Genomic DNA, 57,671 nt, shown 5'->3' with positions numbered 1-57,671 from the left:
TGCGAGCGGACTTGCTGCCACTGGTCGGGCTGCGATCAGCAGCTCTGCGGGGTGTCACCGTGCTGACAGCTTGCTTGGCATGAGATGAACTAAAGGTATCCGCTGCGACATTAAAACGTTATGGGGTAAATCAAGGCTATCCCGCAAACTTGACCCCGGGACAGGCCGAACTTGTCGCTGCGGTTTTCGGCGGGAGCTTTATTTTGTGAAATAAGGTAAGACCCTTTTAGCCTGATGCTGAGCCACGGAAGACGTATATCTCCCTGTGGCTTCTTACTTTTTTGCGTCTAAGTATCAGGCTATCGAATGCGGAAGCTGATCTCCGGGCACCCGTCACAATCGCATTTCTGTTCGGTTTCCCACTGATATTCCCGCTAGGCCGCGTCATCCTGAGCCTGTAAACGGTGCACTTATCCAACTTGGGGTTCAACTTTCGATATTAAGGAGATGACCTTGGCTAATATTACAGGAACGAAATATAACGATAACAACACGTTTAACAACCCGTGGTGGCATTGGCGCTCTGATCTGGATGGCACCAACGGGAACGACACCATCAATGGGTTGGCGGGTAATGACATTCTCAATGGCAAAAACGGTAACGACAGGCTGAACGGCGGAAGCGGAAACGACAGGCTTAATGGGGATAACGGTAACGACCGGCTATTTGGCGAATCGGGCAACGACACGCTAAACGGGAATGCTGGAAATGATACCCTGCGCGGCGGAAACGGAAACGACCGGCTCAATGGAGGGACCGGCAATGATTCGCTGTCTGGTGAAGCGGGCAACGACATACTCAACGGAGATTCGGGGAACGATTCGCTAAGCGGCGGAACCGGTCACGACACCCTCAATGGTGGAAGCGGAAATGATCGGCTTAACGGAGGACCCGGCAATGACATTTTGACGGGTGGAAGCGGCCGGGACACGCTCACAGGCGGAACCGGAGCGGATACGTTCGATTTCAACTCGGTGGGGGAGAGTCCTCCTAATGGTCGCGACACGATTGTCGGCTTCAACCGGGGACAAGGCGACAGGATAGACCTGAAAGCAATCGATGCCGACAGAGGCTGGCCACTAGGCAATCAGGACTTCAAGCCAAGCCAGCTGATCTATGAGAAGGTCAATGGAAATGGCCTGTTGACAGTGAACGTATATGACGGTGATGACCTTCAAATAATCCTGACAGGGCATCCGCCGCTGAACGTTAATGAGGACATAATTGGATAACGGTTGCTGATTCTCTGCTGGCGCTAGGGCCTATCAGGCTTGGGGAAGCGCTGGCAGAGGGCTTCACCCATTTATATATGAATCTAATGACTTCGGTAGACAGTTTTGATAAATTGAACTGTTTTCCAGGAGTCGCCAACGAATATATAAGCGCAAAGAGATATTTCCCGCAAGCTGAAAGTGTTTCAAGAGATACAAGTCCTAAACGCCCCTTGGAGAAGACGTGTCAAGGCTTCTGACCCCCCACACAACTCAATACGCTGCATCTTCTCCTCGCCACCCAGGCACAGCACTTAAGGTCTCGACCGGTTATCTTAAAATTTCCCGGACTATTCGTTTCAAAGCAACCGCATGAGGTGCCGTAATGTCCTTGTCTTCGGTGGAGGATTTCAGGGCCTTGGCTTGATAAAAGCCCTCCGCAAGGTGGCGGGAATACGTATTCTGGTAGCGGACCCCAATGAGGAAAACGTCGCGCGATATTTTGCAGACGCTTTCTTCCCGGTGCCTTTTTCAAAGGAGAAGCAGGCATTCCTGGATTTTATTCTCCCTCTGTGCGCACGGGAGAGTGTGGAAGCCATCTTCGCCTCCACTGAACATGAAGTGGAGTTGCTGGCCCCTCACTACGATGCTTTTGCCGCAAGCGGCGTTGTGGCTTATGTCTCCGGGTCTTCACTGCTGAAACTCGCATGGGACAAGCTTCTGTTTTATCGCTGGCTGATCGAGGAAGGCTTGCCCTCATTGCCTTGCTACATCTCACCGTTGGATGATGACGCGATTTTTCCCCTGATTGGCAAGCCGCGGCGTGGTTGGGGAGCCCGCGGCCTGCATGTCCTTGCTGACCGCGAAGCTTTTTTGAAACTTACAATCGACCAGAACCAGGAATTCATATGGCAGCCTTGTCTGCATGAATTTGATGAATACTCTGTTGATTTCTCTATCAGCGTTGACAGCAACCTTTCTCCCCTTGCATTCCGGCGCCGAATCCGCTCAAAAAATGGATTCGCGATCCTCTGCGAGCCTGGCGCCCCTGCCCATGTTCGCGAAACCGCCCAGCACGTTCTGGAGCGCACCGTCCCTTTAGGAGCGCGCGGGCCTATGAACCTGCAGATATTACGGACTGGCGATCGCTGCTGGGTATCCGACCTCAATTCACGTGCCGGCACATCCATGCCCTTGAGTCTTACTGTCGGTTTTAACCCTATTGCCTTTTTACTGGGGGGTGGGGCCGCGGCCCCGGCCGAGGCCGATGTGATCAACGGCTTTCCCGCTCCAGGTTCACATGCAAGGACGCTGCGCTATCTGGAGGAACGCAACATCCCGGATTTAAAGCTGGACGAGGTGCGGGGAGTCGTGTTTGAGCTGGACGATACACTGCTTGATCAGAAAGCCTGGATGATCCGCAAGCTGGAGCTGACCTGGCATGAGGAACAAATTGTCCTGCCCGCGCGCACAGCATTTCTTTCCAAGGCTCTGCAGATCATTGAGGAAGGCAATCACGCGTGCCTCTTCGATGCGCTGTGTTTGCAATTGGAATTGTGTGATGCCATCCGCCTCCGCATGATCGAAACCTACAATCAAACGCAGCCGAAAGATTGTCCGCTCTACGGTGACGTACAGGCGACCTTGCGTCAACTTCGCCGATCAGGCTACCGCATTGGAATTTTGACTGACAATCCACCCGCGTCACAACGGCAGAAGCTGGACGTTTGCGGCCTGCTGCCGCTGACGGATGCCGGGGTGTTGACTGCGGAGCTGGGAAGAAAGAAACCCGATCCCAAGGTTTTTGAGGAATGCGCACGCTTGCTCGACTTGGCGCCGGAGCAGCTTGTCATGGTGGGCAATAACGTATTCAGGGACGTGCAAGGTTCCTGCAATGCAGGCTATCGGCATGCCTTTCATATACAAAGAGAGGGTGCGCTCTTTAGCTCCAATCTCGGGCTCGCGCGGAGGGTGGGAAACCTCCCGTCTGCATGCACGTCAATTACCAGCTTGAATGAGCTGTTCTGGTATCTGACCGGCTGTGAAGCCGTGCCACAGCGACAATAACAGACGGCCGAATCGCATGGGTCGCACTGTAGTAGAAGCGAATGGGACATTGGGTACCGACAGGCTAAATTAGCTAGTAGGGGAGCGGAAATGATCAGCTTATTATACGGCTTCAGACCGCTTTAACTTATCTTCCATTTAGGGGTAAATATGCGGTGATTTGGGCAAAAGCCCCGTCCGTGTCTGGGAACAACGTTAGGTCCCGAATGTTCATAGTGCCGAGCTTTGCTCTCAGGATACTATGTAATCTCGAAGGGATACGAAGCTTGATAATCCTAAAAAAGCGCCAGAGATTCAAAAGGTCATCTTTATTTGTCGGTACTACCCGCTCTTCCTGTTCCTCGGCGGAAATATGTAAGAACGAGAATAAATTCTTTTCAAATGATTCCCTCACATTAAAAGGAATCAGGAACGCACCTTGCTGGACGTCCATTCTACGGGATATCCAGAATGGCTCGGAAACTGCCAGCCCTGGTTTTTCAATGTAGCCACGCATAGCTGCTTCAAGAGTGGCATTACGATCTAACCACCGACCTCCGATTCCGGGTATACGTAATGTCTCAATACTCACAGCTTGCGGGAGGGATGCGAGTTTTTTAGGGAATGGCCAATAGTAAGGTTCTCCATAACTAGCCACTGTAAAGGGTGTTGGACGGATGAACGTATCGTCGATGGCTGAGTTCCAGAGGGTAAACGCAAAATCGATGGCGTGCCGCGAGAATATCCAGACAACTGCATCCTTGTCTTGCTCAGCATCGCGCAGCGCAAAATGACATGCAATAAAAAGAGAATGAGTAACGTCGAGAAGCCGCGTGGGAATCCCGTTATGGCGCAATAGTGCAAGCCAAGAAAGGCGATCATCTTCATCAGGAAGCGGCCCAAGGAATTGGTGGAGTCGTCGTTGCGATTCCGCAAGGATTCGGTATTCATATGTTTCTAAACCGACATCGTTAATAACAACTCTCGGAACATTTCGCTCGAGTCGAGTCTCCAGTCTCCATGAGTAGTCGCACTGCCCTCGGTACAGAGGTTTCGGTGATCCCAAGTCAAACTGATCCGCCAGCCTATACAAGTCCTCAACCGAGGCTAGTGTTAAGTGTTCGACGGGTTGACTCTCTAATTGGCCATCGTCAGATATTTTCATATTCAGAGGTGTGCTTAATGCCGCTGAAGTGTGGGAATGCACCTAGCTGCATCGTTGGATAGTTTTGGCTTATGATAATCGGCGGAGACCGAGTGAATTCGGAAAATGCAAATCGGCTCAGTCTGCACCTATTATTCGTCAAACTGAGACTCAGCGCTTTTGAGCTGATATTCCCGTGTAAACTCTAGCATGGTCTTTCGGTCGCCAAGGTAGCGAGAGATGTTGTCAACCGCTAAGAAACCGGGCATTGGTCTTTCATGATGGCCGAGTATTAAACCTCCGTAACAATTGTGTGCATGGTTACCCCGTATATACATTCCATTATTGGAAATTAGGATGCTGTCAGGGCGAACAAGCACTTCAACTCCGTTTCTTAGGAAACGTCCTCGGCTAATTGTTACTTTATTTGGGGGCTTAAACTCCACTTCCAATAAAATTTTGCGATGTGCTTCTCGAATCCTAAGCGTTGTGCCAACGAGCTGAATATCCCAAGGGACGGTAGAGTAATACAGGTGGTTATCCTTTATTTGCAGCACTAATACATTGTACTCATCGAAGACAGCCAAATTAAGTAGAAGGTGACCATCCCCTAAGACAAAGCCGACCAACGGAAGCCCGTCAATGCTGATTGGAACCATGATTGTGCCGTAACCTTGATCTTCACAGGTAAAGCTATTGCTTCCAATAATGATCTCCGCCTGCTTTCCTGAGAAATGAAGCGTATAAGGCTTAGAAACACTCTTTTGTAAGTTAAACGGGTTCGCATTAGCTTCTTTTACGGTTTCTTTGGGTAGGAGACCCGCCGTCTTCTCGCGGTGATGTTGATCGCAAAGAAGCGTGATTTCCTCCGCAACATGCCTTTGGACAAGAGCCCACCCCTCCATGTGTTCATATTCGTAAAGAGGCAGTCCACAAATGACGCATCCAAATCCGCAGCGTTGCCGCACTTCCCGTTGGATTGGCCGAGGAATATTTCGGCTATTACAAGAAGGTTCGACCATTGGAGGACCTATCACAATCCCAACTCCTTCCAAATCTTATCCACCCTCTCCTTCACCTTCTCATCCATCACAATCGGCTTTCCCCATTCCCGGTTGGTTTCCCCTGGCCATTTGTTCGTGGCATCCAACCCCATTTTCCCGCCCAGGCCCGATATGGGACTGGCAAAGTCGAGATAATCGATTGGGGTATTCTCGACAATCAGCGTATCCCTTGCGGGATCGACTCGCGTGGTAATGGCCCAGATGACTTCCTTCCAGTCCCGGATATTTACGTCATCGTCGGTAACAATAATGAATTTGGTGTACATGAACTGACGCAGGAAACTCCATACGCCGAACATGACACGCTTGGCATGACCGGCGTACTGCTTTTTCATGCTCACCACCGCCATGCGGTAGGAACAGCCCTCCGGCGGCAGGTAGAAATCGACGATTTCGGTGAACTGCTTTTGCAGCAGGGGCACGAACACTTCATTGAGCGCGACGCCCAGTATCGCGGGCTCGTCCGGGGGCTTGCCGGTGTAGGTGGAGTGGTAGATGGGGTCGCGGCGCATGGTGATGCGCTCGATGGTGAATACCGGAAAAGTCTCCTGCTCGTTGTAATAGCCGGTGTGGTCGCCGTAGGGGCCTTCCAGCGCTGTCTCGCCGGGATAAATGTATCCTTCCAGCACGATTTCGGCGCTGGCCGGAACCTGCAGACCGTGGCTCAGGCATTTGACGATTTCGGTTTTCGCGCCCCGCAGCAGTCCCGCGAACTGGTATTCGCTCAAGGTATCCGGCACGGGCGTGACCGCGCCAAGTATGGTGGCTGGGTCCGCCCCCAGCGCCACCGCAATAGGATACGGCTGGCCGGGATTGGCCAAACAGAACTCGCGAAAATCGAGCGCCCCGCCACGATGGGCCAGCCAGCGCATGATCAGCTTGTTCGGCCCTATCACCTGCTGGCGGTAAATGCCCAGGTTCTGGCGCGTCTTGTGCGGCCCTTTGGTGACGGTCAACCCCCAAGTGATCAGGGGGCCAACATCCCCTGGCCAGCAGGTCTGGATGGGCAGCCTGCCGAGGTCCACGTCCCTGCCTTCCCATACGATGTCCTGGCAGGGGGCTTTCGATAGCTCCTTTGGCGCCATGTTGAGCACTTGCTTCAACACTGGAAATTTTTCCCACGCATCCATCAAACCCTTGGGCGGCTCGGGTTCCTTGAGGTAGGCGAGAAGCTTTCCCACCTCCCGCAGCGCATCGACTGATTCCTGCCCCATGCCCATCGCTACGCGGCGGGGCGTACCGAACAGATTTCCCAGTACGGGAATGATGTGCCCCTTGGGTTTTTCGAACAAAATTGCGGGACCGCCGGCTTTCAATACCCGGTCGCAGATTTCCGTCATCTCCAGATGGGGATCGATCTCGGCGGTGACGCGCTTGAGTTCCCCCTGGTGTTCCAGTTGGGCGATGAAATCGCGCAGGTCCTTGTATTTCATGAGAGGGGTGCCTGTGTGTTTGCATTTACAAGATAATCAAGCGCAATCCCGGCGAATATGGTCGCGCCCACCCAGTTGTTATGCAGGAATGCCTTGAAACAGCGCGCCCGGTCGCGGTCGTGGATCAGGCGATATTGATAAAGTATCAGCCCCAGCGCTACTGACAACCCGATGTAATAAATCACGCCGAGTTTCTGAATGATTCCTACCACGACCATCGCACCCAAAAAAGTTGCATGGCAAGCCATGACGCCCGCGACGTCAAAGCGGCCGAAAGTAATGGCCGAGGTCTTGATACCGATCTTGAGATCATCCACTTTATCCACCATGGCGTATTCCGTATCGTAAGCGATCACCCAAAGCATATTCGCGCCCATGAGGAACCACGCCATGAACGGCACTTCACCCGTTTGAGCGGCGAAGGCCATGGGAATGCCAAAGCTGAAAGCGATGCCGAGATATGCCTGGGGCATGGCAAAGAAGCGCTTGGTGAAGGGGTAGCTTGCAGCAAGAAACAATGCGACAAACGAGAGCTCAATGGTAAGCCGGTTCAGCGGCAGGATCAGTATGAACGCGCACAGGCTCAAGCCCGCCGCCAGCAGCAGCGCTTCTTTGGTACTCACCACGCGCGTGGCGAGCGGCCGGTTTTTGGTGCGTTCTACATGCCCATCGAAATCGCGATCGGCGTAATCGTTCACTACGCAACCGGCAGAGCGCATCAGCACCGTGCCCATGACGAATATGGCCAGCACCATCATGCTGGGAACCCCGCCTGCGGCAAGCCATAAACCCCACAGCGTTGGCCACAGCAAAAGGAGTATGCCGATGGGCTTATCCAGCCGCATCAGTTTTTCGTAATGGCCGAGGCGTTGCGCGAGCGTCACTATGCCAGCTCCAGTATGGAAGGAAGAAACACTTCTGTCACCAGGATGGATTGCCCGCGTAAACTGAACAGCGAACGGCGCGCCCATAGCCCGCGTGGCTTTACCTTCAACTTCTGGCAGGCGCGTTGGAAGAGGGGGTGAGCGGGATTCAACTTTTTAAATCTGAGCGGCGTGCGCCTGATAATGGGGTTGGTGAACAATACCGTTCCCAGCGAACGGTTGCCGAGGCCGTTCAAGCCGCGCCATGCGCCCCGGAGGTCTTTCCGCGCCACGACGGAATGCGCGAATACGACAGGGGTGTTGCCGCAATATAAATATACTTCCCGCACCAATGCCAGTTCGTTGCGGCGCAGGTTCATCACCGCAAGCTCATCCCCGCACGCCTTGTCGAGAGACTGGAACATCTGCTTCACGCGAAAATCGCCGCATCGCTGCTGGATGAGCTGAGTAAGCGAGCCGCGATTCTGCAACCAGCCGCGCGCCCGTGGAGAGACGGCAGACGGCGCTGGGTACCACGCGGATAACTGGGCAGGACTCATCGCAACCAACTGAAAAGGGTCAATTATGCCGCATAATGCTGCATGGCTGAATCCTTTATCCCTTGCTGGACAATCGTGTCCTACGTCGCGCGCCGTTCCCGCAAGACGGCGTCCGGAGACAGGGTGCCGCAGTTCGGAATTTTTTCGGCCAATCAGGGTTTTCTTGAGAGCAGCAGCAACAACATGGGCACGCCCAGCAGCGCGGTCAATACTCCGACAGGCAGTTGCTGCGGCGCCCACAACGTGCGGGCAAGGGTGTCGGCCAGGGTAAGGAAGCTGCCCCCCAACAGTATCGATAAAGGCAACAGCCACCGAAAATCGTTCACGCCCAGCAGGCGGACGGCGTGGGGCACGATGAGCCCCACAAACCCGATGGCGCCCGCAAGCATCAGCGCTGCCACCGTCGCGACCGACGCACAGAAATAGATTCCCACCTGCAACGGCAGCACGGTCACCCCCAGCGTCTGCGCCTTCATCTGGCCGAGGCTCAGGACGTTCAGACTGCCGGAAAAGAGCATGCTCACGGCCGTTACAATGCACAGCGTAATCCAGGCGGGAAGCACTTCCTCGGCCCGGGAGACGTCTCCCATCAGCCAGAACAGCATGCCCTTCACATCGCTGGCCGGCGCGAGGGTAAGGATCAAAGTCGTCAGCGCGCCGCAGCCGGCGGACAATACCACGCCTGTCAGCAGGAGCCGGTACAGGTTCCAGCCCCCCGCGCGAAAGCTCAAGCCGAACACGATCGCTATCGCTGCCAAAGCGCCCGCGAGCGAGGAGAGATTGATCAGCACCAGGCCCCAACCCAGCAACATTCCAAGGAGGGCGCCTACCGCCGCCCCGCCGGATACGCCAAGAATATAAGGATCGGCAAGCGGATTGCGCAGCAGAACCTGCAACAACACGCCTGCCAGGGCCAATAGGCCGCCGCACGCAAATGCAGCCAATACGCGCGGCAGGCGGAGTTGCCAGATGATCTGATGCGCAACATTATCTTTCCCGTCGCTGGACGAGAGCAAAGCCTGGGCAACAGCGTCGGCAGGTATGTGTACGCTGCCGAATAACAGGCCCGCAAACGCACTGGCCGCCCCGACAAACAGGAAAATGACCAGAAGCTTCTGTCCTCTGCCTGCGCTCCTCTCAATTATCATCGCGAAGCGTTCGACTCCACTCCAAATTTTGCGCCCGTCCTGGAGCCGGGGATGCTGCAGCACCGGACGGGGGCGAAGCGGATATGGAGAATATGCGGCTCGGGTCGCAGGCCGGCATGGGCATGGCGGAAAATACGTGGAAAATTATCGAAGGCTGATGATGGGCCAGCCGTTTCTTTCCGCATGGGCTTTGAGTGTCGCGTCCGGGTCCACGGCCACCGGGTGGGTCACCTTATTGAGCAAGGGAAGGTCATTCAGGGAATCGCTATAAAACCAGCTTTCCAGAAACGATAACCAGGTCAGATTGTGCTCATCCAGCCAGCTTTCCAGGCGCGCGATCTTGCCCTCCCTGAAGCAGGGCAAACCTGAAACCCGTCCTGTGAATTCGCCATCCTTCTGTTCCGGCTCGGTGGCGATGAGATGGGAAACTTTCAGCGCCCGAGCGATAGGTCCCGTGACGAAGCTGTTCGTAGCGGTAATGATGACGCACAGGTCTCCGCCGAGCATATGCTCTTCTATCAGTTTGCGCGCAGCGGGGGTGATGATCGGCAGAATCCTGTTCTGCATGAACTCACTGTGCCAGGCATCAAGCTGGCTTCTGGGGTGGCGCGATAATGGTTTCAGCTGGAAGTCGAGAAACTCGTGTATATCCAGTGTGCCGGCTTTGTATTGTTCGTAGAACTCCACGTTGCGCGCCTCGTAGACTTCGCGGTCGAGCACGCGCTGCTCGATGAGGAATTGCGCCCACTGAAAGTCGCTGTCACCTGCCAATAAGGTATTGTCGAGATCGAACAGAGCCAGATTCATGATGCGGCCTGCAATAGTTCACGCACCAGCGGAACGGTAATTTTGCGGCGGTTGGCTAAAGCGTAATTGTCCAGCGCGTCAACAGTGGCAATCAACGTGGGCAAGTCGCGGCGCTCATGGCGGAGCAGGTAATCGCCCACCTCTTGCGGCAAGTCGAGGCCGCGGCTGGCTGCATGGCTTTTCATGGCTTTAATTTTTTCCTCGTCAGTCAGTTCATGAACCTGGTATACCAGACCCCATCCCAGCCGCGTCACAAGATCGTCCCTCAACTTCAGCTGTGCTGGAGCAACGGGCCCTGTTACCAGCAGGCAGGCGTGACCCTCGTCACGAATGCGATTATAAAGATTAAACAAGTCGATCTGGGCTTCGGCCCCAAGACGATCCGAATCATCCACCAGCACGCAGTCAGCTTCGCCATCGGCGGCAAACCGGGTATTTTCATCGCAAGCGTAATAGGTAGCTTTCATCCGGGTATGCTTATATGCTCCAGCCAGCCCCTGCAGCAAGTGGCTCTTTCCGCAACCGCGGTTGCCCCATAAATAAAAGAAACGCTCCTTCTCCCGGCCCATCAGAATGTTCTCCAGGGTCTGCAATAGTTCGGCGTTGCGGCCGGGCACGAAATTAGCCAGCGTCGGGAGGGGCGGGGGAGCGATATCCAGCAGGAGTTGTTTCACGAAAGATCAAAGAACGGGCCATATATTGATAGCGCATGGCGCACACATCCATTTGCGGTAAAATTGCCGTCACTTTATCTGCAACAAGACGAGAACTCAACTTGACTTCATTTAAACGGGAGAACCCGCCCCCCACGCCTCTTTCCTACCGCGCGGCCGGTGTGGACATCGATGCAGGAGACCGGCTGGTAGAAAACATCAAGCCTTACGCCAAGCGTACCATGCGTCCGGAAGTGCTCGCGGGCATCGGCGGGTTCGGCGCGCTGTTTGAAATTTCGAAAAAATATCGTCAACCCGTGCTGGTATCGGGTACCGATGGCGTGGGCACCAAGTTGAAGCTTGCGTTCCAGGCAGGAAAGCACGACAGCGTGGGCACAGACCTGGTGGCAATGAGTGTGAACGATATCCTGGTCCAAGGAGCGGAACCCTTGTTCTTCCTGGACTACTTTGCCTGCGGACGGCTCGATGTGGATACAGCGACCCTTGTAGTCAAGGGTATTGCGGCGGGTTGCGAACAGGCAGGGTGCGCCTTGATCGGCGGCGAGACCGCGGAAATGCCGGGCATGTACCCCGAGGGGGAATACGATCTGGCCGGCTTCGCCGTCGGGGTGGTAGAGAAAGACAATATCATCACAGGCCTGGATATCCGGGAAGGGGACGCAGTATTGGGGTTGGCATCCAGCGGCGCCCATTCCAACGGCTACTCGCTGATACGCAAGATCATCGAAAAAAATGGCATAGACCTGTCTACCGATTTCAACGGCAAAGCGTTAGTTGATGTAATCATGGCGCCAACCCGGATCTATGTTAAGCCGGTGCTCGAACTGATGAGGCAGCTGCCGGTGAAAGGGTTGGCCCATATCACGGGCGGCGGGCTGGTGGAAAATATCCCGCGTGTCCTGCCTGACGGTGTCACCGCAGTACTGAAAAAGGAAACATGGGATATGCCTCCACTTTTCAAGTGGCTGCGGCAACAGGGAAATGTAGACGAGAAGGAAATGTACCGCGTCTTCAATTGCGGTATCGGCATGGCGCTGATCGTGGGACCGGACCTGGCTGATAGGGCAATGCGGTTATTGCAATCGGCGGGCGAAACCGTCTGGCGGATTGGCACGATTCGAACACGCGCTGCAAACGAAGCGCAGACGATAATTGAGTGAGCAGCAAGGCGTCCGAGGTCGCGCCTCTGCGGAAATGAAATCGCTCGTTATCCTCATCTCGGGCCGGGGAAGCAATATGGAGGCCCTGATTGAGGCGAAACTCCCCGCGCGGATAGCAGCAGTCATCAGCAACAGGCCCAACGCGCCTGGGCTGGAAATTGCAAGAAAGCACGGCCTTGAAACCATCGTGCTGGATCAATTGTCTTATTCCGGTCGTGAGGCATTTGATGCCGCGCTGGCGCAGGCAATCGACAAGTACCAGCCCGATCTGATCGCGCTTGCCGGGTTCATGCGCATCTTGGGGGATGGTTTCGTAAACCGTTATCCTGGGAAACTGCTAAATGTCCATCCTTCGCTGCTTCCTGCCTTTCCGGGGCTCCATACTCACCGGCGGGCGTTGCAGGAAGGGGTAAAGATACATGGCTGTACGGTACATTTCGTTACCGCGCAGATGGATCGCGGCCCAATCATTGTTCAGGCGGCGCTCCAGATACTACCGGATGACACCGAGCAAACGCTCGCCGCCCGCGTCCTGCAACAGGAGCACCTTATTTACCCCGAAGCCGTGCGCTGGCTCATGGAGGGCCGGCTTAGAATTTCCGAGAGCGCCGTCGACGTAAGCAACGCCATATTCGATGGCTCCGTTCTGTATTCACCTGGACTATTAAAATGAAATTACCGCTTGCTTTGCTGTGGGGTTTAAGTGTTACCGCATTTACCTTTTCTGCGTTTTCCGCTGGCGCTTATGCCGCAGGTGTTCCTCCGCGCATCGATATCAGCTATACGGTCACATCCGGCAACCTTGAAGCAGAAATGACTGAAACGGTGGAAATCCGCCAGGAAAACGGTACGCGGAGCTATGCCATTAACAGCGAGGGCCGCGCAAAAGGCTTGCTGGCGCTGACACAACCGGACAATGTGGTGCGCGATAGCGAGGGCACGGTGACGGCACAGGGATTGCTTCGCCCCAACCGCTTCTCTGATCAGCACGGCAAGAAACCGCCCAAGGTAGCCATTTTCGATTGGGATAAGAAGCTTCTGACTCTTCAGCATAAACGCGGGGAAGAACAGAAGCCTTTGCCCACCGATACGCTGGACAGGCTCAGCCTGCACTATAGCTTCATGTTTTCGCCGGTCGCGGGCAAAATGGTAACGCTGCATGAAACCGATGGCCGCCGCCTCGAACCAGCCCGCTATGCAGTGGGCAAGGAAACCCTGGACACGCCGATGGGCAAACTCGAAACCATCGTACTGACAAAGCAGCTGGAGAAAGAGGGCGACCGCGACAAGAAGATCTGGCTTGCGGTTGACCATCACATGCTGCCCGTACGCGTGGTGGCAGCTGAAAAATTGGGGATTGTGACGGATCAGATGGTCAAAAACATCAGCTATGCGGAAAAATCGGTCAACGACCAGAAACAGGGGCGCTTATACTAAACCCTGAGCTAACCCGGGGTAACCCGGGCTACAGTAGTCATCGCTCCTGTTATGATGTATGTTGTGTTCGAGCTACGCTATTTCGCCTCCACTTCCTTCCGCAATACCCACAATAGATGCGCCTCACCCCTGCCCACCTGGAGACGGCTACCGCCGCGCTCCGTGCCGTGCTTCCGCTGGAGCATCCCGCTGATTCGAAACTCAGGCGTTTTTTCCGGGAGAACCCCAAGCTCGGCGTAAATGACCGGGCGTTTATTGCCGAAGCCGTATTCGGCATTCTGCGTCACCGGTTTTTTCTTGAGCGCGTGATCGATATTGCGACTCCGCGTTCGCTGTTGCTCGGCTATCTGGCGAAATTCCACGGGATGAATCTGCGCGAACTGACGCCGCTCGTCAGCGAAGCAGATGCAAAGTGGATTGCACAATTGAAGGCAGTGAGGCCGGAATCGCAGCCGCTGGCTGTCCAGGCGGAATTTCCGGACTGGTTGACCGAAAAACTGCACGGTTTCATGGAAGAGCGTGAGATTCTCGATCTGGGACGCTCGATGCAAGAGCCGGCACCACTCGATCTGCGCGTCAATGCGTTGCTTGCGAACCGCGAAGAAGTGCTTGCGCTACTGAAAAGTGATGGTATCGAGGGCGATGCTACGCCGTACTCTCCCGTCGGCATCCGCCTTTTCGGTAAACCCGGCATCAACCGCAATGAATTGTTCACTACTGGCAAAGTGGAAGTCCAGGACGAAAGCAGCCAGTTGCTGGGCTATCTGCTCGCTCCGCGCCGCCGCGACATGGTCGTCGATTTTTGTGCGGGGGCAGGCGGCAAGTCCCTGATGCTAGGCGCTTTCATGCGGTCACAAGGACGCATTTATGCGTTCGATACCTCGGAAAAACGGCTTAATAACCTCAAGCCGCGCCTCAAGCGCTCCGGTTTGTCCAACCTGTATCCGCAGCTTATCGTCAACGAGAACGATCTGAAGGTAAAACGGCTTGCAGGCAAGATCGACCGCGTGCTGGTGGATGCGCCATGTAGCGGCCTGGGGACGCTTCGCCGCAACCCGGATCTGAAATGGCGGCAGTCTCCGCACAGCATCGAAGAACTCAAGCGCAAACAGGGCGCTATCCTGGCGTCGGCGTCAAATCTGCTCAAACCCGGCGGCAGGCTTGTCTATGCCACTTGCAGTTTTTTGCCGGAAGAAAACCAGGAAATCGTCGAGAATTTTCTCGCGGCCCATCCGCTTTTCACGCTTCTGAATTGCGCCGAGCTGCTGGCGCAACAGAAAATCCCGCTCGACACCGGCGTTTTCATGCAACTGTCGCCGCGCTCGCATCACACCGATGGTTTTTTTGCCGCTGCATTGGAACTGGCGAACAGCAACAAATGATATTACGGGTTGGTAACGTGCCCCTCTCCAGGTGGCTCGCCGGCTGCATGGCAATCCTGGTTACAGCGTCTGCAGCGGCTTTCCAGCCTGTACCAGGTTATGAACGCGATCACAATAAAGGTCACGACAGCGGCCACGACAGGAAGGCCCCCGTTGCGCTTCCTGCGACAGGCACGGTACAGACTGCTTTTACGCCGGGGGATGATGCCGGCAAGCTCATCAGGGACGCCATCGATACGGCCCAACACCAGGTTCTGGTGCAGGCGTTCAGTTTCACCCACCGCAAAATTGCTGAAGCACTGGTTGCAGCCAAACGCCGCGGTGTGGATGTCAAAGTCCTCTCCGACAAGAATCAAATCCACCGGATTCCAACGAGTTTGATATCGAGAATTGCGGCGGAAGGTGTACCCGTTTTTACCGATTCAGATCACGACAGCGCCCATAATAAAGTGATGGTGATCGACGCCGGCAGCCCGGAAGCCACGCTGATAACGGGTAGCTTCAACTTCACCCATGCCGCCCAGTATAAAAATGCGGAGAATGTGCTGTTGATAAAGGGTAATGCAGCGCTTATCGATCTTTACAGGAAAAACTGGCAACGCCACTATGAGCACTCGCTGCCTTACCGGTAGCGCTTGCAGTTGTCCCGGCTTTTGTCGACACCCACGTTTTTCCCCAGGGGACTTTCCAACGTTTCCACATGTCAGCCGAAATGCCAGCCCAGATTTCAGGCCCGATGCCAGCTCAAATGCCAGCCGACAGCGAATTCCAGAGTCTGCTGCGTAATCTGATCACGGACGTGCAGGAAGCGAGCGTGTTGTGGCAAATTGCGGTGCTGGTAGCAAGTCTCGGGCTTGCGTGGCTGTTACTGCGGCAATTCGAGCGCCGCGTTCCAGTTCCATCAGAAAGCAAAAGCCGGCGCCTTAATATCAGCATGCGCAGCATGAGCCGACTCATGTTTCCGGTGTTCGCGCTTGCGCTCGTCATTCCCGGGAGGTGGCTGCTCAGCTACTGGTACTCCCCCCATCTTCTTAACATCGTGGTACCGCTACTGTTTGCGCTCGCCCTGATTCGCGTAACTGTCTATATGTTGCGCAGAGTGTTTTCGACCCAGAAGTGGCTGCATCCTTGGGAGCTGTTTATTGGCTGGATTGTCTGGATCGGCCTTGCGCTTTATATAACAGGCCTGTTGCCTGGAATACTCGATCTTCTCGACAATGTCGGGTTTCACGTCGGCAAACAGCGGCTTTCGATATTGCTCATCGCGCAGGGGATCGCTGCATTCACCGCCAGCATACTGGTCGCGCTTTGGCTCGCCACCGCGTTCGAAACCCGGCTAATGGACGCCAGCGCGCTGGACATCAACCAGCGCGTCATTCTCTCGAAAATCAGCCGCACGATCCTGATTGTGGCAGGGGTCCTGATCGCGCTACCCATGGTGGGGGTAGATATCACCGTTTTGTCGGTGTTCGGGGGCGCGCTTGGGGTAGGGCTCGGATTCGGCCTGCAGAAGATTGCGAGTAACTACATCAGTGGATACATTATTCTGCTGGATCGATCCCTGCACATCGGTGATACCGTGGCGGTGGACAACCGCAAGGGAGAGGTTGTTTCGCTTACTACGCGATATGTGGTGCTCAAGACCGAAGACGGAACTGAAGCGCTTATTCCGAACGACACGTTTATTACTTCGACGGTTGTCCGTCAAACCTATGCCAACCACCGCCTGCGTCTAATTATAACCATAAAGGTCAGCTACTCCAGCCCAGTAGAGACGGCCATGCGCATCATGCTGGAAGCCGCGAAGCGGCAGCAGATATTGGCGGAACCCGAACCTACCGTTATCCTCAAGGAATTTGCCGAGAATGGCGCCATCGTTGACCTGATAATATGGGTGCAAGATCCAGAAGGTGGAGTGTTACGGCTGCGCTCCAACCTCAACCGTGAAATCCTGGCGGAATTTGAAAAGAACGGTATCGGCGTGAAATAAGGCTGATGGGAACAGGTGCCAGCCTTGAAATTCACCCAAGTTTTGAGATACGATCCTGCTATCACACACCTGTCCGCGCCCGTGGAAATTCCGGTCCTGGCCCCGCGGCGGATTGCTGACTGATTACAAGACTTATGAAGAAAATACTGCCGGCGCTGTTTTTCGCGCTTTGCTCGATACAGGTTTCAGCGCAGGTTTCCGCGCAAAAAGAGGCTCAGGAATTCCCCTGGTCCAAGGCGGCAAAAATCATCGCGGCGGACGAGGCAAAAGCCGCTGCGTCAAAGCCGAAAAAACCGGAACCGCAGCTTGAAGCCGAAACCAAAAAGCGTGAGAAGGCAGCTGACGCGGAAAACAAGAAGAGCAAATAACGAGGGACCTTGGCGTTTAACTCACTCGCAGAGACGAGCTCCTAACGCCAGGAACTCTTTATGGGCGCCTTGATTTTCTATACCGGGATCTATTTCCTGGGCTATTACGCCGCGCACCTGCTCAACCAGGCGACTGGCCGGGCTTTGGTAAGCAATCGCCGCATCGCGGGCCTCGTTCTGGTTCTCACCGTCAGCGTAGCCCACGCGTACAAGATAATTTCCACTCCTCCGCCTCATGATCACGGGGATGGGGCGAATTACGCACTCGGCTTATACGTTATTCTGCCTGTTACCATCATCTCGATCGCCGTATTCTTCTTCAACCGGCAGGATGGGCAGGACGACAACGATCAGTCATAGGACGGGCGCTAATACGTCCAAGCGCGTCTAGGCGGTTTTCTTCTGGATGAATTCGATCTTGTAGCCGTCGGGGTCTTCCACAAAAGCGATGACGGTGGCGCCATGTTTCATCGGTCCCGCTTCCCGCGTTACCTTGCCGCCGCGCTTCTTCACTTCCGCGCAGGCCTTGTAGGCATCGTCCACTTCTACCGCAATATGCCCATAGCCATTGCCCAGGTCATATTGCTTCGTATCCCAGTTGTGGGTTAGCTCCAATACTGTGCCAAGCACCTCATCCTGATAACCGACAAAGGCGAGCGTAAACTTTCCCTCGGGGTAATCTTTCCGCCGCAGTACTTTCATCCCCAGCACATCGGTATAGAAGGCGATGGATTTTTCCAGATCGCCAACACGCAGCATGGTATGAAGAATACGCATTTCAGATTTCAATCATTTCAAAATCTTCCTTGCGCGCGGCGCATTCCGGGCAAGTCCAATTCATCGGAACGTCTTCCCATCGAGTGCCGGGAGGAATGCCTTCCTGTGGCGACCCTTCGGCTTCATCATATACATAACCGCAAATGAGACACATGTAGCAACGGTAAACGCGAGTTTCTGTGGTGGTCATGATGAGCGGGAGTAATTAGGTTAAAATATCATTTTACGGTATTAGTCCATGTCTCAGCCACCCCCCACGGTACTTTCTTTCGCTGCCAGCGACTCAACCGGTGGTGCCGGTATTCAGGCCGATGTTCTCACCCTCGCCAGCATGGGATGTCACCCGTTATCGGTGATCACAGCCATAACCATCCAGGATACAGCCGGAGTGGACGACGTAATGGCCCTGGACCCTGAATGGGTGGCCGATCAGGCACGGGCGGTCCTGGAAGACATGCCGGTACATGTGTTCAAGATCGGGCTATTGGGTAGCGTGGAAATTATAGCCTCCATTGCGGAGGTCATTTCCGATTATCCCAACATTCCGCTGGTACTGGACCCGGTACTTGCGTCGGGACGAGGTGATGAACTCGCAAACGACGAGATGGTCATGGCAATGCGGGAACTGTTGCTTCCTCAGGCGACTATTATCACCCCCAACAGCATGGAAGCGAGGCGGCTCGCCCAGGACGATGAGGATGATTATGACATGCCGAATCTGAACGAGTGCGCCGGTCGGCTTTTGCGCCTGGGCTGCGAATACGTCCTGATTACCGGTACACACGAAAATACGTCCCAGGTCATCAACAACCTGTACGGAAGCGGCGGCATCGTACGGTCGGACACGTGGCGCCGACTGACTGGCTCGTACCATGGGTCCGGCTGCACGCTCGCCTCGGCTATCGCCGCTGGCCTTGCGAACGGACTATCGATGGCCGAAGGGGTCTATGAAGCGCAAGAATATACCTGGCAATCCCTGAAAGCCGGATTTCGCCCGGGAATGGGACAGTATCTGCCTGATCGAATGTTCTGGGCTCGTGACGAGAGCGATACCGGGGACGGGAACGACAACGATGCCCCAGGCGATAATTAACGGGTTATACGCTCTCACCCCGGACGTGGCGGACACACCGGAGCTGATTGCGATGGCGCGGCAGGCCCTGGAAGGCGGAGCCCGTCTGGTCCAATACCGCAACAAGGCAGCTGGGAGCGAATTGCGTCGGGAGCAGGCACACGCGCTCGCTCGTCTTTGCCGAGCCTTCCAGGTTCCATTCGTCATCAACGATCATCTTGATCTGGCGATTGAGGTGAGCGCCGACGGCGTGCATTTAGGGCGGGAGGACACCCCCCTTACCGATGCGCGCCGACTCCTGGGGCAAGGTAAGATTATCGGCATTTCCTGCTACGACCGGCTGGAGCTTGCCGCCGAAGCCGAGCATCACCGCGCAGACTATGTCGCATTCGGCGCTTTTTTCGCTTCGGTGACCAAGCCTGGAGCAACCCCCGCTGCAATAGACCTGCTGAACCGTGCAAAGCAGGAACTGAAGATTCCGGTTGTCGCTATCGGAGGCATCACCTACGATAATGCGGCCGACTTGATACGGCGCGGCGCCGATGCGGTGGCGGTAAGCAACGCGTTGTTTCATGCCTCGGACATTCGAGCCGCCGCTGAAGACTTTTCCCGCTTGATTAAGCAAAATAAAGCGAAGCAAGCGTTCCATTCCTCACCATCATGGGCTAGCCAATAATGTCACGTAACCAGCAATTATTTGAACGCTCTCAAAAATATATTCCCGGCGGGGTAAATTCACCGGTCCGCGCCTTCAAGTCAGTGGGTGGCACGCCCGTATTTTTCGAGCGGGGGCTGGGCCCTCGGGCGTGGGACGCGGATGGTAAAGCTTATATCGATTACGTCGGTTCCTGGGGCCCTCTGATTCTTGGTCATGCCCACCCGGAAGTGGTGGCGGCAGTGCAGGCTGCGGCACAAAAGGGGCTGACCTTTGGAGCGCCTACAGCGGCGGAGCTGGAAATCGCCGAACTGCTGTGCAATCTTGTTCCTTCGATCGAGCAAGTGAGACTGGTCAGTTCGGGTACCGAGGCCACGATGAGCGCGATTCGTCTTGCGCGAGGGTATACGGGCCGTAACCGCATCATCAAATTTGAGGGTTGCTACCACGGCCACGACGATGCCTTGCTGGTGAAAGCAGGGTCGGGGGCCCTGACGTTTGGCAATCCGAGTTCTGCCGGGGTTCCGGCAGAAACCGCCGCCAGCACGGTGGTGCTGGATTACAACGATATCACTGGTATCGAGCAAGCGTTCAGTCAATTCGGCGATGAGATTGCCGCGGTCATTGTCGAGCCCGTGGCGGGCAACATGAATCTGGTGGCGCCGAATCCGGGTTTTCTGCCGGGCCTGCGCGAATTGTGCACGCGTCATGGCAGCGTACTGATCTTTGATGAGGTAATGACGGGCTTTCGCGTCGGATTGGAATGCGCTCAAGGGCTTTATGGCATAAAACCCGATCTCACCACGCTCGGTAAAGTAATCGGTGGCGGAATGCCGATGGCGGCGTTCGGCGGCAGGCGGGACATCATGCAGTGCTTGGCGCCGGTAGGAGCGGTATACCAGGCCGGCACGCTTTCGGGCAATCCGGTTGCGGTGGCCGCTGGACTCGCGACGTTGCGACTGGTGCAAAAGCCCGGATTCTACGAACAACTTTCGGCTACAACCCGGCAGTTAGCTGACGGCCTTACCGCTGCCGCGAAGGAGCGCGGCGTCGTTTTTTGCGCACAAGCCGTGGGGGGAATGTTCGGCCTCTATTTCCGGAATAGCCTGCCGACTAGTTACGCGGAAGTAATGAGTTGCGACCGGGAAGCTTTTAACCGCTTTTTTCATGCAATGCTGGAGGAAGGTAACTATTTCGCGCCCTCAGCCTTTGAAGCCGGGTTTGTCTCGGCAACTCACGGCGATTCGGAAATCAACAACACGCTGACGGCCGCAGGAAAAATATTCGATTCATGGAAATAAAAACGGCCCGCGATAGCGGGCCGCTGCGGTTGTCTACCCCGAGGCCGGTTCTGTTCAGCGCAGGCCCGAGATAAACTCGGAAACTGCCTGCATTTCCTTTTCGCTCATGCGCGTGGTGATCATATGCATCACCTGGTTGTCATCGTTTGAACGCAGCTCTTTCCGAAATGCGCGCAGTTGCGTCAGGGTGTAGTCCTGGTGCTGACCGGCAAGGCGAGGATAGTTAGGCGGAAGACCAGAACCATTGGGCGAATGGCATCCTGCGCAAGCAGGAACACTCGTCTCGAGGTTGCCCCCCCGGTATACTTTCTCGCCCTGTTCAGCCAGGGCTTTGTCTTTGGCAGCTCCCGGCTTGGGCTTCTGCTGGGCATAGTAAGCAGCAAGATTCTTCATGTCCTCGGGGGTGAGAGGCGCGACCATCGCGCTCATTACCGCGCTTTCCCGCGCCGCCGGCTTCCCGCCCTCGGACTTGAAATCATTCAATTGCTTGGTGATATACTCGGCATGCTGTCCGGCCAAGCTTGGATTTGCGGGTATAAGGCTATTACCGTCGGCGTTGTGGCATGCCGCGCAAACCTGAGTTGCAATTTGCTGACCTTTAGACGGGTCGCCCTTGATCTTTCCAGCCTCCGGCGAAGTTTCCGCAAAAACCTGATTGGAAAGCGCCAGTGCGGCCAATACCATCATATTCGAAATCAGTTTCGTGCCTTGCATTCCTGACGCTCCGGAAGAAAAGTGATAACCATGTCAATAACATTGTATTTTATCAGGGCGATGGCGGGTTCACAACAAGAAAGCTTCTGAACTATCAACCGTTTTGATCATGTCTATCGTTTTGTGGAAGGCCGTTTAATTGGCTCGCGAAAAGACGGCGTACCGACGTGCTTGCTCTTATGGCACAACCGGGCGGTGGTTCATCTAGTCTGCCGTTAAATGGAAATTAAAGGAGGAAAGAGTGGGTACAAAAATTTTTGTGAATCTGCCGGTGAAAGATCTCGGCAAATCCGTGGAATTCTTCACCAAACTCGGCTTTAAGTTCGATCCTCAATTTACCGATCAAACTGCAACCTGCATGATCGTGGCCCACGACATTTTCGTTATGCTGCTGACCGAGGAAAAGTTCAAGCTGTTTACCCCGAAAAAGATCTGCGACGCAACGCAAAGTACGGAAGTGCTCATCTGCTTGTCCTGTGAAAGCCGGGAGAAAGTGGATGAGATGGTAAACTGCGCGGTAGCCGCGGGCGGAACAACCTACAACGAGCCACAAGACCACGGGTTTATGTATGGGCATGGGTTCCAGGACCCGGACGGCCACATCTGGGAACTCATGTTCATGGAAACTGGCGCGATGAGCCAAGCCGAAATGCAATAACAATAAATGACGGCGCCGGTCCCTCCAGATACAATCGGGCCGTCAATCTGGCGCAAATATCGTTAAGCCTGTAAATGAGAATACTCTTTTTTCTTCTGTTGTTTGCCAACCTGATTTTTGCGGCCTATATCCAATGGGGTCCCGCGGCCAGCGGTCGCGTGCAGCTGGCCGCAGAATTCCATCCGGAAAGAATACAACCATTGTCTGCGCTACCGGCGGGGTCCACCCTTTCCGCTTCCGCTCGTCCCGAGCCCGAGCGACCCGCGGCCACTCCTCCTGCTTTGACTCGCCCAAAGTCCGAGCGGCCTGAATCCTTAGCTCCCGGGCCCGCCGCGCCCGAACCTCCTCGTGCTGCGTCCGCTCCTCCCGAGTCTACCGCTTCCGAGTCCATGGCTTCCGCGTCCGCGGCTCCTGAGCCCGCACGTCCTGCGAGTTGTCTGGAATGGGGGGATTTTCTCAGCGTAGAGCATGCACGGATGGAGGCCGCGATGGCCCGAGTGCAACTGAACCACGAGACACAGCGCGTAGGAGTGGGAAAGAGAAGCGGCTACTGGGTCTACATACCGCCCCTGAGAAACAGGGAACACGCGGTGCGAAAAATGGGAGAGCTTGGCAGACTCAGGATTAACAATTATTACCACGTCCAGGACAATGGCCAATGGAACAACGCCATTTCCATGGGCTTTTTCGTTAACGAGGACGAGGCGGACGATTTACTCGAAGAACTGAAACGCACAGGCGTAAGGTCGGCGGTAATGGGGAAACGGTATCTGGAGCAGATAAAGTTTGTCCTGCGGGATCCTCCGCAGGAGGTTGTCGAAAAGATGAAGACGTTAAAAGCGGAGTTTCCCGGCAGCAAGCTTGAGACGGTGCAGTGTGACCGGACCAGAAAATGAGATGAAAGCTGCGACCACCTGACGCATAAAGAACGCGACGCCCCGGTGCCGTGGCTTGCGTCTGCTTCCATATCCGCCCTGTAAGCATCCATGACTGCATCATCTTAAGCCCGTTCGGGCCCGTGATCTTTGGGGTCAGCAACGGGTATTGCAATGCGATACTCCAGCCCCCATCATATGTTTTTATGTTATCTGCTACGGAAACCACTATGACTGTGTCTCTAAAGACCCCGCAGGAAGTCGAAAAAATGCGGGTGGCGGGGAAGCTTGCCTCGGAGGTGCTGGATTACATCACCCCGTTCGTCAAGCCGGGAGTCACAACTGATGAACTTGATAAACTGTGCCACGACTACATGGTCGACGTTCAGCACGTTATCCCCGCCCCTCTCAATTATGCGCCCCCGGGGTACTCGCCGTATCCAAAATCAATTTGCACCTCGGTCAATCATCAAGTTTGTCATGGGGTGCCGGGCGATAAAAAACTCAAGTCGGGCGACATCGTCAACATCGATGTGACCGTCATCAAGGACCAGTACCATGGCGATACCAGCCGCATGTTTTTCGTGGGTGAACCGGGTATCCAAGCCAGACGCTTGTGTAAAATTACTTACGAGTCGATGTGGCGCGGGATTGAGGAGATCAAACCGGGGAAACATCTGGGCGACGTCGGCCATGCAATTCAACGCTTCGCTGAAAGTCAGGGATATAGCGTGGTGAGAGAGTTCTGCGGCCACGGCATCGGCGCAAAATTTCATGAAGATCCCCAGGTGCTCCATTATGGCCGTCCCGGAACCGGGCTGGAACTTAAAGCCGGCATGATTTTCACGGTTGAGCCGATGATTAACGCGGGCAAAGCTCCTATACGCCAGATGGCCGACGGCTGGACCATTGTTACGAAGGATCATAGCTTGTCGGCACAATGGGAGCATACCGTGCTGGTCACCGAAACCGGATATGAAGTGCTGACCTTATCGGCTGGCGCGCCGCAGAAACCTGTATTCCGCTCCTGACCGTCATGGGGCCGCTTGAGGCAGGGTCGCCTCCCGGCAGTTTCAATACTGAGACAAGTACTGAGACATTCAGGCAGGCGCTGCTGCAAGGCCGCGAGTCATTACGCCAGCGCTATTACAGCAATGGCAACGGCGCAGCCCTGCTGCGCGGCCACAGCCGGCTGCTCGATGATATCCTTCGCCAGGTCTGGCGCGAGATGGCACTCCCGGACTCAATTGCCCTGCTGGCGGTCGGCGGCTATGGCAGGCAGCAGCTTTTTCCATATTCAGACATCGATCTGCTGGTGCTGCTTCCGGAGAAAGGTAGCGGCGCCAACGTTGCGGATAGCGCTGTCGAGGTCCGGCTGGAACAGTGGGTTAGACTATTGTGGGATCTCGGACTGGAAATCGGCCACAGTGTCCGCACCATCGCCCAATGCGTCGAGGAGGCTGCCAAGGATATCACGGTGCAAACCAGCTTGCTCGAAGCCCGGCAGCTGTCGGGGCATCGCCCGTTGTTTGACGAATTTGCGAAAACGATGCAGGCCATGCTTGAGCCGGAAGCTTTCTTTCAAGCGAAGCAACTTGAGCAGGAGCAGCGCCACGGCCGCTATCACGACGCCACGCATAATCTTGAGCCCAACATCAAGGAGAGCCCTGGCGGGCTTCGCGATCTGCAAAACGTCCTGTGGGTCAGCCGGGCTGCAGGGTTCGGAAAATCCTGGCCTGATTTGGCTAGAGGAGGCTTGATCACTCCGCGTGAAGCTCGTCTTGCCCAACGTCATCAGGCTCTTCTGCAAGACCTCCGTATTCGACTCCACTATCTCGCAGGGCGCCGCGAAGACCGGCTGTTGTTCGATTTTCAGACCGCGCTCGCCGATGAGCTTCGCATAGGCGCTAAGCCTCCTCGCCGCGCGAGCGAGATATTGATGCAGCGGTATTATCGCGCCGCCCAGGGCGTTACACAGATCAACACGATTCTGTTGCTTACGCTGGAGGCAAGGATTTCTCCCGGCGCGAATGCGGTTCCGGTCATCATCAACGAGCGTTTCCAGAAGCGAAATGAGTGGCTGGAAGCAAGAGACGAGGATCTTTTCCACAAGGAGCCAGGCGCGATCCTGGAAAGCGTGCTGCTGCTGCAGCAGCACCCCGAACTGAAAGCCCGCAGTGCGACCACGCTGAGAGCAATGTGGCAGGCGGCACCCCTCATCAACGCGGCATTTCGACGCAGCCCGCACAATAGGGCTCATTTCATGGAGATCCTACGTCAACCGCACGGGCTGACGAGTGAGTTGCGCCTGCTCAATCGCTACGGCATTCTAGGACGCTACCTCCCGGCGTTCGGGCGTATCGTGGGCCAGATGCAGCACGACCTGTTTCACGTCTATACGGTAGATGAGCACATTCTCATGGTGGTGAGAAACCTGCGCCGGTTTCTTTCCCCCGAGTTTTCCCATGAATATCCGCTTTGCAGCCGGCTTATTGTTGAATTCCAGCGGCCTGAAGTGCTCTATATCGGGGGCATCTTCCATGACATTGCAAAAGGACGGCAGGGAAACCATTCGATCCTCGGAAAGAGGGACGCAGCGCGTTTCTGCCACGACCACGCCCTTTCGCCGGAAGATACTGACCTGATCATTTGGCTGGTCGAAAACCATCTTTTCATGTCAATGACTGCGCAAAAAAAAGACATAGCCGATCCGGACGTGATTGCTGATTTTGCCGGGCACATGGGTAACGAGCGACGCCTTGTCGCGCTTTATCTGCTTACCGTAGCCGATATTCGGGGTACCAGTCCAAAAGTATGGAACGCCTGGAAGGCGAAACTGCTGGAAGATTTGTTCCGGGCCGCGCGGCGTCAGCTCTGCGGCGAGCCCGCTTATGCCGACAGGACGCTGACCAGCCGGAAGAACAAGGTCATGGAGTTGCTGCAACTCGATAATATTGCTGTCAGTGGGGACGAGAAGCTCTGGAGGATACTGGATCCGGCCTATCTGCTGTCGCACGAGCCCCAGCAAATCGCGTGGCATGCGCGCCACCTGATCCATCAAACAAAACCACTAACTCCGCTCGTGAAGACCCGTATTGCACCGGCTGGAACAGGCATTGAGGTATTGGTCTATGCGTCCGATCAAAAGGATCTGTTTGCGCGTATCTGCAGTTTCTTCGACCGCATCGATTGCAATATCGTTGAAGCAAGGATACATACCGCCCGCCACGGTTACGCACTCGATAGCTTCCTCGTGCTCGACCCTTTCGATATGGCCCAGCGTCACCGCGACGTAGTCGATTTCATCGAGCATGAACTTGCACAGCAATTGGCCGAGCATGCTCCGTTACAGCCTCCGGTCAAAGGGCGCTTGAGCCGACATCTCAGGCATTTTCCCATTGCCCCCGAAGTGGACATCGAACTGGACGAAAAAGGCGAATACAGTATTTTATCGATCGTTGCCGGCGACCAGCCGGGGCTGCTTTCGCGTATCGCGCAAGTGCTGGTCAGCTTTGGCGTAAACGTGCACAGCGCGCGGGTCAACACCCTGGGAGAACGCGCTGAAGATACGTTTCTGGTGACGGGAGATGCATTGCAAAAATCGAGAACACTGCTTCGTTTGGAAACGGAGCTTGTCAAGGCCCTGCAAACTTCATGCGAAGCAGCCACCTAAATCTGATAGTTAAGCCTTGACACGGGCATTCGCCTACGGAATTTCCAGCCAGCCGGGTGACGGCCCATCCCCGACTGGCCCATCTACTTCGCCAGCAATCCAGTACCTAAGCTAACCCCATTGCCCGGACCCAGGCTGTTGCGCCGGCGGATTAATTCACTGAAATTTTCGGAAGATTAAGCGTACGCAACAGTCGCGCCGCTTCAACCATTCGCTACAGGGCAGCCTCTGTTTCCACCCAGCCTCTCGTCTTCAAACCGCAATCGGGGTTAACCCATAACTGCGACGGGTCGATCACTTTGCACGCCTTTTCCAGCAGTTCCAGGATTTCTTCCGTCCGGGGAATCCGCGGCGAATGAATGTCATACACACCGGGTCCGATCTCGTTGGGATACTTGAACTGACCGAATGCGTTAAGCAACTCCATGCGTGAGCGCGAGGTCTCAATTGTAATGACGTCGGCATCCATCTCTGCAATGGCGGGCAGGATATCGTGGAACTCGGAGTAGCACATATGGGTATGTATCTGCGTGTCGTCCCTTACACTCGAGCTGGCGACGCGGAATGCTCGCACTGCCCACTGCAAGTACTCATCCCAGTCCGGTTTTTTTAGCGGCAGGCCCTCGCGAAATGCCGGCTCGTCAATCTGGATCATTCCGATGCCGGCTCGCTCCAGATCCGCAACCTCGTCACGGATGGCAAGCGCCAGCTGGAGCGCAGTATCGGCACGAGGCTGATCATCACGCACGAAGGACCACATCAGCATCGTTACAGGACCGGTCAACATGCCTTTGACCGGTCGGGGTGTCAGGCTTTGCGCGTATTGAATCCAGTCAACCGTCATCGGCTCGGGACGGTAGATATCCCCGTAGAGAATAGGCGGCTTCACGCAGCGCGAACCGTAACTCTGCACCCATCCGTTCTCGGTAAAAACATAACCCCACAACTGCTCGCCGAAATATTCCACCATGTCGTTGCGCTCGGCCTCTCCATGCACGAGAACATCCAGGCCGATTTCTTCCTGCTTTCTTATTGCCAGCGCTATCTCGTCACGCATCGCCTGGAGATACTGCAAATTGCCAAGCTCGCCTTTTTTGAAGGCAGCGCGCGCCTGCCGTATTTCGGCCGTTTGCGGAAACGAGCCTATGGTTGTGGTGGGCAACAGCGGGAGTTTAAAGCGCTGCCGTTGACGCGACTGCCGAACCGGGAATGGGCTGGCGCGTTCGTTTTCTTTCCGCGTCAAGCTTCGCAAACGCTCCTGCACCACCGGATTGTGAATGCGTTCTGATTGTGCACGTACCCGACTTGCCTCGGTAGAAGCACTCAGGATTTCTGATATTGCGCTTTCTCCATGGGTCACGCCGCGTCCGAGGGCCGATACCTCATGCAGCTTCTGCACCGCGAATGCCAGCCAGTTCTTGATCTCCCCATCCAGCCTCGTCTCCAGCTCGAGATCAACCGGGCAATGCTGGAGAGAGCAACTCGGCGCAATCCATAACCTTTCGCCAAGGATAGCTTGAACACGTGACAACATCGAGAATGACCGGGCGAGATCAGAACGCCATATGTTGCGTCCATCTACGATGCCCAGTGAGAGCACCTTCCCGACAGGGTAGTGGTCGAGAAAAGTTTCAAGCTGGTCGGGCGCACGGCACAAATCGATATGCAAGCCGTCCACCGGCAATTCCTTGAGGCGGTTGGCATGCTTGTCCACTGCTTCGAAATAAGTGGTTAACAGCAGCTTGGTCAGCCTGGGCTCGGCCAGGGCGGTATAGGCCTGGTCCAGACCGCGCAGCCATTCCTCTCCCAAATCGAGCGCTAGCAGCGGCTCGTCAATCTGCACCCATTCCACGCCAAGTGATGCAAGCTGGCCAAGAATGTCGCGATAGACCGGCAACAGTTGCGGTAACAAATCCAGGCGACTGAAACCCGGCGTGCTCTCCTTGCCTAGGTACAAATATGTCAACGGGCCGATCAGCACTGCTTTCGGAGAAATGCCGAGCGCCTGTGCCTCAGCCACTTCTTTGAAGAGCTGCGGCGACGCAACACGGAATCGAGCGTCCGCATCGAATTCCGGCACGATGTAGTGATAATTGGTATCGAACCACTTGGTCATCTCCATGGCTGGCTGAGTCGCGGTTCCGCGCGCCATGGCAAAATACAATTCCAGCCCGATTTCGTCCTGCTGCGCGTTAAACCTTGCGGGGACCGCGCCGAGCAGTGCTGTCATGTTCAACATCTGGTCGTACAGTGCGAAATCTCCAGCCGGAATCAGGTCGATGCCGAGGTCTCGCTGCAGAGTCCAATGCCTCTGCCGTAACTCGGCCGCTGTGGCATTAAGCTTTTCGTCGCTAATATCCGCGCGCCAATAGGCTTCAAGCGCTTGTTTCAACTCACGCCGGGCGCCGATTCGCGGAAAACCCAGGTTATGTGTCAGTGCCATCAATGCTCTCCTTGATTGCTCTGGTGCAGACTCGGTTGCAATGAGAACAGATTGTGTGACAGACTAACCTATGAATCAAATGAAACGCTATATAATATTGATGAATACAATTCATACGTAACCCGTAAATAATTTATACCCATGTCAGTCTCCACGCTTGAACTACGGCATCTTCGTACACTCTCGGCACTTCATGAAACCGGGAGCGTGTCGAGCGCGGCAAAACGCGTACACCTGACCCAGTCAGCGTTATCACATCAGATCAAAGCATTGCAGGACCACTATGGGCTACCGATCGTGCGGCGCCAGGGACAATCCGTCGAGCTCACCGATGCCGGAAAACAGCTGGTTGCGTTGGCTGGTAAAGTACTGGAAGAAATCCGGGCGACCGAACGCAGTCTTGCCAAACTGTCCCAGCAGGCATCGGGAAGCCTGCGCATAGCGCTGGAATGCCACACTTGTTTCGATTGGCTGATGCCGCTGATGGATGTGTTCCGCCAGAACTGGCCGGATGTGGAACTCGATCTCGTCTCCGGCTTCCACAGCGACCCCGTCAAACTCCTGGAGGAAGGAGGGGCGGACGTCGTAATAGGATCGGAACACAAGCGGAAACGGGGCGTGGTACACCACCCCTTGTTCCGTTTCGAGATTCTTGCAGTGCTTGCGCCGGACCATCCCCTACGCGGGAAACGAATATTACAGGCTCCTGATTTTGCCGACCTGACACTCATTACCTACCCGGTTCCGGAAGACCGTATCGATCTGATCCTCAACGTACTGAAACCCGCCGGCATCCATCCTCAGCGACGCACTGCAGAACTGACCGTCGCCATCCTCCAGCTTGTAGCCAGCCGCCGCGGGATTGCAGCACTGCCCAGTTGGGGAATACAGAATTACGTCGATCATGACTACGTGATTGCCCGCCGCATCGGCGCGCACGGACTGTGGAGCGACCTCTACGCATCGACCCTTACCGAAACTGCTTCCCGCCCTTATCTCCGAGATTTTCTGGCTACTGCAAGGAACACGTGTTTCGCCACGCTGGAAGGAATCTTCCCGTTGGACTAAATCAGACGACAAGTGAATGAGTAAAAGGAGAAATCTTCTGGTGAGCAACGCGGTCGCGTCTGCTCACCAGAGACAGGAATCAGGAGAGAAGGCTTGTAACCACAACCCCGCAACTATTTCGCCAAGTTATTGCAGGGCGACAGCGGACCTGGTCAGAAGCTTCTCAGCGCAAGACTCAGTGGAGGCTCAGTGTAGTGTAACCGCGGCCTTATCCTCGCAGGCGAGGTCTGCACAGTAATTTTCGTACACGCCATCCAGAAAACCCCATAGCGCGTCACATGCCCGGGCGGTCGCAGCCAGCACCTCAGCCTCTTTCTCCGGAGTATCGACAAAGCGGTCAATCAACTCCCACTCAGCTTGCGAATGATATACGTCCGCTTCCTGGTGTACCGAAAAGAACTCATAGCTAGCCGGATCGCTCATGCCATAAAACCTTGCCAGCCCGTCGATCTTGACCGCGGCAATGGACGGAACCTGGGATTCAAACGCATGCAGGGCGGCCAGACCTGCGTAAAAGGGTTCGTTCAAGCAGATGTCGCGAAATGTATCCACGAGCCTGGCTGTCCCCGGCAGAGCTGCTGCCTTTGCCAAGGCCTTATCCGTGGAACCTAGGGCCAAGGCAAAATTCTTCCATAGCGCGGGGTGGTTTTTCTCGCCGTGCTCTTCGCTGATCAGGTTCTTGAGCACTTCCTGCCTTACGCTGATGTCGCCGCTATTGGTCTCGCTGTGAAAATGCGGTGTATTAAAATGTACTGCGCTCAAGTAAGTCGGCTCGGCGAGCACATTATGGAAATATTGTTCGGCATACCTGCGCAACTGCTCTTTAGTGAGCTTTCCTTCTGTCCAAGCCACGTAAAAAGGATGCTTGAGCAGGTGTTTGGCGGTGATGATGGAATCGATCTTATGCTTAAGAGATACGTTGTTTGTCATGGTTTTTCCTCTTGAACAGAGATGGGGTGGTCGGTCGGCGTATCATCGCCAAATAATGTCGTGAAGTCAAATTTTGAAATCAAGTCGCGAGGCGTGATCGAGCGGCCATTTCAAGATGATTGCTCCATCCACTTAAATGATTTGCTCCATCCACTTAAAACGCATTAGCGGCTACACTGCGGTTTTTTTTCAAAAATTGTTATGGATGAGCAATCGAGTCTGCTGGCGCTATTTACCAGCAGCTTTCTCGCGGCCACGTTGCTGCCCGGCGGTTCGGAGGCGGTACTATTCGGCGTATTGACAGCTTATCCGCAGCTTTACTGGCCGGCTTTGGCCGTCGCCTCCGTCGGCAACACTTTGGGTGGAATGAGTTCGTATGCTATCGGGCGCTTTTTACCCGACGAAAAAGCGCTTATGCAAAAGGCCAAGGGGAATATGCGCGGCCTGTTCTGGGTGCGCAAATACGGCAGCCCGATATTGCTGCTGTCGTGGGTGCCGCTCATCGGCGATCTGCTATGTGTCGCGGCGGGGTGGATCCGCGTTAACTGGATCTCCGCGATGGCGTTCATGGCCGCAGGTAAATTCTTACGTTACTGGGCGATCGCGGCAGCGATGAGTCCGTAGCAACGATCTATCCAGCACAGGTTGCAGAAATCAGCCGGCCGATACAAGGCTCATCGGCCGCTTATCAGTTAACCCTCGCAGTTCAACCTCGACACCGCCTAAAGCCTAACTGGTCTTACCCTGAAGTATCTTCTGCAGTTCACCGCTCTGGTACATCTCGCTAACGATATCCGATCCGCCGACAAACTCGCCATTGATGTACAGCTGCGGGATAGTCGGCCAATTTGAATAGTCTTTGATGCCTTGCCGTATCTCCGGTTCGGCAAGCACATCCACCGCAAAAAGATTGCTCACCCCGCAGGCGTTAAGAACCTTGACCGCATGGGCGGAGAAGCCGCACTGGGGGGCGGTCGGCGTGCCTTTCATGTAGAGCACTACCGGATGCGTAGTTACCTGCTCTTTGATCTTTTCCTGGGTATTCATTTCTGGCTCCTTCTTCTTTAAAGTTGAATAAATGGCAAATCGGCTTATAGGAGGAAATCAAACGGCCTTAAGGAAAACTGCCACCATGCTGAAGATACCTTTTAAATTGTAATTTTAACAGCTTATTTCGTTAAACTTCCAAACAGCCACCGCTGACACGCGGTATGCCGGCGAAATCGGGAAGAGAGAACACTCCACCCAATCCAGCCTTGCTCAACAGCTCCCTGCAAGCTTGCGCCTGATCGTAGCCATGTTCGAGCAACAGCACGCCTTTCCGGGCCAGGTGAGCGGGAGCGCAGGCGACAATGGATTCAATGCACTCAAGGCCACCGCGACCTGCCGCCAGCGCGCTGTCCGGCTCATACCGCAAATCACCCTGGCCGAGATGAGGATCGCCTTGTGCGACGTAGGGCGGATTGGAAACGATGAGATCGAACCGTTCTTCGCCAAGCTCGCGGAACCAGTCTCCCTCAAAAATGCGCACATTCCTGGCGTTGAGCTGAGCGGCGTTGATTTTCGCAATAGCAACGGCATCGGCGGAAATGTCCACCGCGGTGATACATGCAAGGGGCCGATGTTTGGCTATCGCCAAGGCAACAGCGCCGCTGCCGGTTCCCAGATCAAGAACCCGGCAGGAAAAGTCGATGGGAATCCGCTCCAGGGACAGGTCAACCAGTAATTCTGTTTCAGGGCGGGGGATGAGCACTGCCGGGGTTACGGTAAAACTCAGGCTATAAAATTCGCGTTTGCCGATCAGATAGGCTACCGGTTCCCCAAGCACGCGCCGCGCGACCAACAGGCGAAAGCTTTGTGCTTGCCTCGCTGTGAGCTGCCGGGCGGGGTGGGCAATGAGATACGCATGGCCAACGTCCAGCACGTGCTGCAACAGCATCCACGCATCGATGTCGTCGATGTCCCTGCGCGCCTGATCTAGCGCTTCGCGAATAGTGATCTGCAAGAAGGTGTTACTTCACTCCGCCATTGCCGCTAATTGCTCCGCTTGATGCTCGGACATCAACGCAGAGCAAAGCTCATTCAAGTCCCCATCCATGACTTGCTCGATCTTGTAGAGCGTAAGATTGATACGGTGATCTGTTATACGGCCCTGCGGAAAATTGTAGGTGCGAATACGCCCGGACCGATCGCCACTGCCCACTAGAGATTTGCGCGTGGCAGCCTGTTTGCTTTGCTGCTCCTGCGTCTGCTTGTCACGGATGCGAGCCGCGAGGACGCTCATTGCCTGTGCCTTGTTTTTATGCTGCGAGCGTCCATCCTGGCACTCGACCACGATCCCGGTGGGCAAATGCGTGATGCGAACGGCGGAATCAGTCTTGTTGATGTGCTGCCCGCCGGCGCCGGAGGCGCGGTACGTATCAATCCTCAGCTCGGCCGGGTTCAGAACCACATCCATTATCTCGTCCGCCTCAGGCATCACCGCAACGGTACAGGCGGAGGTATGAATGCGTCCCTGCGTCTCAGTGGCAGGTACCCGCTGAACCCTGTGACCACCCGATTCGAACTTGAGCTTTGAATACGCCCCTTGCCCGATGATTTTCGCAATGATTTCCTTGTAGCCGCCTGCCTCGGAAGCGCTTTGGGATATTATTTCGATCTGCCAGCGCTGACGTTCGGCAAAACGCGCATACATGCGGAACAGGTCGCCCGCAAATAGCGCGGACTCGTCACCGCCAGTACCGGCGCGAATTTCGAGGAAAATGTTGCGCTCGTCATTAGGGTCCTTCGGAAGCAATTGCTTCTGCAATTCAGCACTGAATCGCACCAATTTCTCCCTGGAGTCGCGAATCTCGGCATCCGCGAAATCACGCATTTCCGCATCCGAGCTCATTTCCTGCGCGGTATGGATATCACGTTCGCTTTGCAGATACGCGTTGTAAAGCTCAACCACCGGCGCTATCTCCGCGCGTTCACGCGTCAACTTGCGGTAGTTATCAAGATTCGCCGTAATGCTTTCGCTACTAAGCAGACGATTCAATTCTTCCAAGCGCACGCTGAGCTGCGTGAGCTTGGCGGCAATGCTTTTGTTCATTCTGGGCGGTGGAGATGGTACAGTCGGTTGATCAGCTCGACCAGATCGTCACGCTCGTCTGCCACTGCGTGGTTGAGCGCGTAGGAAGGGATATGCAGGAACTTGTTCGTCAAGCCGTTACTCAGCGATTCGAGGATTTTTTGCGGGTCTTCGCCTTTTGCCAAAAGTTTCTTGGCCCGGTCCAACTCATGGCGCCGATACCGCTCAGCCTGGTCGCGTAGCGCTCGTATGGTGGGAACAACTTCGCGCGACTCCAGCCAGTGCATGAAATTGACCACATTGGTGTCAATTATCGCCTCGGCCTGCGCCACCGCTCCCTGACGGGAATCCAGCCCTTCCTTGACGATCTCGCCAAGATCATCCACTGAATAGAGAAACACATCATCCAGTTCGGCGACCTCGGGCTCGACATCCCGCGGAACAGCCAAGTCCACCACGAAGATCGGACGATGCTTTCGTGTCTTGATTGCGCGCTCAAGCATGCCCTTACCGAGTATGGGAAGCGTGCTGGCGGTGCATGTCACGACGATATCATGCAGCGCGAGCTGTTCAGGCAACTCGTTGAGTGTAATTACGTTCGCGTTAAAACGACTGGCCAGGGACTGCGCACGCTCTGCGGTGCGGTTTGCGACGGTGACGCGCTTGGGATGACGCGCGGCGAAATGACTGGCACATAGCTCGATCATCTCGCCTGCACCGATAAATAACACCCGCTGCTCTGCGATATCTCCAAAAATCCGTTCCGCCAACCGGGCGGCAGCCGCGGCCATCGAAACCGAATTAGCGCCAATCTCGGTGGAGCTGCGAACCTCCTTGGCGACGAAGAAAGTGCGCTGAAATAACTTGTGCAGCATCATGCCGAGGGTACCGGCGTGTTCAGCCGATTTAACGGCGCTCTTCAATTGCCCCAGTATCTGCGGCTCACCCAGCACCATCGAATCAAGCCCGCTCGCCACGCGAAAGGCGTGCTTTACCGCTTTTTCGCGCGGCAACTTGTAAAGATACGGCTCCAGGTCGCGAGCCTTCATCTGATGAAAGTCGGCCAGCCAGTGCGTGGCCTCCTCCGGCTTCTCAGTACTGCAATACACCTCGGTACGATTACAGGTGGAAACAATTGCAGCTTCTCTCACCGGATGATGCCCGACAAGATCACGCAAAGCATGCTCGGTTTTATCCGCCGGAAACGAAACCTGCTCGCGCACATCCAGTGGCGCGGTCTGATGGTTAATGCCGAAGGCGAATAACTGCATGGACGACAATTTGGTCAACCGGTCAAGAATTTCAAAATTCGCTGATTATAGTATTACAAGCTTTTGAATACCATCGGTTGGAAGAGTTTCTGCTTTGAAGAAAAATTTACAAGCTTTTTGTATCTTTCGCCTGCCCAGCCAAACCATGCTCACGCCGAGCGCCACGCCCATTTTAAACCTGGAAATTTCCAACCTCAACGTCATCCGTGTCGCGTTTGTTGACACAATCCCGAAAAACAAAGCAAAAAACCACGTAGTTTGTTGAATTTTAACCATATTAAAACATGGAACAAAAGTTGCTTGTTAGGGTAGGCTGGTAGGGCCCTGACTAGCAGATCTTAGGCACGAACCCCGATGACCACAGGTCTTTTATAAGAATAATTCGTGCACTTACGTTCACCGGCAATTGAAGTTCCGCGCTTTATATTGCCAGAACGCTAGCCATATAAAGCGTGACCTATAAACATGGATCTCTCTACCTTATCCCCCGAAAATCTTGACCGTTACTATCACATCATTACCGAAGCGAACAGCATTCGCCGACACAACGAATTGCTCGCGTGGCTTCAGGGAGAAATCCAATACTATTTGCCGCACGAAATCCTGATCGCCGCATGGGGTGATTTCGCGGCTAACCGGATTTCCTACGACATTGTCTCAGCATTGCCCGGGGTCAGAACCGAGCACTCAACCCCGCAAGCGCTGTTGCCTCTGCTGCAGGGGTTGTTTAACCGCTGGGTAGAACTTGGGAAGTCCCCCTACACGCTCGGTGTCGGCGAATCCGGTTTCCTGTTGGAAGGGGATGGTCTTCAGTGTTCCCTGGGTAAGGCATTGCAAGCCATGCGTTCTTTGCTGGTACACGGCCTTATCAACGAACGATCGCGCCACGACTGCATTTATGTGATTTTCAGCTCAGAAAGAAAGCTGCATGAATCGCTTGGCGCCGTGCAAATCCTGCTGCCTTACCTGGATATGGCGTTTTGCCGAGTTACACCGCTTACGAGCCCTCAGCCCCAACCCGATCAACCCCTGCTTTCAGATCAACTGAGCGGAAGCGAAAACCCAAGTTTGAGCAAGCGTGAAGTAGAAATCATGAAGTGGGTGAAAATGGGCAAAACAAATCTTGAGATTGCCAGCATTCTGGATATCAGCGTATTCACGGTTAAAAATCACCTGAGGCATATCTTCAAGGTCCTCGATGTTACTAATCGAATGCAGGCCGCCGCAAAAATCGCCAAAAGCGCCAAACCGGATGACTGAGCAGGATAGCTGAGATTCAAATCAGCTCTGTCGGAGTTAAAACCGACTCGTGCGTCATTCTCAACCCTAATAATCGTCAACCCCGCCATTGCGGCGGGGCCTGACGCTGCATTGATGAGCTAAGCCTTTTCGTTCCTACTCGTGCGTTTAGCCATGTACCCCATTAATCCAAGCCCAGCAAGCAGCATCGCGTAGGTTTCCGGCTCTGGGATCGTCGGCACCTGCGTCAGTGTGAAGGTGGCAGTGTTCCCGGCGCCGGGATCAAACGGGCTCAGTGAAAACGTTGCAGTAGCGACGCCCTGATGCGCCAGTTCACCAGTAAAGTTGAGGTTACGCGGGCCGCTGGAAGGGGCAGAATCGAGGGCGAAGCCAGTCAGTGTCGAGTTGTTGAAATTGGTAAAAACGACTCCTTGACCTCCCGTCGTCGGTTCGGTGATGATGAAGTGGTAGTCGAGCCAGGTCTGACCCGTATTGTTGGCAATTGTCTCTGTGACCACGTAGGGATTCCCCGGTCCTCCATTAGTGTGGCCAACCGTAAAAGTCAGCGAGATCTGGTCCAGGCTGGTAAAGGCTTTGGAAAGATCGAGCACGTTGGGATCGGTACCAAGATTAGTAAGCTCAAATGTGCCCCCCGCCCCATTGTTAACCGTAACATCGGTAATAACGCCTGCGGCGGACGCAGTGGAAATCGACCCCCCGAAAGCTAAAGCGGCCACCAATGCTTTAAATTTTACGTTCATTATTCTTCTCCTTCGGAAAATTGCGATACAAACAAATCGGTATGCCGAGCCACTCTGCCTCTTGTATCTCGCAGCGCACTTTTATACCGATTGTCATCTTCCGCCAGAAGACAGAAATTTGTAATAGACCTATTGCTTATAGCACCATGGAGCTACGTGCCGCGAAGAAATATGAGCAACAGACAGATAAAGCGCAGATATTGTTTGCGGAATAGGAGCTTGCACCCTTGATCAGACGGTCAGTAGCGTTCCTTCCAATTTTTTGGCGAAGGAGCACACTTCGCGAGGTAAATTCAAATAGAATTATCGTTTTCCACAATCATTTCGCCGTTATGACAGAAGATTAATCCGGCAAAACCCCGAGTCATAACTGTGCCGCAGTTCTGTTCCTGTTTCTCTTCGTTGACCATGCGTCGTTATAGCTCATGGGAGCTTGGGCATTTATTCCGCAAGCGGCATCCCCACCGCCCTGCGTCAATCTCTTCGGGCAAACATAAACGCCATGCACGTTAGCCTTTTGAGGATGCCTTTCGTGGATGCCCTCAAGGCTATCGCCTGCCTGTCGATAGTGGCGCACCATTTGGCCGCCTACGGCCCCATGTCGCAAATCGCATACCCCCTGTTCCCCGGCTTTGTCGATGGGGTTTACGAATATGGAAGAATGGCTGTCCCCGTTTTTTTTGTTGTTGCGGGCTTTTTATTTGCCGGAAAACACGCGCCCGGTGGCGTACTGCTCGTATCTCACCCCGTTCAGGCCATCAAGCGACGTTACCTTAGGTTGGTAGTGCCATATCTGGCGGCACTGATCCTGTCAATCGGATGCGCAGCGGTTGCAAGAATGTGGATGGTGCACGAATCAATCCCCGCCGCGGTTGGTCCTTTCCAGCTTCTGGCACACGCGCTGCTGCTTCAGGACTTACTTGATCAGGAGGTGTTGTCCGCCGGTATCTGGTACGTGGCCATTGATTTCCAGCTGTTCGTCAGTGCAGTGATGCTGCTGTGGCTATCACGACAGATCCAGCACCGGCACCCGAACCTTAAAGCAGGCGGCCTAATTCTGATTACGGGTTTGACGCTAGCCTCGCTATTCGTATTTAACCGGGATAAATCGCTAGATGAAACCGCTTTCTATTTTTTCGGGTCATTCGGTCTCGGAATTCTGATTTACTGGATCTCCGACATGCCGCGCCGTAACCTTTGGCTCGTGCTGCTGGCTCTCGTGGTGATAGGGGCTTTATTAGTCGACTTTCGTTTCAGGATAGCGGTTGCCGGAGCGGTGATGCTGATGCTGGGCCTGGTGAAACAACATGGCTCCTTGCTGGAAAACTTGCGGGTGCCGGTCTTTTTAACTTCTCTGGGACGAATTTCCTACTCTATTTTTCTGGTCCACTTCCCCCTGTGCCTGGTCGTCAATGCAACATTTTTTCACTTTTTCCCGGTTCACCCTGTCGCGAATGCATTCGGGCTAATATTGGCTTTCGGCGTGAGTATCCTAGGCGGTGCGCTGTTTTTTAGATGGGTCGAAAGCAACTGGAATAACCGCGCTCGTGTCTGGACGAGAACCAAAGACGCGGTTGCTTCTGTGGGCCGCGGCCCGAAACTTGGAATATAAATGGCGTCAGATTGAGTAAACAAAAACGTCCGGTAAAAGGTTTACCGCCTCAGCCCTCAAGGCGCTCTTCGCCCAGCTTTTCGCGTAGCTCAACAAGAAAGCCTTTCTGCCCCGGATGAATCCGGCGCACGGCTTCCGATATTTCGAACCATTCGGCGCGATCCACCTCGGGAAACTCCTTGATTCGGCCCGACCCTGTTGGCCACTCCATGCTGAAAGTATTCGAAACCAGACTTGCGGGATCCCAGTCCGACTCAGCTGCCCAGGCAATGACAAGCTTGCCTCCAGGCTGTTGCCGCTCTGAAAGCGGCAAAAACGGCCCGGCTGGCCGATGCCCGGTTTCTTCAAAAAATTCGCGTAACGCGGCCTGAAAAGGCTCTTCGCTTTCCTCGTATTCGCCTTTCGCGATTGACCATGCCCCGAGATCTTTCTTTGCCCAGAATGGACCGCCCGGGTGGACAAGCAGCACCTCGAGACAATTGGCTCGTCTGCGGAAGGGGAGAATGCCAGCACTTTTTTTGGGCATGCGAAAGGCTCCGTTGAATCAGAGACGGCTTGTCTATCTACCTCCGTCAGCGAGAATTGCATCGCGCAAATATACCCGGACGCCGTTCATCAAATCATATTGGCCGGCGAACTTCGTTGGCAATATCCTGCGATGACTAAAATTAACCCGGTGTCGACTCCGCAAAACAAAAAAAGGATCAGCAATTAGCTAATCCTTTAATACTTGGTAAGCCGGAGTGGAAGGGTGCCACCGACACAAGGATCTTCAGTCGCCCGTCCGCAATCGATGAGTTTCAGCGTATTCAGCTCAGCGAACACCAGGGGCTAGGGGTGGCAAAACCTCGCTTTACTGTTTTGCAGCTTTTAGCGTCCTCGCCCGAATGGCCGGCGCTGAATCAACCCGAAGCATTCATCCAAGAAACATAAATCGTTCGCAGAAAAACTCTGCCCGTTATTGACGATCGTTGTTCTATATTCAAAGAGACAATCATAGGTAAAGGCTGGTTACGCCCTTTAGTTCAAGGGATGATTCGACCAGGATTAATTCCACTCTGAGGGATTGATTGCTGCACTAGCGCTCCCCTTCGCGTCCTGGAGTTCCCAATAGTTTTTAGGGCGGTTGAGACCCACGTCAAAGCTGGAGTGGGTCATTATATTGCTACGGAGGAAAACAAATGAGTGTCAGCAAGACAAGAACGATTCAAGTCAGATGGAACATGACCGGGGCGTTACTCGCATGGTGTCTAGCTGCCAGTTTAGCGTTTGCGGAGGAATGGAGATCGGCTGCACCGATACCCAAAAGCGCAGAGGAGGTATACGGTATCGCGGCAGGCGGGAAACTATACGTTTTTGGCGGACTCGGGTTGGACTGGATGGCAATGGGGATGGTCATGGAATACGATCCGGGCACCGACATATGGACGCGCAAGCGCGACATGCCCCGCGGTCTCCATCACGTAGCGCTCGCTGAAGTGAAAGGACGTATTTACATGTTTGGGGGCTTCACTCTGCCGGAGAAAGGCAAGCCCATGTGGGTTCCGGTCAATCATACGTGGGAGTATGACCCGCAGGCCGATGCATGGCGTGCGCTTGCGCCACTCCCTGTCGCACGCGGCTCAGCCAATGCAATACATATAAATGGTCGTATCCATGTCATTGGTGGCGCCACGCTGCCCGCGGGACTGAAGGAGGAATGGGTTCACCCCTCGCGGAACATCGCCGTCGGAACGCACGAGGTCTACGATCTCGCAGCCAATAGTTGGACAAAGGCCGCAGATATGCCGACCCCTCGAAATCATGCCGCGGGCGCTGCGGTAGACAACCGTATCTATATCATCGGTGGACGAATAGGATCGGTCTTCATCCCCAACGCATTCAATATTGATTTGGTCGAGGAGTACAACCCGGCAACGGATCAGTGGCAATTGCGGACCCCGATGCCGACCCCGCGGAGTGCATCGGCCTGGGGGGTATACGGAGGGCAAATTTATGTGGCCGGTGGCGAGATCCGACATCGGGATATCTGGGGCACATACACGGCAGTTGAAGCATTCGATCCGAAGAGTAACAGCTGGATAAGACACTCCCCTATGCCCATGCCCAGGCACGGGTTGGCGGGAGATTTTATCGGCAATCATTTCCACTTGGTAAGCGGTTCTGTCCAGTCCGGCACGAACGCTTCCGGGCTTATTACAAATACCGATCGACATGACATTCTGGTGATAGACCACAGGTAGCGACCTGGGCCAATCCCATGCTTACGACGTGGGGGGCGCGTGATTATATGTGATGTGCGAGACACTTGGGTTGGGTTCGCCGTAAGCAGCTGTCTCTCAATCCAACCTGACGGAAAGCCCATTTCGTTTTACCGCGCGCTCCCGGTAGTACTGGTTGCGGGGGTCGATCGGCCAGCCCACCCCAGTACGTGAGCATTTGACCGGAATGAAGCCGTTTGACATCGCTCTTTCCGCGGTCGTCTCGACCGCGGAAAACGTGAGGATGATGGCCGCGTAATCCCATGCAACGCAGAGCATAGAAATGTCTGCGCGCCGCGGATACTTGCCGTATCTGGAAAGTGAATGTGATTCACGCGGAAGAACTACCGCCTGTTTCGGCAAAGGATGCTCCCCATGGCGGCGAGCCGGAGGATGCTACATTGATCAACTTCTCATTGACGAATGCACCAAAGCCAAGTTCCGACAGCTCACGGCCGAAGCCTGAATTCTTGATACCACCGAAGGGAAGTTGAGGGGCCGTCCATACTGGCTGATTTATGAAGACCATACCGCTGTCGATCTTTGCTGCAACCTTGCGGCCACGTTCGATGTCAGCCGTAAACACCGAGGCCCCAAGACCGAATGGAGTCGCGTTTGCCAGGCAAACAGCTTCATCTTCATTTTCGACGACGTGGAAGGAGGCAACCGGACCAAATAACTCCTGGGCATAGATTGGGTTTTCCTCGCTGATGCCGACCAGTACTGTCGGCTGCAAGTAGAAGCCAGGACGATCAAGCCTTGCCCCGCCGTACACAACCTTTCCTCCTTCCTTCCGAGCCAGCTTGATTTGGTCCAAGAGAAGATTTAATGCCTTCTTTGAAGCAAGCGGCCCCAACGTCGTCGCCGGATCATTGGGATTCCCTGGCTTCAATAAAGCCAGCCGCTGAACGAAGCCATCCAGGAAAGCCTCTCCTCGCTCCTTGCCAATGACAATGAGGCGTTTTGAACCGACGCAACACTGCCCCATGTTGAACATCCGACCGAACAAAGCATTATCCAGCGTGGATTCCATGGGCGCATCTTCAAGCACGATCAGCGGATCACTTCCCCCCAGTTCCATTACTGATTTCTTGAGGCTGCGGCCAGCGCGCCCCGCCACTGCCGCACCTGCGCGTTCGCTGCCAGTCAAGGTAACGCCACGGATGCGTGAATCCTCGATCAATCTTCCGATCTGTTCAATACTGGCAAAAATATTCGTGTACACACCGGGCGGTGCGCCAGCTTCCTCGAAGAGGCGAGCAAAAGCCAATGCTGACTGAGGAACGCTCTCCGCATGCTTGAGAAGCAGCACGTTCCCTACCATCAACTGCGGTCCTGCTACCCTTGCGATCTGGTAGTAGGGGAAGTTCCACGGCTCGATGCCGATCAGAACCCCGATCGGCTCGATATGCAGTTCAGCACCGGGAGATTCGGAGAGCATGCGCGGCTTCAGGTAATTCTCAGCTTTCTTTGCGTAGTAATCCAGGATATCGGCAGAAAGGGAGACCTCTGCCCGCGCCTCAGCGATAAGCTTGCCCACCTCCAACGTCAGATAGTGGCTGTACTCCTCGCTTTTTTTTCGCAGGATGGTGGCTGCAGTTGAAATTATCCTGGCACGCTCAGCTACCCGGCGATACTGCCAGTCGTTGCGGAAAGCCTTATGTGCGTTCGCAACGGCAGCCTCCAAGTCTTGGTCGGATATATTCGCATAAGTCTTTATCAGTTTGCCTGTTGCGGGATTGATCGTTTGATAAGCCATATTGCCTCCATGGACTTAAAGGGAGTGAACGCCCCGTTTCCTCTCAGAAAGATCAAAAGGATGAGCGGTGTTCTTTTGCGGCATGCGCAACGTCGAGCTCAATGGAAATTGGGGCCGTCCAACCGGGGACGGCCCCAATCCTGATCTAACGATCCGCTATTCCTGGATTAAGCACCAGGTTAACAGGAAGTTTTTCCGCAGGGGTATAGGGGCTTGCCTTGTTTTCCTTGACCCATCTCTTCTCGGCTACAGATTCAAAAGGAGGCGGAATTTCTCCTTGAAGAGACCACAGATCGAAAGGCGTCTCGTCAATAGAAATCTCCCAATCGTAACCTCTGTCCTTTACGAAGGGAGCGATAATCTCATCGAGCGATCTCACCCACCATTCACGGATGACTGGGCCCGGCAACGTCCTGGCAATGTGATCGACCCTGAACCGGATAAAGTTGTTATTCGGCTCACCGCCCACAAAGCAGGAGTCCTCGGCTATTTCCTCAAAAATGAAGACCACGTAGAACTGAGGTATGGGAACGCTTGCATACAAACCGGTAACCCTTTCGGATAGATCCTTTTTGTCTTGAGCAGTATATGCACCAGCCGGATGATAAACTTTCCATAATGGCATGTTTTTTCTCCAAATTATTTAAGCTGTTACCCACTTGCCAATTGCAAGCGGGTAGTCGAAGCATAAGCCTGGGACGGAAAGGCGGGTAGTCTGCTAAATTAGCTAGCAGAGTTTTATTTTTGGAACGATGAGGTAGTACGGTGCAAGATTTGAATGATCTCTACTACTACGTCCAAGCTGTCGATCATGGCGGATTTGCTCCGGCAGGTCGGGCGCTTGGTATGCCGAAATCGAAGCTTAGCCGGCGCATCGCCAAGCTGGAAGAGCGGCTCGGCGTCCGCCTGATCCAGCGTTCGACACGCCACTTTGTAGTTACCGAAGCCGGGCAGACCTATTACATGCATTGCAAGGCGATGCTGGTAGAAGCTGAGGCGGCCCAGGAAGCGGTAGACACGCTAAGAGCCGAACCCCGCGGTGTGATCCGCATGACATGCCCACTACCCCTAGTGCATGCGTATGTGGGAGTGATGCTGGCCGATTTCATGATGCGCTATCCGCTCGTCACGGTGCACATGGAGGCAACCAACCGGCGCGTCGATCTGGTCAGCGATTCGGTGGACGTCGCCCTGCGTGTGCGACCGCCGCCTTTGCAGGACAGTGATCTGGTCATGCGCGTCCTGGCTGAGCCGGATCAATGCCTCGTGGCCGGCCCTGCGCTTGTCTCGCAGCTCGGCTTCCCTACTGACCCCTCTCACCTGAGCAACTGGCCAAGCATGGGCCTGGGAACCCCGCAGCAAACCCATCGGTGGGTGCTGTATGGGCCCGATAGTGCACTAGCAACAGTTCATCACACCCCGCGCTTCGTGACGACGGACATGATTGCGTTAAGAAATGCCGCTGTGGCCGGCGTCGGAGTGGTGCAGCTGCCGGTAGTCATGGCACGAGACCAGTTGGCGGCTGGTTTATTGGTCAGGCTGGTGCCCGACTGGGCGCCGCGCCGCGAAATCATTCATGCGGTATTTCCATCTCGGCGCGGTCTTCTGCCATCTGTGCGGGCGTTAATTGATTTTCTCGCCGAGCGTTTCGACATCCTGCATGAGGACTAGGCTAACTTAAGCACAACAGCGAGCGCCTGTCGTTTTCAGTATTGTTCCTGCCAACCACACCAATGTCGTGACCGAGAATGGGGTGGTCTACTTGCTAGCCGACTTCTTGTAGCTGTTGGTAGCTCCGGCGTGTAACTCTATCTGATGCTCAAGCTTTAGAAAAAGGCAAAAGGTAGTTCATCGACCTCCCGAAATCTGGAATGGGATAAAAATTCGAGGGGTTTTGAAGCTGGCGAGCGGTGAGTCGTTCAACGGATAATGGAAGATGCCTTGCTGACGAATGGGAAAGTCAACTCAAAATCCTCCGAAATCAGCAACTACAATCCCCCGGCACCAGTCTTAGTGGGAACCAAGATTCGTTGAGGGAGCTCTTGTCATGCAGCCACCCTCTCTCCTATAGCATTGGGGTATTGTGGGAGATTAGCTTTACCTCCCCACTACTTTTCCTTAGCTGCAACAAAAAAAGATAAGAACATTACCAAGTCTTTTTCTGTTCCTGGGGGGCAGGCAAACCGAAGCAATTAATAAAGGCTTTATGGCGCTCTAAATCACCCTTCACCTTCACCACTCTGGATTTGATAGGGATGTCCGCCGCGCTGGCACCGCCCCCAAGAGCACAACAATTGCTCCTTATGTGCTTCGATCCATGTCCGCATTTGTTTATCCCATCTTGGAGGTCCTTCCATGCGCTCAAAGCAGTCCACTCTGTATTTAGCAAGTGTTTGGGTACTACCTTTTGGTCCGCTAAACTGTGGATCAATTAGATGAACGTGTGGATGCCCATGATCCATGGGGTACATCTGTATCGGGTAGTCCCCAAGTTTACTAATCGTGTTTTCTTTAGCTACGTTCTTGCCCCAATCTAATAGGTCTTGCTTCCAATGCAGCGCATGAGCTTCATTAGCGAGATGCATCACGCTGCATGGGCTCGTGGCGACACCCCCCGCCACAAGACGCCACTCTGTCGCCTTAATGACAGGGGACAGCCAAAGTGAATTGAACGTTGGGAAACTGAAAGCCCAACTTCTCGCGAGATGCGTCAGGGTCAACCCCAACGACTTGTTATTTTCGAAATACACGTCACAAACTTCGACCTCAGCCGGCCGACAATTCTTCAATTTGGACAACAGCCATCGATACTGATCTCGTCCTAACCACTCTCCCATCCACCTCGACAGGGTTTTTTTACGGTATATCGCGTGCCAATGGCCGCCTGGGAAGGAAACAATCAATTCGCGTTGCCACCCTGAGACCTTTTGAAGGCAGGAAAAAAGCATTAAGGCATCCTGTTTATGGAAAGCCTCCCCATCAGGCCCCTCGTGTGCTAGCACACTTAGTTCGTTAAAATATAATATAAGCGGTCGCATGGTTATCAACTGAGGAGAGCATCGAGACTTTTTTCCCACTCGTCGAAAAAACCAGTGGGCCAGTTGGTCAGTTGTCCATCTGGCATCACCGCAGGTAATTCAATGTAGCAATCTCCGCTTGATACATCCCGTGTGAAGTAGCACAGCTTTACATCATCGTTTTTTAACGAGCCATTTTTAACAGCTAACCGGATACCATTTAATACATGGTCGCTGTGCGTTTCGACAATGACCTGTACGCCATCTGCCGCACAAAGCCCCAATAATTCCCCTATCTTAACTTGTCCCCTGGGGTGCAAATGGGCCTCGGGGTTTTCGATTAAGAGTAATGACCCAAGAGGGGCGGCCAAGCAGGCGACTAAAATAGGTAGACTGTAGGTTAGACCGAAACCTACGTGGGTTGGACGATACGAACCAGAGCGGCCATGTTTAGAGCCAATGTATCGAAATTGGAGCATGACATCATCAGTCCCCCTAATCGGTTCAGCTTGTAAATGCACACCTGGACTGACTTGCTGCAGCCAACCCGCTGCCTGGTCAAGCAATTGGAAAGTTGGGGTGATCTGTGCCCATAAGGTCTCCTCTACGGATAAGCCGTCTTGGGTGCAGCGTCGCCGTTCCGAAACAATTCGATTGCCGTTGCGTGCTAGGAAGTCAGCGGTATATTCTCCTTTACCTCCTAAAAAGCCGGCTTTTCGCGAGTGTTGGTCAGCCTGAGGGTAAAACGTGCGAGGTACAATGCGGTCCGCTTGTAGGTATTGAAAATCTGGCGTTGTAACGAATGGATGTACCTTGGGCGGCGATACGATGAATTCGAGCTGGTTGGCGTCTGGCTCAACTTTGCAGACCCAGCGGTACTTGACGCCCCCCTCCTCAACTTCAATTGTAATGGTTTCGTCTCTGGCGCCCTCGCTTAAAACGTCGATACCCTGGCCGAGGACGGCAAGGGGGCCCCGGAGTTGCAAGCCATTCCCGAACCCCACCTGATAGGATTGCCGAAGAGCGGCTATACTCTGCAGAACTGTACTCTTACCCGAGCCGTTCAAACCGGCGAGCATCGTGAGGGGAGCCAGCGGCAGATCTAGACTCCGCGCGGCTTTGAAATTGTTCAGACGAACTCGGTCAAGCATCGAGGGCCCCGTCAAAGATGGCGTTTATAACCTCCAGCCGTTTATTCGATGCTGACCCCTTTCCCGTCGCATAAAGAAGTGCATTGGAAAAGTCTTTCTCGGAAGAGAATTTGCGGCCGAATTCCTCTATGACTTTGCTTGAGCGTGCCGCTAACGCGTTTATCTCCTCATCGGTACGCCAGGCTAAAGCCACAGCCTCAGTTTCGAACAGCCCGCGATTAATAGGCAGCCTAGCCTCATCGGTAGTAGAGTATTTACGAAAAGCAATACGGCCAAAGACAAGTTGGGCCGCCCTCATCGAATGATTAAAGGCTGCCTCCATTTCTTGCCACCTCTGTTCGGTCCAACCAGCGGCCCGCTTTTCAACAAACTCGTTTAGGAATTCATCTAAGTTTTCATCAGGTTGTCGCTTCTCGTCCTGAGGCAATGAATAAAGCGCCGCGAAACGAAGTACTAACTCATGGTCCTCTAGACGTTCACCTTTGATTTTTCCTTCTGTAGCCCTAAGAAAGTCCTGGCTTACTGCCATATTTCGAATGTGCTCGCGCCATTTACCGGGGTAGATCGCATTACGAATTTCTTGAGATTTTAGTGGCAGCCCGCCTTGATTTATCCGTGAAAAAATATTGAATTTGACATTGGGGGGTGTACCAGCCCGAATTACGTGCAAGGTTAACTCGGTTTCCATGATTCGTCGTTGTAGGGGACGCGGCAGATCATCGTACCCATTATTATCCAAGTCGTTCCTTAGAGACTGTAGACCGGTAAGCCTCAGCGGGTCCAGAGTCGTCTTTAATTCTTTATTCAAGCTACTGACTCTCACGAAGTGGGCAATCGCACACAACCGTTGAAGCCCATCCACTACCTGATAGTTTCCCGACTTGTCTTCAGCGACGTAGAGCGATGGTATCGGAATACGTAAGAGCATGGATTCGATAAGGCCGCTTTTCCGAGCATTGCTCCAGAGGTTTGCTCGGCGCTGAAAATCTGGAGAGAGGTCCATCTCCCCATGCCCAAGACGTGCCATAAGCAAGTCGACTGTTCGTTGATGGGTGATTACATCAATCAACTTCGGATCGAACGGTGCCCGAATGTCTGCTATGTCTGGGAGTGCAGGCTCGGCCTCAAGCCCGCTGCCGGTGCTATCGGAACTAAGTTCCTCTAGTGGAGTGATTCCTTCATCATTTCGAACATTAAAATTGGAGTGATCTATCGGTTCCATAACCCGCTCCCGCGGAAACGTAAACAGAAATAGCAGCGCCGTATTGTACGCTCAAAAATAGTCCGCTTTTTTTCACGCTATCCCCCGGAGGCATTTTCGAAATATAGTAACAATAGTAGGTGGATTGCAATGGACGGGAATGAATGGCGTAAAACAAAAAACCCGCTAATCGCCAGGATGGGAGCGGGTTTCGCGGACTTCTTTGGACGGGATAAAACAATCATTTGGTGGCCAAGGGCGGAATCGAACCACCGACACAAGGATTTTCAGTCCTCTGCTCTACCGACTGAGCTACTTGGCCACGTTAAACAAAAACCGCAATATGTCAGTACAGGGATTTTAGCTCCGGCCGCCCGGCTTGCGCCGTTCTTAACATGCCCTCAAAAGGTCATGTTAGCCTTCTCTGCAACAAGTCGCGCCATGATACATGTCGAGACTTGTTGTCAGTCCTCTGCTCTACCGACTGAGCTACTTGGCCACTTTAAACAAAAACCGCAATATGTCAGTACAAGGATTTTAGCTCCGGCCGCGCGGCTTGCGCCGTTCTTAACATGCCCTCAGGAGGCCATGTTAGCCTTCTCTGCAACAAGTCGCGCCATGATACATGTCGAGCCGTGTTGTCAGTCCTCTGCTCTACCGACTGAACTACTTGGCCACTTTAAACAAAAACCGCAATATGTCAGTACAAGGATTTTAGCTCCGGCCGTCCGGCTTGCGCCGTTCTTAACATGCCCCCAAAAGGTCATGTTAGCCTTCTCTGCAACAAGTCTCGCCATGAGACGTCGATCCATGTTGTCAGTCCTCTGCTCTACCGACTGAGCTACTTGGCCACTTTAAACAGAAAGCCCAAGGCTTTATCTAACCGAACAAAATGCCAAGGTTCTTTTTTTACGGCGCAATTCTAGCACAGCGTCCCTTCGTTGGAAACAAAAGGCGGATATGGAATTGGTCCAGGACGGCGATATTACACACGCTTAATCTTCCAGGGGCACTTTCCCAAGACTGCGATAGAAAAAATTCCTTTCTGCGATTGAGCCAGTCTCGCATGGCTCTTATACACGCCGTATAGACCCGGGCAGATAAAACAGGCTACAATTCAGTATTTTAGCAGTTGTATGTCATGCGCGTTTCCCACGGTATTCCCGTTCAGGCTGAAGCTCCCGTTGCGCTCACCATAGGCAACTTTGATGGTGTGCATCTCGGCCACCAGGCGATGCTTGCGCGTCTGAAGGATGCTGCTGCCCGGCTCGAGCTCGCCACGTGCGTGATGATTTTCGAGCCACATCCGCGCGAATTTTTCGCACCGGATAAGGCCCCCACCCGGCTCACCAGCCTACGGGAGAAACTGGAGTTGCTGGCGGCGGCCGGGGTGGAACGAGTGCAGATATGCCGCTTTAATTTCGACTTCGCAAAGATCCAGGCGGAAGATTTTATTGTTCGTATCCTGCAGCACGGGCTTGCCGCTCGCTGGATTCTGGTAGGAGACGATTTCCGCTTTGGCGCTCGCCGAGCCGGGGATTTTTACATGTTGAAAGCATTTTCGACCGACCTCGGCTTTGATGTGGAGGAAATGCCGGGCTACACCGTGGATGGATTGCGAGTTTCAAGCACAGCGGTTCGCCAGGCCCTCGCTTGCGACGATCTGGATTTGGTGCAACGCCTGTTGGGGCGTCCTTATAGCATCAGCGGGCGGGTAGTCAGTGGTGACAAGCTGGGTAAGAAGATCGGCTTTCCCACTGCCAATATTCAATTGAAGCACAACCGGCCGCCGCTTTCGGGCATATTCGCGGTAGAGGTGGAGGGTGATGCATCGACATTTTCGCCTTCGCCGTTGCAAGGTGTAGCCAGTCTGGGCCTGCGCCCAACCGTTCATGAGCATGGGTTGCCGGTTCTGGAAGTGCACCTGTTCGATTTCAACCGTGAGATTTATGGAGAGCATGTTCGCGTGCATTTTCTGCTTAAACTTCGGGATGAAGAAAAATACCCGGACCTTGCGTCGCTCACTAAACAGATTGGGCAGGACGTGTGGGACGCGAAGAACTTTTTCAGCACCTCTCGGCCCACAGCCAGGATCGGCAATAAGCTTCTAAGATCGAACTGACTTTCGCCTATCTCACATGACCGACTATAAGAAGACGCTCAATCTGCCTGAAACGCCTTTTCCGATGCGCGGCGACCTTGCCAGGCGCGAGCCTGTCATGCTCAAGGCCTGGCAGGAGAAGAACCTCTACCAGAAAATCCGCGAAGTTTGCAAAGGCCGCCCTAAATTCGTGCTTCACGATGGTCCCCCCTACGCTAATGGCGATATACACATAGGCCATGCGGTCAACAAGATATTGAAAGATATAATTATCAAGTCGAAGACGCTGGCCGGCTTCGACGCGCCTTATGTGCCTGGCTGGGATTGCCATGGGCTGCCGATTGAGCATCAGATTGAGAAAAAGTATGGCAAGAATTTGCCGGGCGACAAGGTGCGAGAACTGTGCCGCGCTTTTGCGCAAGAGCAGGTGACGCGGCAGAAGGCGGATTTCATTCGCTTGGGCGTGCTGGGTGACTGGGATCACCCCTACCTCACGATGAATTATAAGACGGAGGCGGGGATTATCCGCGCGCTCGGGAAGGTCTACGAAAGGGGATATCTCTATCAGGGACAAAAACCCGTCAACTGGTGCATAGATTGCGGTTCGGCGCTGGCGGAAGCGGAGGTTGAATATGAAGACAAGACTTCGCCGGCGATAGACGTGAAATTCAGGGTGGTGGATGCTGATGCGTTCTGGAAAAAAATCCGCAACCAGTCGGGTGGCTCCGTTTCGACGGATGTATCAGCTAAACCGGTTAACGTAGTTATCTGGACAACCACACCGTGGACGTTGCCCGCAAACCAGGCGGTTAGCCTGAATCCTGATGCTAACTACACCGTCTTGGATACAGGGAGTGAGTGCTTGCTCCTTGCCGATGCACTGGCTGATAGCGCGCTGCAACGCTATGGCATCGATAGGGCCAGCGTTAACGTCTTGGGAGGATGTGCCGGGCGCCAGCTTGAAAATATCCTGTTGCAGCACCCATTCTACCCGCGGCAGGTCCCTATTATTCTCGGGGACCATGTCACGATGGAGGCCGGGACGGGCGCGGTGCACACTGCTCCGGCGCATGGCGCGGATGACTATGTCGTAGGACAGAAGTATGATTTGCCGGTTGAAAACCCCGTTGGAGACGATGGCCGGTTTTTTGCTCATGTGCCGCTCGTCGGTGGTCTCCTGGTGTGGAAAGCCAACGAGGTGGTAATTCAGCAGCTGGAGGCGAACGGCACGTTGCTGAAGGTGGAGAAGCTTCAGCATAGCTATCCTCACTGTTGGCGGCATCGTACACCGATTATCTTTCGCGCGACGCCTCAGTGGTTTATTTCCATGGACAAGCGGGTCAGGAACAGCAATCCGGCAGAAGTAAGCCAAACCTTGCGCGAAGCGGCGAAAGCTGCGGTGGAAGCAACTGCGTTTTATCCTTCCTGGGGTCGTGCGCGGCTGGATGCGATGGTCAAAACTCGTCCCGACTGGTGCGTGTCGCGGCAGCGCAACTGGGGAGTGCCGATGGCGCTGTTCGTAAACAGGGAAACGCAGGAGCTGCACCCTCGCACCAGTGAGTTGTTGGAGCAGGTGGCGTGCCGCGTGGAGCAGCAGGGTATCGAAGGATGGTTCAGCCTCGACGCGGAGGAACTGCTTGGGCATGAAATCAAGGATTACAAGAAACTCACACATACGCTGGATGTGTGGTTCGACTCAGGAACAACCCATGATACGGTACTCAAGCGCAACCCCGAGCTTTGTTATCCCGCCGATTTATATCTGGAGGGTTCCGACCAGCATCGGGGATGGTTTCAGTCCTCTCTATTGACGGGTTGCGCGATTGACGGACGCGCCCCCTACGATGCATTGCTCACGCACGGTTTCGTCGTCGATGGGCATGGTCACAAGATGAGCAAATCCAAGGGCAATGTCATCGCGCCGCAAAAAGTGATGGACACCTGGGGAGCGGATATTCTTCGACTGTGGGTCGGCTCTACCGACTATTCCGGAGAGCTTTCAATCTCTGACGAAATTCTCAAGCGCGTGGTTGAGAGCTACCGGCGCATACGCAACACGCTTCGATTTCTTCTTGCTAATCTGGCGGACTTCGATCCCGTGGCCGATGCGGTACCGGTTGAGGAGTGGCTCGAAATCGACCGTTATATGCTGGCCTTCACGAGAAGGCTTCAGGATGATTTGACCGAGGATTACAAGCGCTACGATTTTCACCTCATCGTCCATCGTCTGCACAATTATTGTTCCGAGGACCTGGGCGGATTCTATCTCGACGTTCTCAAGGACCGGCTTTATACGGCGGCGGCAAAGGGCCTTCCGCGCCGATCGGCGCAAGGCGCGCTGCACCATATCGCCCACAGCCTGGTGCGGCTGTTTGCACCCATCCTGAGCTTTACAGCTGAAGAGGTGTGGCAATCTCTGATTGGCGCCACTGAGGATAGTGTTCTCTTGCATACATGGCATGAATTGCCGCTACAGCAGGATGAAGAAGCACTGATGGCCCGTTGGGCGCGGATCCGCCAATTGCGCTCGCAAGTTCAGGGACGATTGGAAGAGGCGCGCGTGCGGGGCGAGATCGGCTCATCGCTTGCTGCTGCCGTGGAGATACGCACCTCCGGAGAGGATTTCTCGCTGCTCGACTCGCTTGGAGACGATCTCAGGTTGATATTGGTCACATCGTCGGCGCGAGTATCTCGTTCGGAGGATTCCGCCAGCGAAGCAACCCGGGTTACCCCTTCTGCACACCCGAAATGCGAGCGCTGCTGGCATTATCGCGCGGACGTAGGTGTCGACCCGTCGCACCCCACCATTTGCGGGCGCTGCGTATCCAATTTATATGGTTCTGGAGAGGCCCGGCGGTATGCCTGAGACAATGACGTGGCGGGCGGGATGAAATTGCAGGTCAGCCTTGCCCTTGCATTAGTTGTGCTGGTGCTGGATTTAGTCACCAAGCGCTGGGTGGAAGCTATATTATTTCACGGTGAACAAATTCCGCTGACGGCGTTTTTCAATCTGGTGCTAACCTATAATGCCGGCGCCGCGTTCAGTTTTCTAAGTGACGCCGGCGGATGGCAACGCTGGTTTTTCAGCGTTGTTGCCGCGGGCGCTTCCATTCTCATCATCTATCTGCTGCGCAAGCATGCAGCGGACAAACTGTTTTGTCTGGCGTTGAGCCTGATATTAGGCGGTGCGCTAGGCAATCTGTGGGATCGCATTGCCTTGGGCCATGTGGTCGATTTCCTCGATTTCCATGTTGCCGGCTACCACTGGCCGGCGTTCAATATTGCCGACTCGGCCATTTTCCTCGGCGCGGCGTCGCTAATACTGGACAGTTTTTTGCGCAAGGAACCAAAAGTCAACGGCCAGTAAAGGCGCCTACGCTGCCTCAATGCTACGCGTCTTACCCGGCTGCCACATCACGTCATCGACCCCGTGTTCACGGTTGAGGACGCGGCATAGCACGAATAAAAGATCAGATAGGCGGTTAAGATAATGGATGTGGCAGGGTACCGCGGTTTCGGCGCGGTAAAGCCTCATCACGCACCGTTCGGCTCGTCGGCACACTGAACGCGCGACGTGGCATGTCGCGGCGAGAGGGGTTCCGCCAGGCAGTATGAATTCCTTTAGCGGAGCCAGGCTGGCGTTATATTCGTCGAGCTCTTTTTCCAGACGGCTGACTTGCGCTTCGTTCATGCTTACGCGTCCGGGAATGCTCAGGTCCCCACCCAGGTCGAATAAATCATGCTGGACATTTTCCATCCGGCTGCGCATATCCTCCTGAAGCCTGCCTGAAAGCAAGACCCCGATGTGGCTGTTTAATTCGTCCACTGTTCCGATAGCTTCGATACGCAGGCTCTCCTTGCCCGTTCGGGCTCCATCGCCGAGCCCTGTTGTACCGTCATCGCCGGTGCGCGTATAGATTCGGGTCAGGCGCTTTCCCATGTCACGACTCGTCCTGCTTGGGTTTGTCGGGTGAACGTGGCCGAAATAGAGCAGCCAATGGTTTGTTGTGTCGCCCTGAGCGATGATAATGTGACGGGCTATCTGTTGGCTGGGGGATTGAAGGGGCAGGCGAAGTTGGCTGCGATGGGATATAAGGCTGGGTGAATAACGGGTCCTCCACGCCTTTAGGTTTCCCTCCGCTCATGCGGGAGCGCCCCCGATAACTCTTGAGCTCCGCTTGGCCTCGGGACGATTGTCCGTCCGACGGGAGCGGTGACTTGCTTTTTTCCGCCGCGGCAGGGTGCGGCTCGACAGGCTTCTTCTGGCCCGATCTGGCTGCTTCGCCTCCATGGGCGTCCCTGACCTGCCCACGCTGTGATTCACCACCTTGGTCGAGTTTTGTGTCGGCCTCGAATCCAGTAATTACTCTGGAATCGAGTTTGAATTTGAGAAGTTTCTCTATGCCGTTCAGCAGTTCCTGCTCATCCTCGCACACGAGGGAAATTGCATCACCTTTGGTGCCGGCGCGACCCGTACGACCGATCCGGTGAATATAATCCTCGGGCGTAGTAGGCAACTCGAAGTTAACCACATGTGGCAGGTCTTCGATGTCTAACCCGCGTGCGGCAACATCGGTTGCCACCAGCACGCTGGCAATGCCTTCCTTGAATTCCGCCAACGCCTGAGTACGTTGCGGCTGGCTTTTATCGCCATGAATCGCCGTAGCCGTAATTCCGTCTCTTTCCAACTGCTGAGCCAAACGGCTGGCGCCGTGCTTGGTGCGAACAAAAACCAGAACCTGTTTCAGATCCTGCGACTTGATCAGGTAGGTTAAGAGCTCTCGTTTACGGGTTCGCGATACGGGATAGACTACATGCGTGATGAGTTCAGCTATCGAATTTTGCCTTGCCACTTCGATCAGTACCGGATCTTTTAGCAGGGTGTTCGCAAGTTTCTTGATTTCCCCGGAGAATGTGGCGGAGAACATGAGGCTCTGACGCTGTGGCGGCAATAGGGTGAGGATGCGCTTGATATCCGGCAGAAAACCCATATCCAGCATCCGGTCGGCTTCATCCAGTATCAGAATTTCAAGTTTGGAGAGCGTTAAGGTTTTTTGCTGTACGTGATCGATGAGGCGTCCCGGCGTTGCAACCAGAATCTCGACTCCAGCACGTAATGCTTTTATTTGCGGATCGATGTCGACTCCGCCATAAATCGCGCTGCACCTGAGCGGAAGGTATTTGCCGTAGGCCTTTACGCTCTCGTATACCTGGACCGCCAGTTCGCGTGTAGGCACGAGTATGAGGGCGCGGATAGGATGCCGGGCGGGGGAAGCGCTGGTGCTGGCGCCGGGCTGCAGGCGGTGCAGCATCGGCAAGGTAAAACCTGCCGTCTTGCCGGTACCTGTTTGCGCGCCACCCATTATGTCCTTGCCTGCAAGGATGGGTGGAATCGCCTGAGTCTGGATCGGAGTGGGTTCTGTATAACCTTGATCTGCGATCGCGCGGATGATTTCAGCGGAAAGATTGAGTTGAGCGAATGACATATATATTACGTTTGGATCGCCCAACGTTGACGGTTGGAGCGGTTCAAACAGAACAGTTTATAAATAGGAAAATTGTGGAGGACAAGGGCTGGAAATAAATGTGTGAGGCGTTTTGTGCGTAAACGGGTCATTGATTATTTATTATTAGACTGTCAGCAAGATGTAAAATTCATTCAGTCATTTCTCACGCCTTGCTCAGCGTTTTTTGGCTTCCCTGCCTTAACCCAGTCCGTGCCTTTTTTTAGCGTCTTTAATAACACAGGTGCGGACCCAATGGCGACTGCGTCAACAAGGCAATACCAGGCAGCGACACCGCTCGGCGGATTCCCTTGTGTCAGCTGGAAGATCGGTTCAAGCGTCGCCCATTTCCAGGTCCCCGCGGCGGTACCAATCAGCTCCAGCCAGGTGGTAATAAAAAAGGCAGCCAGGTAAACCATGGGGGAGCGGCCCTTGAACAGGTAAATCAGAAAAACACAAAACAGCAGCGCCCCAACCTGGTCGCCTTGCTCAGGATATCCGCTGATTCCCCACAGTGACCACGCTCCGCATGTCACGATTACAAAGGCTGCTATCTTTCGGGCATGCAGCAGAAAAAGACCGGACCGGGCGAGGGCGACGGCGGTCAGATAAACCATTCCATGACCGGGCGGAACGTACGCCGGTACATTCCCGAATCGATAAGTATAGCCACCCATGTAGATGGAAGCGAAGTGCTCCCCCAACGTAGCAAATGCCACGGCCACGATAACTTGCATCCTGACTTCCTTGTTCTCGCCCAGTAGCAACCCGAACAGAAATGACCATGCGATGAGACCCATGGTATTTTGCTGCCCAAGGCTGCCATTTGCGTCGAGGTTAAGGCTAATCGCGACGCAAGTGAATGTCAGGGTCGCGATGAAGTAGTCACGAATTCGATGAACACCGGCCGTATTTGGTTGGGGAAAGTGACGCAGCATTATCTTCTATGCGCTACTACTTGTAAGAAACGCTCAGTATACTGCCATTTGAGCGAAGACGGAGATCGGGAATCCACGCGTAAATCCCGGCTGGAAAATGATGGTCGAAATCGTCAGTGCGACAGGCTTAAATAATTGAAACCGCTGGCCCCTCGAAAGGAGCAGCCAGCGGTTTGGTTGAAGTAACAGGAAACGCCGCAGAAGCGATACGAGATGCAAGAGGATAGATCGCGCTACTCCTCATCCTCGTCATCGTCCTCATCCTTTTTCTCGGGTTTGAGGACCATCTTGCCCTGCTTTTTGCTCTCGTTGAGGTCGGTCTCCGGGGC

Annotated in this window: 54 protein-coding genes and 1 tRNA gene; 26 read left to right on the top strand and 29 right to left on the bottom strand. The window is 54.4% G+C overall.

Going from position 1 to position 57,671, the window contains the following annotated elements; all coding sequences use genetic code 11:
* Positions 1-453: 453 nt before the first annotated feature.
* Entirely contained in the window at positions 454-1,233 is a 780-nt protein-coding gene (locus tag C8R31_RS16650) for a calcium-binding protein (RefSeq protein WP_308811264.1), read from the top strand.
* Between the two features lie 351 nt (positions 1,234-1,584).
* Positions 1,585-3,279, top strand: coding sequence for an HAD-IA family hydrolase (locus tag C8R31_RS07980; protein ID WP_107693562.1), 1,695 nt, complete (start codon positions 1,585-1,587; stop codon positions 3,277-3,279).
* Between the two features lie 127 nt (positions 3,280-3,406).
* Here the strand turns inward: C8R31_RS07980 and C8R31_RS07975 are convergent, their stop codons facing one another.
* From C8R31_RS07975 to hda, 8 genes are all read right to left on the bottom strand, one after another.
* Complete coding sequence (locus C8R31_RS07975) at positions 3,407-4,423, bottom strand: FRG domain-containing protein (RefSeq protein ID WP_107693561.1); 1,017 nt, start codon at positions 4,421-4,423, stop codon at positions 3,407-3,409.
* 131 nt (positions 4,424-4,554) lie between these two features.
* Positions 4,555-5,439 carry a hypothetical protein gene (locus C8R31_RS07970; protein WP_219907483.1) on the bottom strand — a complete coding sequence of 295 codons (885 nt, stop codon included), beginning with the start codon at positions 5,437-5,439 and terminating at the stop codon, positions 4,555-4,557.
* Positions 5,436-6,899, bottom strand: a complete 1,464-nt coding sequence (ubiD, locus tag C8R31_RS07965; protein WP_107693559.1) for a 4-hydroxy-3-polyprenylbenzoate decarboxylase — start codon at positions 6,897-6,899, stop codon at positions 5,436-5,438. Before ubiD ends, C8R31_RS07970 begins: the two co-directional genes overlap by 4 nt.
* On the bottom strand, positions 6,896-7,783 hold the full coding sequence (gene ubiA / locus C8R31_RS07960) for a 4-hydroxybenzoate octaprenyltransferase (RefSeq protein ID WP_107693558.1): 888 nt from the start codon (positions 7,781-7,783) through the stop codon (positions 6,896-6,898). Before ubiA ends, ubiD begins: the two co-directional genes overlap by 4 nt.
* The gene (locus tag C8R31_RS07955) at positions 7,783-8,322 is read right to left on the bottom strand and encodes a chorismate lyase (RefSeq protein ID WP_107693557.1); all 540 of its coding nucleotides are present in this window, start codon (positions 8,320-8,322) and stop codon (positions 7,783-7,785) included. The genes ubiA and C8R31_RS07955 overlap by 1 nt, the downstream gene beginning before the upstream one ends.
* 152 nt (positions 8,323-8,474) lie before the next feature.
* On the bottom strand, positions 8,475-9,470 hold the full coding sequence (locus C8R31_RS07950) for an iron ABC transporter permease (RefSeq protein ID WP_107693864.1): 996 nt from the start codon (positions 9,468-9,470) through the stop codon (positions 8,475-8,477).
* A gap of 144 nt (positions 9,471-9,614) precedes the next feature.
* The gene (locus C8R31_RS07945; protein ID WP_107693556.1) at positions 9,615-10,277 is read right to left on the bottom strand and encodes an HAD family phosphatase; all 663 of its coding nucleotides are present in this window, start codon (positions 10,275-10,277) and stop codon (positions 9,615-9,617) included.
* Complete coding sequence (gene hda, locus C8R31_RS07940) at positions 10,274-10,951, bottom strand: DnaA regulatory inactivator Hda (RefSeq protein WP_107693555.1); 678 nt, start codon at positions 10,949-10,951, stop codon at positions 10,274-10,276. Before hda ends, C8R31_RS07945 begins: the two co-directional genes overlap by 4 nt.
* 101 nt (positions 10,952-11,052) lie before the next feature.
* Between hda and purM the strand changes: the two genes are divergently transcribed.
* From purM to C8R31_RS07900, 8 genes are all read left to right on the top strand, one after another.
* Positions 11,053-12,111, top strand: a complete 1,059-nt coding sequence (gene purM, locus C8R31_RS07935) for a phosphoribosylformylglycinamidine cyclo-ligase (protein WP_258192628.1) — start codon at positions 11,053-11,055, stop codon at positions 12,109-12,111.
* A gap of 34 nt (positions 12,112-12,145) precedes the next feature.
* Complete coding sequence (gene purN, locus C8R31_RS07930) at positions 12,146-12,784, top strand: phosphoribosylglycinamide formyltransferase (RefSeq protein ID WP_107693553.1); 639 nt, start codon at positions 12,146-12,148, stop codon at positions 12,782-12,784.
* Positions 12,781-13,548 (top strand): DUF3108 domain-containing protein, encoded by a 768-nt coding sequence (locus C8R31_RS07925; protein WP_107693552.1) that lies wholly within the window; start codon positions 12,781-12,783, stop codon positions 13,546-13,548. Before purN ends, C8R31_RS07925 begins: the two co-directional genes overlap by 4 nt.
* Before the next feature lie 116 nt (positions 13,549-13,664).
* Complete coding sequence (locus C8R31_RS07920) at positions 13,665-14,930, top strand: RsmB/NOP family class I SAM-dependent RNA methyltransferase (protein ID WP_107693551.1); 1,266 nt, start codon at positions 13,665-13,667, stop codon at positions 14,928-14,930.
* Between the two features lie 47 nt (positions 14,931-14,977).
* Positions 14,978-15,562, top strand: coding sequence for a phospholipase D family protein (locus C8R31_RS07915; RefSeq protein ID WP_258192627.1), 585 nt, complete (start codon positions 14,978-14,980; stop codon positions 15,560-15,562).
* Between the two features lie 116 nt (positions 15,563-15,678).
* Positions 15,679-16,920 carry a mechanosensitive ion channel family protein gene (locus tag C8R31_RS07910; protein WP_107693863.1) on the top strand — a complete coding sequence of 414 codons (1,242 nt, stop codon included), beginning with the start codon at positions 15,679-15,681 and terminating at the stop codon, positions 16,918-16,920.
* A gap of 134 nt (positions 16,921-17,054) precedes the next feature.
* Entirely contained in the window at positions 17,055-17,288 is a 234-nt protein-coding gene (locus C8R31_RS07905) for a hypothetical protein (protein ID WP_107693549.1), read from the top strand.
* 60 nt (positions 17,289-17,348) lie between these two features.
* Positions 17,349-17,648 carry a hypothetical protein gene (locus C8R31_RS07900; RefSeq protein WP_107693548.1) on the top strand — a complete coding sequence of 100 codons (300 nt, stop codon included), beginning with the start codon at positions 17,349-17,351 and terminating at the stop codon, positions 17,646-17,648.
* Between the two features lie 27 nt (positions 17,649-17,675).
* On the opposite strand, the gene gloA is transcribed toward C8R31_RS07900, so the two are convergent.
* Positions 17,676-18,065, bottom strand: a complete 390-nt coding sequence (gene gloA, locus C8R31_RS07895) for a lactoylglutathione lyase (protein ID WP_107693547.1) — start codon at positions 18,063-18,065, stop codon at positions 17,676-17,678.
* Between the two features lies 1 nt (position 18,066).
* Positions 18,067-18,255: a rubredoxin gene (locus C8R31_RS07890; RefSeq protein ID WP_091135575.1), complete on the bottom strand. Its 189-nt coding sequence runs from the start codon at positions 18,253-18,255 to the stop codon at positions 18,067-18,069.
* A gap of 48 nt (positions 18,256-18,303) precedes the next feature.
* On the opposite strand from C8R31_RS07890, the gene thiD reads away from it, so the two are divergent.
* Genes thiD through hemL form a run of 3 tightly spaced genes read left to right on the top strand, consistent with a single transcriptional unit; the run spans position 18,304 to position 21,093 of the window.
* A complete protein-coding gene (gene thiD / locus C8R31_RS07885; protein ID WP_107693546.1) occupies positions 18,304-19,158 on the top strand; it encodes a bifunctional hydroxymethylpyrimidine kinase/phosphomethylpyrimidine kinase in 855 nt (284 codons plus the stop codon).
* Positions 19,139-19,813, top strand: a complete 675-nt coding sequence (thiE, locus tag C8R31_RS07880; RefSeq protein ID WP_107693545.1) for a thiamine phosphate synthase — start codon at positions 19,139-19,141, stop codon at positions 19,811-19,813. The genes thiD and thiE overlap by 20 nt, the downstream gene beginning before the upstream one ends.
* Positions 19,810-21,093 carry a glutamate-1-semialdehyde 2,1-aminomutase gene (hemL, locus tag C8R31_RS07875; protein WP_107693544.1) on the top strand — a complete coding sequence of 428 codons (1,284 nt, stop codon included), beginning with the start codon at positions 19,810-19,812 and terminating at the stop codon, positions 21,091-21,093. The genes thiE and hemL overlap by 4 nt, the downstream gene beginning before the upstream one ends.
* Positions 21,094-21,147: 54 nt before the next feature.
* On the opposite strand, the gene C8R31_RS07870 is transcribed toward hemL, so the two are convergent.
* Positions 21,148-21,807, bottom strand: coding sequence for a cytochrome c (locus C8R31_RS07870; RefSeq protein WP_181320509.1), 660 nt, complete (start codon positions 21,805-21,807; stop codon positions 21,148-21,150).
* 241 nt (positions 21,808-22,048) lie between these two features.
* On the opposite strand from C8R31_RS07870, the gene C8R31_RS07865 reads away from it, so the two are divergent.
* From C8R31_RS07865 to C8R31_RS07850, 4 genes are all read left to right on the top strand, one after another.
* On the top strand, positions 22,049-22,465 hold the full coding sequence (locus C8R31_RS07865; protein ID WP_107693543.1) for a VOC family protein: 417 nt from the start codon (positions 22,049-22,051) through the stop codon (positions 22,463-22,465).
* Positions 22,466-22,539: 74 nt separating this feature from the next.
* Positions 22,540-23,361 carry an SPOR domain-containing protein gene (locus C8R31_RS07860; RefSeq protein ID WP_107693542.1) on the top strand — a complete coding sequence of 274 codons (822 nt, stop codon included), beginning with the start codon at positions 22,540-22,542 and terminating at the stop codon, positions 23,359-23,361.
* Between the two features lie 209 nt (positions 23,362-23,570).
* On the top strand, positions 23,571-24,371 hold the full coding sequence (gene map, locus C8R31_RS07855; RefSeq protein ID WP_107693541.1) for a type I methionyl aminopeptidase: 801 nt from the start codon (positions 23,571-23,573) through the stop codon (positions 24,369-24,371).
* Between the two features lie 5 nt (positions 24,372-24,376).
* Positions 24,377-27,013, top strand: coding sequence for a [protein-PII] uridylyltransferase (locus C8R31_RS07850; RefSeq protein ID WP_107693540.1), 2,637 nt, complete (start codon positions 24,377-24,379; stop codon positions 27,011-27,013).
* 214 nt (positions 27,014-27,227) lie between these two features.
* Here C8R31_RS07850 and metE read toward each other — a convergent pair whose 3' ends face one another.
* Positions 27,228-29,456 carry a 5-methyltetrahydropteroyltriglutamate--homocysteine S-methyltransferase gene (gene metE, locus C8R31_RS07845; RefSeq protein ID WP_107693539.1) on the bottom strand — a complete coding sequence of 743 codons (2,229 nt, stop codon included), beginning with the start codon at positions 29,454-29,456 and terminating at the stop codon, positions 27,228-27,230.
* Between the two features lie 141 nt (positions 29,457-29,597).
* On the opposite strand from metE, the gene C8R31_RS07840 reads away from it, so the two are divergent.
* Positions 29,598-30,524 (top strand): LysR family transcriptional regulator, encoded by a 927-nt coding sequence (locus tag C8R31_RS07840; protein WP_107693538.1) that lies wholly within the window; start codon positions 29,598-29,600, stop codon positions 30,522-30,524.
* A 186-nt stretch (positions 30,525-30,710) separates the two neighbouring features.
* Here C8R31_RS07840 and C8R31_RS07835 read toward each other — a convergent pair whose 3' ends face one another.
* Entirely contained in the window at positions 30,711-31,454 is a 744-nt protein-coding gene (locus C8R31_RS07835) for a CADD family putative folate metabolism protein (protein WP_107693537.1), read from the bottom strand.
* A 201-nt stretch (positions 31,455-31,655) separates the two neighbouring features.
* Here C8R31_RS07835 and C8R31_RS07830 point away from each other — a divergent pair, with 201 nt between their 5' ends.
* The gene (locus tag C8R31_RS07830; protein WP_107693536.1) at positions 31,656-32,078 is read left to right on the top strand and encodes a YqaA family protein; all 423 of its coding nucleotides are present in this window, start codon (positions 31,656-31,658) and stop codon (positions 32,076-32,078) included.
* Between the two features lie 105 nt (positions 32,079-32,183).
* Here the strand turns inward: C8R31_RS07830 and grxD are convergent, their stop codons facing one another.
* The 4 genes from grxD to hemA all read right to left on the bottom strand — a co-directional run bounded on the left by grxD (position 32,184) and on the right by hemA (position 35,798).
* Positions 32,184-32,501 carry a Grx4 family monothiol glutaredoxin gene (gene grxD, locus C8R31_RS07825; protein WP_107693535.1) on the bottom strand — a complete coding sequence of 106 codons (318 nt, stop codon included), beginning with the start codon at positions 32,499-32,501 and terminating at the stop codon, positions 32,184-32,186.
* A gap of 130 nt (positions 32,502-32,631) precedes the next feature.
* Positions 32,632-33,459, bottom strand: coding sequence for a peptide chain release factor N(5)-glutamine methyltransferase (gene prmC / locus C8R31_RS07820; RefSeq protein WP_219907482.1), 828 nt, complete (start codon positions 33,457-33,459; stop codon positions 32,632-32,634).
* 12 nt (positions 33,460-33,471) lie between these two features.
* Entirely contained in the window at positions 33,472-34,548 is a 1,077-nt protein-coding gene (prfA, locus tag C8R31_RS07815; protein WP_107693534.1) for a peptide chain release factor 1, read from the bottom strand.
* Complete coding sequence (gene hemA, locus C8R31_RS07810) at positions 34,545-35,798, bottom strand: glutamyl-tRNA reductase (protein ID WP_107693533.1); 1,254 nt, start codon at positions 35,796-35,798, stop codon at positions 34,545-34,547. The genes prfA and hemA overlap by 4 nt, the downstream gene beginning before the upstream one ends.
* A 465-nt stretch (positions 35,799-36,263) precedes the next feature.
* Between hemA and epsA the strand changes: the two genes are divergently transcribed.
* Positions 36,264-37,058 carry an XrtB/PEP-CTERM-associated transcriptional regulator EpsA gene (gene epsA, locus C8R31_RS07800; protein ID WP_107693531.1) on the top strand — a complete coding sequence of 265 codons (795 nt, stop codon included), beginning with the start codon at positions 36,264-36,266 and terminating at the stop codon, positions 37,056-37,058.
* A gap of 119 nt (positions 37,059-37,177) precedes the next feature.
* On the opposite strand, the gene C8R31_RS07795 is transcribed toward epsA, so the two are convergent.
* On the bottom strand, positions 37,178-37,798 hold the full coding sequence (locus C8R31_RS07795) for a PEP-CTERM sorting domain-containing protein (protein WP_107693530.1): 621 nt from the start codon (positions 37,796-37,798) through the stop codon (positions 37,178-37,180).
* A gap of 523 nt (positions 37,799-38,321) precedes the next feature.
* Here C8R31_RS07795 and C8R31_RS07790 point away from each other — a divergent pair.
* Positions 38,322-39,410 carry an acyltransferase gene (locus C8R31_RS07790; protein WP_258192655.1) on the top strand — a complete coding sequence of 363 codons (1,089 nt, stop codon included), beginning with the start codon at positions 38,322-38,324 and terminating at the stop codon, positions 39,408-39,410.
* 49 nt (positions 39,411-39,459) lie between these two features.
* Here C8R31_RS07790 and C8R31_RS07785 read toward each other — a convergent pair whose 3' ends face one another.
* Positions 39,460-39,936: an NUDIX domain-containing protein gene (locus C8R31_RS07785; RefSeq protein ID WP_107693529.1), complete on the bottom strand. Its 477-nt coding sequence runs from the start codon at positions 39,934-39,936 to the stop codon at positions 39,460-39,462.
* 655 nt (positions 39,937-40,591) lie between these two features.
* Between C8R31_RS07785 and C8R31_RS07780 the strand changes: the two genes are divergently transcribed.
* The gene (locus C8R31_RS07780; protein ID WP_107693528.1) at positions 40,592-41,653 is read left to right on the top strand and encodes a kelch repeat-containing protein; all 1,062 of its coding nucleotides are present in this window, start codon (positions 40,592-40,594) and stop codon (positions 41,651-41,653) included.
* A gap of 96 nt (positions 41,654-41,749) precedes the next feature.
* On the opposite strand, the gene C8R31_RS07775 is transcribed toward C8R31_RS07780, so the two are convergent.
* From C8R31_RS07775 to C8R31_RS07765, 3 genes are all read right to left on the bottom strand, one after another.
* Positions 41,750-41,950, bottom strand: coding sequence for a hypothetical protein (locus C8R31_RS07775; RefSeq protein WP_107693527.1), 201 nt, complete (start codon positions 41,948-41,950; stop codon positions 41,750-41,752).
* A gap of 52 nt (positions 41,951-42,002) precedes the next feature.
* Complete coding sequence (locus C8R31_RS07770; protein ID WP_107693526.1) at positions 42,003-43,430, bottom strand: NAD-dependent succinate-semialdehyde dehydrogenase; 1,428 nt, start codon at positions 43,428-43,430, stop codon at positions 42,003-42,005.
* 145 nt (positions 43,431-43,575) lie between these two features.
* Positions 43,576-44,055 (bottom strand): tautomerase family protein, encoded by a 480-nt coding sequence (locus tag C8R31_RS07765; RefSeq protein WP_107693525.1) that lies wholly within the window; start codon positions 44,053-44,055, stop codon positions 43,576-43,578.
* A 140-nt stretch (positions 44,056-44,195) separates the two neighbouring features.
* Here C8R31_RS07765 and C8R31_RS07760 point away from each other — a divergent pair, with 140 nt between their 5' ends.
* Positions 44,196-45,101, top strand: coding sequence for a LysR family transcriptional regulator (locus C8R31_RS07760; RefSeq protein WP_107693524.1), 906 nt, complete (start codon positions 44,196-44,198; stop codon positions 45,099-45,101).
* A gap of 548 nt (positions 45,102-45,649) precedes the next feature.
* On the opposite strand, the gene C8R31_RS16255 is transcribed toward C8R31_RS07760, so the two are convergent.
* From C8R31_RS16255 to C8R31_RS07740, 4 genes are all read right to left on the bottom strand, one after another.
* Positions 45,650-46,378: a hypothetical protein gene (locus C8R31_RS16255; RefSeq protein WP_219907481.1), complete on the bottom strand. Its 729-nt coding sequence runs from the start codon at positions 46,376-46,378 to the stop codon at positions 45,650-45,652.
* 95 nt (positions 46,379-46,473) lie between these two features.
* Positions 46,474-47,598 (bottom strand): DUF3696 domain-containing protein, encoded by a 1,125-nt coding sequence (locus C8R31_RS07750; protein WP_107693523.1) that lies wholly within the window; start codon positions 47,596-47,598, stop codon positions 46,474-46,476.
* Positions 47,591-48,820, bottom strand: a complete 1,230-nt coding sequence (locus C8R31_RS07745; RefSeq protein ID WP_107693522.1) for a DUF262 domain-containing protein — start codon at positions 48,818-48,820, stop codon at positions 47,591-47,593. The genes C8R31_RS07750 and C8R31_RS07745 overlap by 8 nt, the downstream gene beginning before the upstream one ends.
* A gap of 225 nt (positions 48,821-49,045) precedes the next feature.
* A tRNA-Phe gene (locus tag C8R31_RS07740) sits at positions 49,046-49,121 on the bottom strand.
* Between the two features lie 819 nt (positions 49,122-49,940).
* Between C8R31_RS07740 and C8R31_RS07735 the strand changes: the two genes are divergently transcribed.
* From C8R31_RS07735 to lspA, 3 genes are read left to right on the top strand one after another with little or no spacing between them, the layout of a single operon-like run.
* Positions 49,941-50,921 (top strand): bifunctional riboflavin kinase/FAD synthetase, encoded by a 981-nt coding sequence (locus C8R31_RS07735; protein WP_107693521.1) that lies wholly within the window; start codon positions 49,941-49,943, stop codon positions 50,919-50,921.
* A 16-nt stretch (positions 50,922-50,937) separates the two neighbouring features.
* Complete coding sequence (gene ileS, locus C8R31_RS07730; RefSeq protein ID WP_107693520.1) at positions 50,938-53,766, top strand: isoleucine--tRNA ligase; 2,829 nt, start codon at positions 50,938-50,940, stop codon at positions 53,764-53,766.
* A gap of 21 nt (positions 53,767-53,787) precedes the next feature.
* Positions 53,788-54,267 (top strand): signal peptidase II, encoded by a 480-nt coding sequence (lspA, locus tag C8R31_RS07725; protein WP_107693519.1) that lies wholly within the window; start codon positions 53,788-53,790, stop codon positions 54,265-54,267.
* 6 nt (positions 54,268-54,273) lie between these two features.
* Here the strand turns inward: lspA and C8R31_RS07720 are convergent, their stop codons facing one another.
* From C8R31_RS07720 to C8R31_RS07710, 3 genes are all read right to left on the bottom strand, one after another.
* Positions 54,274-54,840: a cob(I)yrinic acid a,c-diamide adenosyltransferase gene (locus C8R31_RS07720; RefSeq protein ID WP_107693518.1), complete on the bottom strand. Its 567-nt coding sequence runs from the start codon at positions 54,838-54,840 to the stop codon at positions 54,274-54,276.
* Between the two features lies 1 nt (position 54,841).
* Positions 54,842-56,386, bottom strand: a complete 1,545-nt coding sequence (locus C8R31_RS07715; RefSeq protein WP_107693517.1) for a DEAD/DEAH box helicase — start codon at positions 56,384-56,386, stop codon at positions 54,842-54,844.
* A 173-nt stretch (positions 56,387-56,559) separates the two neighbouring features.
* Positions 56,560-57,342, bottom strand: coding sequence for a hypothetical protein (locus C8R31_RS07710; protein ID WP_107693516.1), 783 nt, complete (start codon positions 57,340-57,342; stop codon positions 56,560-56,562).
* Positions 57,343-57,671: the final 329 nt, after the last annotated feature.

This window comes from Nitrosospira sp. Nsp2, from assembly GCF_003050965.1.
GTDB lineage: Bacteria > Pseudomonadota > Gammaproteobacteria > Burkholderiales > Nitrosomonadaceae > Nitrosospira.
The sequence above is the reverse complement of the archived record's forward strand: the minus strand, read 5'-3'. Positions and strand labels throughout refer to the sequence as shown.

Coding starts and splice junctions, on each gene's coding strand:
- C8R31_RS16255 (WP_219907481.1), bottom strand. CDS start 46,378: ATGCTTTTTTCCTGCCTTCAAAAGGTCTCAGGGTGGCAACGCGAATTG.
- metE (WP_107693539.1), bottom strand. CDS start 29,456: ATGGCACTGACACATAACCTGGGTTTTCCGCGAATCGGCGCCCGGCGT.
- C8R31_RS07945 (WP_107693556.1), bottom strand. CDS start 10,277: ATGAATCTGGCTCTGTTCGATCTCGACAATACCTTATTGGCAGGTGAC.
- hemA (WP_107693533.1), bottom strand. CDS start 35,798: ATGCAGTTATTCGCCTTCGGCATTAACCATCAGACCGCGCCACTGGAT.
- C8R31_RS07775 (WP_107693527.1), bottom strand. CDS start 41,950: ATGCTCTGCGTTGCATGGGATTACGCGGCCATCATCCTCACGTTTTCC.
- C8R31_RS07950 (WP_107693864.1), bottom strand. CDS start 9,470: ATGATAATTGAGAGGAGCGCAGGCAGAGGACAGAAGCTTCTGGTCATT.
- C8R31_RS07850 (WP_107693540.1), top strand. CDS start 24,377: ATGGGGCCGCTTGAGGCAGGGTCGCCTCCCGGCAGTTTCAATACTGAG.
- grxD (WP_107693535.1), bottom strand. CDS start 32,501: ATGAATACCCAGGAAAAGATCAAAGAGCAGGTAACTACGCATCCGGTA.
- prfA (WP_107693534.1), bottom strand. CDS start 34,548: ATGAACAAAAGCATTGCCGCCAAGCTCACGCAGCTCAGCGTGCGCTTG.
- map (WP_107693541.1), top strand. CDS start 23,571: ATGACTGTGTCTCTAAAGACCCCGCAGGAAGTCGAAAAAATGCGGGTG.
- C8R31_RS07915 (WP_258192627.1), top strand. CDS start 14,978: ATGGCAATCCTGGTTACAGCGTCTGCAGCGGCTTTCCAGCCTGTACCA.
- C8R31_RS07710 (WP_107693516.1), bottom strand. CDS start 57,342: ATGCTGCGTCACTTTCCCCAACCAAATACGGCCGGTGTTCATCGAATT.
- C8R31_RS07840 (WP_107693538.1), top strand. CDS start 29,598: ATGTCAGTCTCCACGCTTGAACTACGGCATCTTCGTACACTCTCGGCA.
- C8R31_RS07890 (WP_091135575.1), bottom strand. CDS start 18,255: ATGACCACCACAGAAACTCGCGTTTACCGTTGCTACATGTGTCTCATT.
- thiD (WP_107693546.1), top strand. CDS start 18,304: ATGTCTCAGCCACCCCCCACGGTACTTTCTTTCGCTGCCAGCGACTCA.
- ubiD (WP_107693559.1), bottom strand. CDS start 6,899: ATGAAATACAAGGACCTGCGCGATTTCATCGCCCAACTGGAACACCAG.
- C8R31_RS07750 (WP_107693523.1), bottom strand. CDS start 47,598: ATGCTTGACCGAGTTCGTCTGAACAATTTCAAAGCCGCGCGGAGTCTA.
- C8R31_RS07765 (WP_107693525.1), bottom strand. CDS start 44,055: ATGCCATTATGGAAAGTTTATCATCCGGCTGGTGCATATACTGCTCAA.
- C8R31_RS07920 (WP_107693551.1), top strand. CDS start 13,665: ATGCGCCTCACCCCTGCCCACCTGGAGACGGCTACCGCCGCGCTCCGT.
- C8R31_RS07905 (WP_107693549.1), top strand. CDS start 17,055: ATGAAGAAAATACTGCCGGCGCTGTTTTTCGCGCTTTGCTCGATACAG.
- epsA (WP_107693531.1), top strand. CDS start 36,264: ATGGATCTCTCTACCTTATCCCCCGAAAATCTTGACCGTTACTATCAC.
- C8R31_RS07830 (WP_107693536.1), top strand. CDS start 31,656: ATGGATGAGCAATCGAGTCTGCTGGCGCTATTTACCAGCAGCTTTCTC.
- C8R31_RS07900 (WP_107693548.1), top strand. CDS start 17,349: ATGGGCGCCTTGATTTTCTATACCGGGATCTATTTCCTGGGCTATTAC.
- C8R31_RS07925 (WP_107693552.1), top strand. CDS start 12,781: ATGAAATTACCGCTTGCTTTGCTGTGGGGTTTAAGTGTTACCGCATTT.
- C8R31_RS07770 (WP_107693526.1), bottom strand. CDS start 43,430: ATGGCTTATCAAACGATCAATCCCGCAACAGGCAAACTGATAAAGACT.
- thiE (WP_107693545.1), top strand. CDS start 19,139: ATGCCCCAGGCGATAATTAACGGGTTATACGCTCTCACCCCGGACGTG.
- C8R31_RS07955 (WP_107693557.1), bottom strand. CDS start 8,322: ATGAGTCCTGCCCAGTTATCCGCGTGGTACCCAGCGCCGTCTGCCGTC.
- C8R31_RS07870 (WP_181320509.1), bottom strand. CDS start 21,807: ATGCAAGGCACGAAACTGATTTCGAATATGATGGTATTGGCCGCACTG.
- C8R31_RS07780 (WP_107693528.1), top strand. CDS start 40,592: ATGAGTGTCAGCAAGACAAGAACGATTCAAGTCAGATGGAACATGACC.
- C8R31_RS07785 (WP_107693529.1), bottom strand. CDS start 39,936: ATGCCCAAAAAAAGTGCTGGCATTCTCCCCTTCCGCAGACGAGCCAAT.
- gloA (WP_107693547.1), bottom strand. CDS start 18,065: ATGCGTATTCTTCATACCATGCTGCGTGTTGGCGATCTGGAAAAATCC.
- C8R31_RS07835 (WP_107693537.1), bottom strand. CDS start 31,454: ATGACAAACAACGTATCTCTTAAGCATAAGATCGATTCCATCATCACC.
- C8R31_RS07790 (WP_258192655.1), top strand. CDS start 38,322: ATGCCTTTCGTGGATGCCCTCAAGGCTATCGCCTGCCTGTCGATAGTG.
- C8R31_RS07860 (WP_107693542.1), top strand. CDS start 22,540: ATGAGAATACTCTTTTTTCTTCTGTTGTTTGCCAACCTGATTTTTGCG.
- lspA (WP_107693519.1), top strand. CDS start 53,788: ATGAAATTGCAGGTCAGCCTTGCCCTTGCATTAGTTGTGCTGGTGCTG.
- C8R31_RS07795 (WP_107693530.1), bottom strand. CDS start 37,798: ATGAACGTAAAATTTAAAGCATTGGTGGCCGCTTTAGCTTTCGGGGGG.
- C8R31_RS07715 (WP_107693517.1), bottom strand. CDS start 56,386: ATGTCATTCGCTCAACTCAATCTTTCCGCTGAAATCATCCGCGCGATC.
- C8R31_RS07745 (WP_107693522.1), bottom strand. CDS start 48,820: ATGGAACCGATAGATCACTCCAATTTTAATGTTCGAAATGATGAAGGA.
- C8R31_RS07910 (WP_107693863.1), top strand. CDS start 15,679: ATGCCAGCCGACAGCGAATTCCAGAGTCTGCTGCGTAATCTGATCACG.
- C8R31_RS07720 (WP_107693518.1), bottom strand. CDS start 54,840: ATGGGAAAGCGCCTGACCCGAATCTATACGCGCACCGGCGATGACGGT.
- purN (WP_107693553.1), top strand. CDS start 12,146: ATGAAATCGCTCGTTATCCTCATCTCGGGCCGGGGAAGCAATATGGAG.
- C8R31_RS07975 (WP_107693561.1), bottom strand. CDS start 4,423: ATGAAAATATCTGACGATGGCCAATTAGAGAGTCAACCCGTCGAACAC.
- C8R31_RS07980 (WP_107693562.1), top strand. CDS start 1,585: ATGAGGTGCCGTAATGTCCTTGTCTTCGGTGGAGGATTTCAGGGCCTT.
- ileS (WP_107693520.1), top strand. CDS start 50,938: ATGACCGACTATAAGAAGACGCTCAATCTGCCTGAAACGCCTTTTCCG.
- C8R31_RS07735 (WP_107693521.1), top strand. CDS start 49,941: ATGCGCGTTTCCCACGGTATTCCCGTTCAGGCTGAAGCTCCCGTTGCG.